At 53.6% G+C, this 48,552-nt stretch carries 57 protein-coding genes; 39 read left to right on the top strand and 18 right to left on the bottom strand.

All coding sequences use genetic code 11. The features are described from left to right. Nucleotides 1-204: 204 nt before the first annotated feature. On the bottom strand, nucleotides 205-1,143 hold the full coding sequence (locus tag GOW98_RS21720; RefSeq protein WP_170335994.1) for a LysR family transcriptional regulator: 939 nt from the start codon (nucleotides 1,141-1,143) through the stop codon (nucleotides 205-207). A gap of 88 nt (nucleotides 1,144-1,231) precedes the next feature. Between GOW98_RS21720 and GOW98_RS21715 the strand changes: the two genes are divergently transcribed. From GOW98_RS21715 to GOW98_RS21690, 6 genes are all read left to right on the top strand, one after another. Further along, nucleotides 1,232-2,191 carry a tripartite tricarboxylate transporter substrate binding protein gene (locus GOW98_RS21715; RefSeq protein WP_170335992.1) on the top strand — a complete coding sequence of 320 codons (960 nt, stop codon included), beginning with the start codon at nucleotides 1,232-1,234 and terminating at the stop codon, nucleotides 2,189-2,191. A gap of 69 nt (nucleotides 2,192-2,260) precedes the next feature. Continuing rightward, entirely contained in the window at nucleotides 2,261-2,728 is a 468-nt protein-coding gene (locus GOW98_RS21710) for a tripartite tricarboxylate transporter TctB family protein (protein WP_170335990.1), read from the top strand. Nucleotides 2,729-2,733: 5 nt separating this feature from the next. Beyond that, nucleotides 2,734-4,248, top strand: a complete 1,515-nt coding sequence (locus GOW98_RS21705; protein ID WP_170335988.1) for a tripartite tricarboxylate transporter permease — start codon at nucleotides 2,734-2,736, stop codon at nucleotides 4,246-4,248. Beyond that, nucleotides 4,241-5,317, top strand: a complete 1,077-nt coding sequence (locus GOW98_RS21700; RefSeq protein ID WP_170335986.1) for a lyase family protein — start codon at nucleotides 4,241-4,243, stop codon at nucleotides 5,315-5,317. The genes GOW98_RS21705 and GOW98_RS21700 overlap by 8 nt, the downstream gene beginning before the upstream one ends. Before the next feature lie 202 nt (nucleotides 5,318-5,519). After that, nucleotides 5,520-6,674, top strand: a complete 1,155-nt coding sequence (locus GOW98_RS21695) for a flavin monoamine oxidase family protein (protein ID WP_170335984.1) — start codon at nucleotides 5,520-5,522, stop codon at nucleotides 6,672-6,674. A 349-nt stretch (nucleotides 6,675-7,023) separates the two neighbouring features. Then, on the top strand, nucleotides 7,024-7,905 hold the full coding sequence (locus tag GOW98_RS21690; protein WP_170335982.1) for an SDR family oxidoreductase: 882 nt from the start codon (nucleotides 7,024-7,026) through the stop codon (nucleotides 7,903-7,905). Here the strand turns inward: GOW98_RS21690 and GOW98_RS21685 are convergent. Continuing rightward, nucleotides 7,902-8,804 (bottom strand): LysR family transcriptional regulator, encoded by a 903-nt coding sequence (locus GOW98_RS21685; protein ID WP_217359689.1) that lies wholly within the window; start codon nucleotides 8,802-8,804, stop codon nucleotides 7,902-7,904. The genes GOW98_RS21690 and GOW98_RS21685 overlap by 4 nt on opposite strands. Between GOW98_RS21685 and GOW98_RS21680 the strand changes: the two genes are divergently transcribed. Next, complete coding sequence (locus GOW98_RS21680; protein WP_254438115.1) at nucleotides 8,774-9,334, top strand: PACE efflux transporter; 561 nt, start codon at nucleotides 8,774-8,776, stop codon at nucleotides 9,332-9,334. The two genes, GOW98_RS21685 and GOW98_RS21680, sit on opposite strands and share 31 nt — an antisense overlap. Nucleotides 9,335-9,513: 179 nt before the next feature. On the opposite strand, the gene GOW98_RS21675 is transcribed toward GOW98_RS21680, so the two are convergent. Next, nucleotides 9,514-10,317, bottom strand: a complete 804-nt coding sequence (locus tag GOW98_RS21675) for an NAD-dependent epimerase/dehydratase family protein (protein WP_217359687.1) — start codon at nucleotides 10,315-10,317, stop codon at nucleotides 9,514-9,516. A 117-nt stretch (nucleotides 10,318-10,434) separates the two neighbouring features. Then, a complete protein-coding gene (locus GOW98_RS21670) occupies nucleotides 10,435-10,923 on the bottom strand; it encodes a MarR family winged helix-turn-helix transcriptional regulator (protein WP_170335975.1) in 489 nt (162 codons plus the stop codon). A 103-nt stretch (nucleotides 10,924-11,026) separates the two neighbouring features. Between GOW98_RS21670 and GOW98_RS21665 the strand changes: the two genes are divergently transcribed. Next, entirely contained in the window at nucleotides 11,027-11,395 is a 369-nt protein-coding gene (locus GOW98_RS21665; RefSeq protein WP_170335974.1) for an antibiotic biosynthesis monooxygenase family protein, read from the top strand. A gap of 37 nt (nucleotides 11,396-11,432) precedes the next feature. Beyond that, nucleotides 11,433-11,876: a hypothetical protein gene (locus GOW98_RS21660; protein ID WP_170335971.1), complete on the top strand. Its 444-nt coding sequence runs from the start codon at nucleotides 11,433-11,435 to the stop codon at nucleotides 11,874-11,876. 223 nt (nucleotides 11,877-12,099) lie between these two features. On the opposite strand, the gene GOW98_RS21655 is transcribed toward GOW98_RS21660, so the two are convergent. The 3 genes from GOW98_RS21655 to GOW98_RS21645 form a co-directional block, all read right to left on the bottom strand. Then, the gene (locus GOW98_RS21655; RefSeq protein ID WP_170335969.1) at nucleotides 12,100-12,978 is read right to left on the bottom strand and encodes a peroxiredoxin family protein; all 879 of its coding nucleotides are present in this window, start codon (nucleotides 12,976-12,978) and stop codon (nucleotides 12,100-12,102) included. Between the two features lie 117 nt (nucleotides 12,979-13,095). Further along, nucleotides 13,096-13,758 (bottom strand): peroxiredoxin-like family protein, encoded by a 663-nt coding sequence (locus GOW98_RS21650; RefSeq protein ID WP_170335967.1) that lies wholly within the window; start codon nucleotides 13,756-13,758, stop codon nucleotides 13,096-13,098. A gap of 277 nt (nucleotides 13,759-14,035) precedes the next feature. Continuing rightward, the gene (locus tag GOW98_RS21645) at nucleotides 14,036-14,605 is read right to left on the bottom strand and encodes a carboxymuconolactone decarboxylase family protein (protein WP_170335965.1); all 570 of its coding nucleotides are present in this window, start codon (nucleotides 14,603-14,605) and stop codon (nucleotides 14,036-14,038) included. Between the two features lie 150 nt (nucleotides 14,606-14,755). Between GOW98_RS21645 and GOW98_RS21640 the strand changes: the two genes are divergently transcribed. Then, nucleotides 14,756-15,676: a LysR family transcriptional regulator gene (locus tag GOW98_RS21640; protein ID WP_170335963.1), complete on the top strand. Its 921-nt coding sequence runs from the start codon at nucleotides 14,756-14,758 to the stop codon at nucleotides 15,674-15,676. Here the strand turns inward: GOW98_RS21640 and GOW98_RS21635 are convergent. Together GOW98_RS21635 and GOW98_RS21630 are read right to left on the bottom strand one after the other, a co-directional pair. After that, nucleotides 15,606-16,001, bottom strand: a complete 396-nt coding sequence (locus tag GOW98_RS21635; RefSeq protein WP_170335959.1) for a hypothetical protein — start codon at nucleotides 15,999-16,001, stop codon at nucleotides 15,606-15,608. The two genes, GOW98_RS21640 and GOW98_RS21635, sit on opposite strands and share 71 nt — an antisense overlap. A 245-nt stretch (nucleotides 16,002-16,246) precedes the next feature. Continuing rightward, the gene (locus GOW98_RS21630) at nucleotides 16,247-17,200 is read right to left on the bottom strand and encodes an SDR family oxidoreductase (protein ID WP_170335957.1); all 954 of its coding nucleotides are present in this window, start codon (nucleotides 17,198-17,200) and stop codon (nucleotides 16,247-16,249) included. Nucleotides 17,201-17,368: 168 nt separating this feature from the next. Here GOW98_RS21630 and GOW98_RS21625 point away from each other — a divergent pair, with 168 nt between their 5' ends. Then, nucleotides 17,369-18,262, top strand: a complete 894-nt coding sequence (locus GOW98_RS21625; protein WP_170335955.1) for an AraC family transcriptional regulator — start codon at nucleotides 17,369-17,371, stop codon at nucleotides 18,260-18,262. A 116-nt stretch (nucleotides 18,263-18,378) separates the two neighbouring features. Here GOW98_RS21625 and GOW98_RS21620 read toward each other — a convergent pair whose 3' ends face one another. Beyond that, on the bottom strand, nucleotides 18,379-19,326 hold the full coding sequence (locus tag GOW98_RS21620) for a LysR family transcriptional regulator (RefSeq protein ID WP_170335953.1): 948 nt from the start codon (nucleotides 19,324-19,326) through the stop codon (nucleotides 18,379-18,381). A 111-nt stretch (nucleotides 19,327-19,437) separates the two neighbouring features. Here GOW98_RS21620 and GOW98_RS21615 point away from each other — a divergent pair, with 111 nt between their 5' ends. The 3 genes from GOW98_RS21615 to GOW98_RS26135 are packed head-to-tail and all read left to right on the top strand — an operon-like array spanning nucleotide 19,438 to nucleotide 20,753. Next, the gene (locus GOW98_RS21615) at nucleotides 19,438-20,361 is read left to right on the top strand and encodes an SDR family NAD(P)-dependent oxidoreductase (protein ID WP_170335951.1); all 924 of its coding nucleotides are present in this window, start codon (nucleotides 19,438-19,440) and stop codon (nucleotides 20,359-20,361) included. Between the two features lie 17 nt (nucleotides 20,362-20,378). Further along, a complete protein-coding gene (locus GOW98_RS25590; RefSeq protein ID WP_217359686.1) occupies nucleotides 20,379-20,588 on the top strand; it encodes a hypothetical protein in 210 nt (69 codons plus the stop codon). 30 nt (nucleotides 20,589-20,618) lie between these two features. Continuing rightward, entirely contained in the window at nucleotides 20,619-20,753 is a 135-nt protein-coding gene (locus tag GOW98_RS26135) for a hypothetical protein (RefSeq protein WP_302479309.1), read from the top strand. A gap of 194 nt (nucleotides 20,754-20,947) precedes the next feature. Here GOW98_RS26135 and GOW98_RS21605 read toward each other — a convergent pair whose 3' ends face one another. Then, the gene (locus GOW98_RS21605) at nucleotides 20,948-21,385 is read right to left on the bottom strand and encodes a methylglyoxal synthase (RefSeq protein ID WP_254438114.1); all 438 of its coding nucleotides are present in this window, start codon (nucleotides 21,383-21,385) and stop codon (nucleotides 20,948-20,950) included. Next, nucleotides 21,337-22,260, bottom strand: a complete 924-nt coding sequence (locus GOW98_RS21600) for a GntR family transcriptional regulator (RefSeq protein WP_170335949.1) — start codon at nucleotides 22,258-22,260, stop codon at nucleotides 21,337-21,339. The genes GOW98_RS21605 and GOW98_RS21600 overlap by 49 nt, the downstream gene beginning before the upstream one ends. A gap of 297 nt (nucleotides 22,261-22,557) precedes the next feature. Between GOW98_RS21600 and GOW98_RS21595 the strand changes: the two genes are divergently transcribed. The 9 genes from GOW98_RS21595 (at nucleotide 22,558) to GOW98_RS21555 (ending at nucleotide 31,036) form a co-directional block, all read left to right on the top strand. After that, on the top strand, nucleotides 22,558-23,631 hold the full coding sequence (locus GOW98_RS21595; protein ID WP_254438113.1) for a Bug family tripartite tricarboxylate transporter substrate binding protein: 1,074 nt from the start codon (nucleotides 22,558-22,560) through the stop codon (nucleotides 23,629-23,631). A 72-nt stretch (nucleotides 23,632-23,703) separates the two neighbouring features. Beyond that, nucleotides 23,704-24,135, top strand: coding sequence for a tripartite tricarboxylate transporter TctB family protein (locus tag GOW98_RS21590; protein WP_170335947.1), 432 nt, complete (start codon nucleotides 23,704-23,706; stop codon nucleotides 24,133-24,135). A 9-nt stretch (nucleotides 24,136-24,144) separates the two neighbouring features. After that, nucleotides 24,145-25,689 (top strand): tripartite tricarboxylate transporter permease, encoded by a 1,545-nt coding sequence (locus GOW98_RS21585; protein ID WP_170335945.1) that lies wholly within the window; start codon nucleotides 24,145-24,147, stop codon nucleotides 25,687-25,689. Between the two features lie 50 nt (nucleotides 25,690-25,739). Further along, nucleotides 25,740-26,825 (top strand): isocitrate/isopropylmalate dehydrogenase family protein, encoded by a 1,086-nt coding sequence (locus GOW98_RS21580; protein WP_170335943.1) that lies wholly within the window; start codon nucleotides 25,740-25,742, stop codon nucleotides 26,823-26,825. 105 nt (nucleotides 26,826-26,930) lie between these two features. Further along, nucleotides 26,931-27,575: an aspartate/glutamate racemase family protein gene (locus GOW98_RS21575; protein ID WP_170335941.1), complete on the top strand. Its 645-nt coding sequence runs from the start codon at nucleotides 26,931-26,933 to the stop codon at nucleotides 27,573-27,575. A 10-nt stretch (nucleotides 27,576-27,585) separates the two neighbouring features. Next, nucleotides 27,586-28,863, top strand: coding sequence for a 3-oxo-tetronate kinase (gene otnK, locus GOW98_RS21570; RefSeq protein ID WP_170335938.1), 1,278 nt, complete (start codon nucleotides 27,586-27,588; stop codon nucleotides 28,861-28,863). After that, nucleotides 28,860-29,501 (top strand): 3-oxo-tetronate 4-phosphate decarboxylase, encoded by a 642-nt coding sequence (otnC, locus tag GOW98_RS21565; RefSeq protein ID WP_170335894.1) that lies wholly within the window; start codon nucleotides 28,860-28,862, stop codon nucleotides 29,499-29,501. Before otnK (GOW98_RS21570) ends, otnC (GOW98_RS21565) begins: the two co-directional genes overlap by 4 nt. 6 nt (nucleotides 29,502-29,507) lie before the next feature. Continuing rightward, nucleotides 29,508-29,981, top strand: a complete 474-nt coding sequence (gene rraA / locus GOW98_RS21560) for a ribonuclease E activity regulator RraA (RefSeq protein ID WP_170335936.1) — start codon at nucleotides 29,508-29,510, stop codon at nucleotides 29,979-29,981. Continuing rightward, entirely contained in the window at nucleotides 29,927-31,036 is a 1,110-nt protein-coding gene (locus GOW98_RS21555) for an AbrB family transcriptional regulator (protein ID WP_254438112.1), read from the top strand. The genes rraA and GOW98_RS21555 overlap by 55 nt, the downstream gene beginning before the upstream one ends. Here GOW98_RS21555 and GOW98_RS21550 read toward each other — a convergent pair. Further along, nucleotides 31,026-31,925, bottom strand: a complete 900-nt coding sequence (locus GOW98_RS21550) for a LysR family transcriptional regulator (protein ID WP_170335932.1) — start codon at nucleotides 31,923-31,925, stop codon at nucleotides 31,026-31,028. The genes GOW98_RS21555 and GOW98_RS21550 overlap by 11 nt on opposite strands. 104 nt (nucleotides 31,926-32,029) lie before the next feature. On the opposite strand from GOW98_RS21550, the gene GOW98_RS21545 reads away from it, so the two are divergent. The 9 genes from GOW98_RS21545 to GOW98_RS21505 all read left to right on the top strand — a co-directional run bounded on the left by GOW98_RS21545 (nucleotide 32,030) and on the right by GOW98_RS21505 (nucleotide 37,508). Next, nucleotides 32,030-32,320 carry a putative quinol monooxygenase gene (locus GOW98_RS21545; RefSeq protein WP_170335930.1) on the top strand — a complete coding sequence of 97 codons (291 nt, stop codon included), beginning with the start codon at nucleotides 32,030-32,032 and terminating at the stop codon, nucleotides 32,318-32,320. 26 nt (nucleotides 32,321-32,346) lie between these two features. Beyond that, entirely contained in the window at nucleotides 32,347-33,360 is a 1,014-nt protein-coding gene (locus GOW98_RS21540; RefSeq protein WP_170335928.1) for a zinc-binding alcohol dehydrogenase family protein, read from the top strand. A gap of 24 nt (nucleotides 33,361-33,384) precedes the next feature. Continuing rightward, nucleotides 33,385-33,741, top strand: a complete 357-nt coding sequence (locus GOW98_RS21535) for a VOC family protein (RefSeq protein WP_367646881.1) — start codon at nucleotides 33,385-33,387, stop codon at nucleotides 33,739-33,741. A gap of 144 nt (nucleotides 33,742-33,885) precedes the next feature. Then, complete coding sequence (locus tag GOW98_RS21530; RefSeq protein ID WP_170335926.1) at nucleotides 33,886-34,269, top strand: nuclear transport factor 2 family protein; 384 nt, start codon at nucleotides 33,886-33,888, stop codon at nucleotides 34,267-34,269. 136 nt (nucleotides 34,270-34,405) lie between these two features. After that, nucleotides 34,406-34,909 carry an aggregation factor core gene (locus GOW98_RS21525; protein WP_170335924.1) on the top strand — a complete coding sequence of 168 codons (504 nt, stop codon included), beginning with the start codon at nucleotides 34,406-34,408 and terminating at the stop codon, nucleotides 34,907-34,909. A gap of 13 nt (nucleotides 34,910-34,922) precedes the next feature. Beyond that, a complete protein-coding gene (locus GOW98_RS21520) occupies nucleotides 34,923-35,375 on the top strand; it encodes a TspO/MBR family protein (RefSeq protein ID WP_170335922.1) in 453 nt (150 codons plus the stop codon). Nucleotides 35,376-35,386: 11 nt separating this feature from the next. Beyond that, a complete protein-coding gene (locus GOW98_RS21515; RefSeq protein ID WP_170335920.1) occupies nucleotides 35,387-35,941 on the top strand; it encodes a CIA30 family protein in 555 nt (184 codons plus the stop codon). A gap of 261 nt (nucleotides 35,942-36,202) precedes the next feature. Further along, a complete protein-coding gene (locus tag GOW98_RS21510) occupies nucleotides 36,203-36,373 on the top strand; it encodes a hypothetical protein (RefSeq protein ID WP_170335918.1) in 171 nt (56 codons plus the stop codon). 388 nt (nucleotides 36,374-36,761) lie between these two features. Continuing rightward, a complete protein-coding gene (locus tag GOW98_RS21505) occupies nucleotides 36,762-37,508 on the top strand; it encodes a hypothetical protein (protein ID WP_254438111.1) in 747 nt (248 codons plus the stop codon). A 37-nt stretch (nucleotides 37,509-37,545) separates the two neighbouring features. On the opposite strand, the gene GOW98_RS21500 is transcribed toward GOW98_RS21505, so the two are convergent. From GOW98_RS21500 to GOW98_RS21480, 5 genes are all read right to left on the bottom strand, one after another. Beyond that, nucleotides 37,546-37,995, bottom strand: coding sequence for a MarR family winged helix-turn-helix transcriptional regulator (locus GOW98_RS21500; RefSeq protein WP_217359685.1), 450 nt, complete (start codon nucleotides 37,993-37,995; stop codon nucleotides 37,546-37,548). Next, on the bottom strand, nucleotides 37,979-38,935 hold the full coding sequence (locus tag GOW98_RS21495) for an Acg family FMN-binding oxidoreductase (protein WP_254438110.1): 957 nt from the start codon (nucleotides 38,933-38,935) through the stop codon (nucleotides 37,979-37,981). Before GOW98_RS21495 ends, GOW98_RS21500 begins: the two co-directional genes overlap by 17 nt. Before the next feature lie 365 nt (nucleotides 38,936-39,300). Next, on the bottom strand, nucleotides 39,301-39,978 hold the full coding sequence (locus tag GOW98_RS26370) for a GntR family transcriptional regulator (protein ID WP_170335914.1): 678 nt from the start codon (nucleotides 39,976-39,978) through the stop codon (nucleotides 39,301-39,303). Further along, nucleotides 39,975-41,006, bottom strand: a complete 1,032-nt coding sequence (locus GOW98_RS21485) for a Gfo/Idh/MocA family protein (protein WP_170335912.1) — start codon at nucleotides 41,004-41,006, stop codon at nucleotides 39,975-39,977. The genes GOW98_RS26370 and GOW98_RS21485 overlap by 4 nt, the downstream gene beginning before the upstream one ends. Beyond that, entirely contained in the window at nucleotides 41,003-42,091 is a 1,089-nt protein-coding gene (locus GOW98_RS21480; protein ID WP_170335909.1) for an isocitrate/isopropylmalate dehydrogenase family protein, read from the bottom strand. Before GOW98_RS21480 ends, GOW98_RS21485 begins: the two co-directional genes overlap by 4 nt. Before the next feature lie 135 nt (nucleotides 42,092-42,226). Here GOW98_RS21480 and GOW98_RS21475 point away from each other — a divergent pair, with 135 nt between their 5' ends. From GOW98_RS21475 to otnC (GOW98_RS21445), 7 genes are read left to right on the top strand one after another with little or no spacing between them, the layout of a single operon-like run. Beyond that, nucleotides 42,227-43,234, top strand: a complete 1,008-nt coding sequence (locus GOW98_RS21475) for a Bug family tripartite tricarboxylate transporter substrate binding protein (RefSeq protein ID WP_170335907.1) — start codon at nucleotides 42,227-42,229, stop codon at nucleotides 43,232-43,234. Between the two features lie 57 nt (nucleotides 43,235-43,291). Next, complete coding sequence (locus GOW98_RS21470; protein ID WP_170335905.1) at nucleotides 43,292-44,041, top strand: hypothetical protein; 750 nt, start codon at nucleotides 43,292-43,294, stop codon at nucleotides 44,039-44,041. Nucleotides 44,042-44,045: 4 nt separating this feature from the next. Continuing rightward, nucleotides 44,046-45,557, top strand: coding sequence for a tripartite tricarboxylate transporter permease (locus GOW98_RS21465; protein ID WP_170335902.1), 1,512 nt, complete (start codon nucleotides 44,046-44,048; stop codon nucleotides 45,555-45,557). Beyond that, a complete protein-coding gene (locus tag GOW98_RS21460; protein ID WP_170335900.1) occupies nucleotides 45,557-45,844 on the top strand; it encodes a putative quinol monooxygenase in 288 nt (95 codons plus the stop codon). Before GOW98_RS21465 ends, GOW98_RS21460 begins: the two co-directional genes overlap by 1 nt. Further along, the gene (locus GOW98_RS21455; protein ID WP_170335898.1) at nucleotides 45,841-46,638 is read left to right on the top strand and encodes an N-acyl homoserine lactonase family protein; all 798 of its coding nucleotides are present in this window, start codon (nucleotides 45,841-45,843) and stop codon (nucleotides 46,636-46,638) included. The genes GOW98_RS21460 and GOW98_RS21455 overlap by 4 nt, the downstream gene beginning before the upstream one ends. Then, entirely contained in the window at nucleotides 46,635-47,912 is a 1,278-nt protein-coding gene (otnK, locus tag GOW98_RS21450; protein WP_170335896.1) for a 3-oxo-tetronate kinase, read from the top strand. The genes GOW98_RS21455 and otnK (GOW98_RS21450) overlap by 4 nt, the downstream gene beginning before the upstream one ends. Continuing rightward, entirely contained in the window at nucleotides 47,909-48,550 is a 642-nt protein-coding gene (otnC, locus tag GOW98_RS21445) for a 3-oxo-tetronate 4-phosphate decarboxylase (protein WP_170335894.1), read from the top strand. The genes otnK (GOW98_RS21450) and otnC (GOW98_RS21445) overlap by 4 nt, the downstream gene beginning before the upstream one ends. Nucleotides 48,551-48,552 lie beyond the last annotated feature (2 nt).

Here is a 48,552-nt window from a genome sequence, read left to right as displayed (position 1 = left end):
CATAAGAAAAAGCTACCGTAGTGCGCGCTGAAATCGCAATGTCCGGTTTGGGCTGCCACCAGTCACCGATGCAAAAGGCGGCGAACGTCGAGTACGAGCCCAAAAACTCCGATTCCGCGGAATTCACCGATGACAGTTTTCTGGATGCTAGGCTCTCTGAAGGTCGAATTTCCAAAAGAATGCGCCGCGGGGCAAATTGAGTCGCTAACTAACCACCTCTATCGAGTTACTCGACGCCGCGAGTGTTGCGACATGCGATCTTAAGACTTCAACGAACTGGTCACGCGCTTCGTTTGGTTCCGAATGCAGCGGAAAAAGAAGCCCAAACGACATCCAGCGTTCAGGCGAAATTGGAACTGCCCGAACGCGGTTATGATCTACATCGGCGGCCACGAGTTCATCTGCGATTGTGATACCACCGCCATCTGCTACAAGAGCACATGCCAGCGAAGAAGATGCGACTTCGCAAGTCTGTTTTGGTAATATCCCTGCGGATCGAAACATATCATCCAATTGATCGCGCAACAGCAATCCGTGCATGAGGCGGACAACGGGAACGTCAGACAGATCGTCAATGGAAATTTCCTTCAGATCGGCAAGCGGATGATTAATTGGTACGACGGCTTGTGCTCTCACGCGCAACAGTAGCTCAGTTTGGATGTCGGGGTGGTCGACGGGAAGCGCGCCAATGCCCACGTCATATTCCCGACCGGCCAGCCATTTCCCAGCTTCTCTGCGGGCACGTACATCGAGGCTGACATTGGTATCAGGGTTTGCCTTAACAAATTGGCCGACAGCAGGGGAAGCCAGAGCGCGAGCGATGCGTGGCATTGCGACGATCCGAAGGTTCTGGGTGCGGCCTGCACGAATCTCAGCGGCGATGCCAGGGATCTCATCCAGGTTATCGAGGATGCGGCCCGCTTCGCGATAGAACGCCAGCCCTTCGGGCGTTGGGGTGAGGTTCCGGCCGCTGCGATCAAAGAGATCAAGTCGCAATTCTCCCTCAAGGCCGGAAATCAAGCGACTCACCGCTGGTTGCGAAAGGTGCAGTATGTTTGCTGCTGCTGCTAGTGATCCTTCAGACAGCGTAGCTCTAAAGGCGCGAAGCGCTTTAATGTTCATGTTAGGCATCGTCACTTGCATTTTATGCAAGCAAGATAAACATCTTTGCATTTTTCGCAAGCTTCGTCATCTGCTAGGTGAGATCAGGAGAGAAATTAGGGAGGATCCTATGAAACGCAGAACACTCATTTCTGCCGCACTGGCAGGCATCGCCCTTGCTGCAACAACCACAGCCAGCTTTGCGGCCGACTGGCCCAAACGCCCGATCAACCTGGTTGTGCCCTATAAGGCAGGCGGCGGTACGGACGCTTATGCCCGCGCCATCTCGGCCGCCGCCGAAGGAATTTTGGATGTCCCTGTCGTCGTAGTGAACAAACCCGGCTCGGGTGGCTTGAATGGAGCTAATTCTGTCATCGGCGCACGGCCTGACGGCTACACCATGATGATGACCTCAGGTGGCTCATTCTTACTGTCCACCATGACCCGCGATACTGACATTGATGCACTGGACAGCTTTGATTTCGTCGCGCAGGTTGGCCAATTGCAAACCTCGCTGATGGTCCCGAAAAACAGCCCGTTCCAGTCTGTTAAGGACGTGATCGAAGCGGCAAAGGCTGATCCTGGCTCGCTTCGTTGGGCGCATTCTGGCCGCGGGGGATTTCACCATGTGGGCGGTCTGGGCTTTCTGGCCAATAACGGCATTGAAGCGCAAGACGTTCCATTCAAAGGTGGTGGCCCGACCCGTGCCGCTCTGATCGGCGAACAGGCCGACTTTGGTTTCCTGGGTGTGCAGCAGCTTGCCGGCTTCGAAGACCAACTGCGTGCGCTGGCGGTTAATAGCCAGGAACGCGATGGCATCATGAAGGATGTGCCTGCCTTTGGGGAGTTAGGCATTCCGTTTGCTGCTGTCTCCTCGCCGGTGATCGTGTTTGCTCCGAAGGGCACGCCTGCTGAAGTGGTCGCGGCGATGGAAGCCGCGCTGGAAAAGATCGCAGGGAAGCCTGAATTTGCTGAATTGCTGGCGTCGCGCGGTACTGGCCCGGTCTATCAGAACGGCGCGGACGCCAAGGCAACACTGAGCTCTATGAAAGAGGACGCCACTCCTTTGGTCGAAAGTCTGACCAACTAAGTCCTCATGGCCGGGGGATCGATGATCTCCCGGCTTCTTTCTGTCCACGCATTATTCAGGGAGGATCATATGCGCGCTTATGCCGAAGGTCTTGTGCTGGCCATCGTTTCACTTGTGGCCATCTGGGGCGCATGGCAGGTGCCCGCTGCATCGCCCGGCGACACCTGGGCCGGGATCGTGCCCTTTGCTGCCTCCGTCGCTCTTTTGGGCTTGTCTGGCCTCCTGCTGATCGGTGCGTCCCGTCAGACAAGCGATGTCGCTACCGTCAGCGCAGGTAATGGTGCGACCGTTCAGATCATCGCGCTGTTCATCATCGCGTTGATTTACCAACAGTCATTCCGCTGGTTCGGGTATCTATTGCCTACGGCCATAGTGGCTCCCATCGTGCTATATATGTTCGGTGTGCGGAGCTGGATCGGTCTTGCGATTTCTGTGGTCATCTGCCCGCTGGTTTTTCATCTCATCTTCTTTGTGCTGCTTGGTGTTTTCCCGCCCTATGGCGATGTGTTTGACCTGCTCAGCTGGATACAGGGGTAAGTCTCATGGAAATTTTTCCCGCCCTTCTTTCAGTCATCACGGATCCGATGCTGCTCATTGCCATCGTTCTTGCCGCCGCTGTTGGCATGATCGTGGGTGCAACGCCGGGTCTAACAGCCTCGGCTGCAATCGCGATGCTGCTTCCCATCACCTTTTATATGTCGCCTCTCTTTGCGCTCGCCTTTCTTTACGTGATCGGAAAATCTGGACGCTATGGCGGGTCCATCGCCGCGATCTTGTTTAATACGCCTGGCACAGCCGCGAGCGCCGCGACGCAGATTGACGGCTATCCACTGGCCCGCGCTGGTAAGGCGGGTAAAGCAATGAAGGTTGCTACGATCTCATCCGTGATCGGCGACCTCATGGGCGACATTCTGTTGGTTGTTGGCGTTGGTTTCATAGCGGCAATTGCGCTGAAACTTGGACCACCAGAAACCTTTGCCATCTACTTTGCAGCCTTTGTCGTGATCGGCTCGGTGATCGGAAAGTCTATCGTAAAAGGTCTGGCGTCCGCGCTCCTGGGTATTCTGGTGGCAATGGTGGGGCTCGATCCGATTTCCAGCGAAGAGCGCTACACATTCGGCTCGTTCGACTTGTCCAATGGCATCGGCTTGGTGCCGCTGATGATTGGTGTCTTCGTTCTGGGCGAAGTCTTTGCGCAACTTGAAGAGCGGAGCAAAGCGACTGGCGAGACCAAGGAAAACGAAAGCTCTGCTGGCGGCAATGATCTGACATGGGACGAATATAAGCCCTGTCTGCCCCATGCTGTACGGGGCGGGTTCATCGGTGCTGGCATTGGTGTACTGCCGGGACTTGGCTCAGCGATTGCGGCTTTCATCTCCTATGGAGAAGGCAAGCGCCGCGCGAAAAACCCTGAACAATGGGGCAAGGGCGCATTGGAAGGAGTGGCCGCGCCAGAAGCGGCCAACAACGCGGTATCCGGCCCGTCTATGGCGCCGCTGCTGACATTGGGCATTCCAGGTTCGACCATTGGGGCAATCCTGCTGGGCGTGTTTCTGATCCATGGCATCCAGGTCGGGCCGACGCTGTTCCTGACCGACAAGGAACTTGTCTATAAGCTCTTTGCCTGCGGCATGTTTGGTATCCTCGCTTATGGTCTGATCGGTTACTTCGGAGCCACGCAAGTCGCCCGACTGATCCTGAAAATCCCGACCAATGTGCTCTATCCGCTGATATTCATGACGGCCTTTGTTGCGGCCTATTCAGCACGCGGCTCGATGTACGATGTGACAGTGATGACCTGTGCTGGTTTCGTCGGCTGGATAATGCGCAAATATGACTTCAACATTGCGGCCTTCGTGATTTCCTTCGTTCTGGCCAAAGGCGCAGAAGAGACGTTCCGGCAATCCCTGCTAATGTCGGATGGTGGCGCGCTGATCTTTGTTGAACGCCCTATCGCGCTTGCCTTCCTGCTCCTTGGTGCAGGGGCAATAGCCTTCCGCATTCGCGGCATCATAAAAGAGCGCAAATTGGCGCAGGGAGAGTTAGGCGATGCTTGAATGGCAGCTCATGCAAGGCAGCTTTTCCAGCACAGATATGCGCCGCATCTGGTCTGAATCCTCGACAATCTCCGCATGGATCAAAGTCGAACAAACGCTGGCGCATGTGCAAAATGAAGCGGGCCTCGTACCGGATGAAGCTGTCGTTGCGCTCGACGGGTTTTGTATCGGTAAGCTCGATCAAGACCGCCTGCGGCAAGATATGGGGCTAGTCGGGAGACCTATTGTTGGACTGGTCGGGCAGCTGCGCGAACATGTCGGCAAGGACCTCGCCAAGTTCGTTCATTTCAAGAGTACGACACAAGACATCATGGATACAGCGCTTGCAATGCAAATGAAGCTTGGTCTGGCGACCGTGTTGAGCGACCTCGATCAGCTCGTTTCCTGTCTGACAGGCCTGATCGAGGCGCACCCCAATACGCGAATGATGGGGCGCACCAACGGGCAACACGCGATCCCGATGCTGCTCCGGACCAAGTTTGAAGTATGGCGCACGGAGCTTCTGCGTCGTCGCGAGGTAATCACCGAAGCGGAAAGGCGCGGGGCGTTGGTTCAGATCGGCGGGCCGATAGGGGATTTGTCAAATTATGATGATGGAAAGGGGGAAGAGATAAAGGTGCGAATGGCAGAGGCGCTTGGTCTGGGCGTTGCAGAACCTCATTGGCAAAACGCGCGTGACGGCGTGGCCGATATTGTCACCGCCCTCGGCGCGCTGTGTGCGACGATCTGCAAAATAGCCCACAACATAAACCTGCTTTCATCCAGTGATATCTGTGAGGTGCGCGAATGCCATGAAAACGGCAAGGGTGCTTCATCCTCAATGCATCATAAACGCAACCAGCGGGCCAGTGAATTTGCCGAGGCCGTCGCAAGGTTGGGGCGCCAAAGGTCGGAGCAAATCGGGGAACTAACCCTGCACCAACATGAGCGATCTGGCGGTGTTTGGGTTGGCGAGTGGCTTGTCATTCCAGAAGTGTTCTTGCTGTCTTCAGGAGCTCTATCCTGGGCAAAACGGATGCTGTCTGATTTGAGAGTAGACAAAAACCGGATGGAACAGAACTTAGTTTGAGAAGTGTTAAGAAACGATAGCCGTCATTCGCTGTGTTGCGGAATACGGCAACACAGTCCGATCTCGGGAACTACTAAGTCCATGTGTGATTGTCCGCATTCCACTGCCTCCAAGCGCAATGCACAATTTATAGACTGTGGACGGTTGAACCGCGGTGAGGCGATTATTGACCAGCGCTTTGCTGAGATGTGATGGTCCTAAAATGATTGACCGAAGAAAATTCGCGACCGCGTCTCTGGCGTTTGCGGTGACAAGTCCAAGCATCATGCGAGCCCGTCAACCCAAGCGCGTGATTGTTGTTGGTGCCGGTGCGGCCGGTTTGACAGCAGCGTATCATTTGGTGAACGCGGGCATCGGTGTGCAAGTTCTTGAAGCGTCAAATCGATGGGGAGGAAGGATTCGACGCCTCTCGAATTTCGCTGAAGTCCCATTAGACCTAGGTGCAGAATGGATCCACGATGACCCCACGATCTTAGGTGACATAATTGGCCAAGGATCGGACTCACTTGGTGTTCGTACCCTAGAGTATCGGCCCGAAACCTACCAATTTTGGCACAATGGGCGGTTGCGTGATTTTGACCTGCTTCGGCATGCCTACGCCGAGGTCAAGTTTTTCGATACAACTTGGTACGGTTTCTTTGAACGCTTCGTCGTAGAGGGAATCAAAGACAATATTCGATTGAACACTCGGGTTACCTATATCGATTTAGATGGCAATGGCATCGTGGTGCGGACACATCGCGGACAGACGTACCAAGCAGATAAAGTTTTGGTCACAGTACCAATCTCCGTGTTGCAACATGGGCAAATCGTGACCTCTTCAACCGACGTCAACGCAAGGTTTGAGGACTTACGTGACATTCAATTCGGCGTAGGTTTCAAGGTCTTCATCAAGTTTCGCGAGCGGTTTTACCCCGACATACTATTTGATGGACCCCGAAGGAGCGTGCTTTCCAATGGCTGGTCCGAAAAGATCTACTATGACGCAGTTTTTGAAAAACCGACGGATGAGAACCTGCTCGGTCTGTTTACGGCTTGGGACACAGCAATCCCGCGCTCTGAAATGGACCACTCGGAACTGGTACAGGACGTAATACGAGAATTGACGGAGATGTTTGGCAAGGTCGTAGGCGACAGCTTTGTAGCTGCACGAGCCATGAACTGGTCTAAGGAGCCGTTCATCGAAGGAAGCTATTCCATGTCCAACCGAGGCAATTGGAACATAGTAGACATTCTCCAGCCTGTATCGAACAAACTCTTTTTTGCTGGTGAGGCACTTGGCGGTGATGCTCAGTCAACGGTGCAAGGAGCAGCGTTCTCCGCGATCAACGCTGTGTCGCTACTTCTTCAGACATAGTTGATTTCGTCGGCCTTACTTGATTTTCCGATTTATTGTGCGGCTTGGATATTGAAACGTCCGCTTTTGGGCTCTCCAGTCGAAGATGCAGAAGGTAGCCAACGTCGAGTCTTACTAACCTTCGGCGGTTTCGATCTTCCATGCTTCGAGCAAAAGTGCACTTTGCAAAGCCTGCGTTGCTTCGCGAAAGCAGACTTAGCTCCCGAAAGTCTTCAAAGTGCACCTTTTCTTTGAATTCGTGAGACCCGTTCCTTCATCTGCTCCCGTAGTATCTGTATATAAGATGGGTCGTAACTAAACACATTGCGCCCTAACCTGTAGAAGCGTCGCTGAAACAGGAGATACCACCATGACAAAAAAGATCACTATCATCGGCGCCACGGGCCATCTGGGACATCGCGTAACCGCAAAGCTTGTTGAAAAAGGCGCGGAAGTGACTGCCATCGTGCGAAATCCAGAGGCGGCAAAATCAACTCTGCCCCCAGAGGTTCGGCTTGTTCGGGGCGACGTATCGGATCTGGCCAGCGTGAGATCCGCTTTGCAGGGTACTGAGACGCTATACATCACGCTGAATACCGAGTCGCTAGACACCACCTTGCCGTTTCACACCGAACGCGAAGGGGTGATCAATGTCGTGGCGGCAGCGAAAGAGACTGGTGTTCAGCACATCATGCAAATTGCAGGGGTCGACACCGCTTATCCAGAGTTTTCGACCGAAGGCATGGCTTATGGCACAAATGCGATCCGCCAAGGCGGGATCGATGCCATCAAGGCATCGGGCATTCCTCATACATTCTTTTACTGCTCGTTCTTTCTCGATTCACTGCCAAAATTCCTGATGGACAATCAACTAGCTGTCATCGGAAACCACGTTCATCCAATCTGGTTCACCAATTCCAGCGATCTGGCCGATCTTGTCTTCAATGCAATTGATAACGACGCGGCCCAAAACAAAGAGTTTGCTGTTCAGGGTTTACAAGCCAAGACGTACACAGAGGGGGCGACAGAGTTTCTGAAAACCTACGCCCCCGAGGCAGAAGTCATCCGGTTGCCTATGGAGGCGGTTGGCCAGATGGGATTGCCGGAAGAGCAAGCGGCTTTTATCGAACATTTGTTAACATTCGTGCAGCAGCTCAAGGAAGAACTGGTGGACAGTGAAACCCGTGCGGTTCTTGGGTCACCGAAGCACACGATTTCCTCTTTTGCCGAGGAACTTCGCGGCGAGATCTAAGTCACAGTTGAGTTCTGGATCACAGCTTTTTCAGATAGTTGCTCCAACAGCCTGACTGTTGCCTGACCCAGGGGATTTTCGAAGGACCAAACCATATCCACCGAGCGTTCGGCGTAGGGTTTGGTCTCGAATTGCAGCGGCAGGATTTTAAGCGCACCGGTCTGAATAAAGACATCCACCGCGTGCAAAGGCAGTGCCGACCACCCCAGGTCGGCCTGCACAAGATCAATGGCCTCCGATGCAGTACTGACCTGCCAAATTGATGGCGAGGCCTTAAGGATAGCGCTGTTGGGGTTGTCGGCTTCTTTCAGCAATATTTGACGATGCAGGCGCAACTCCTCCCAAGACACCGACGGCATTTGTGCCAACGAGCTTTCGGGATGGCTGATGCAGACCAACCTGAGTGTGCCTAAAGATCGAAAGTCGAGTGTTTGGGGGATGCCCTCGGGTTCCAGGATAATGCCTAAATCCACCGTGCCTTCGACAATCAGTCGCTGAATCTCCCCGGCCGTAAATGACTGGATTTCCACATCAACAGACGGAAACTCGGCGCTGAAGGCGCGGATGATCTCTCCGAGGTTGGCGATCTTGATATGTGGTGCCATTGCTAGCGTAACGCGGTTCTCTAAGGTCATCGACAGCGCGTCGGCGATGGCCAGAAACCGGTTGCGCCGTTCCAACAGGATTTCGGCCTGCGAGATTAACACTTCTCCTGCTTTGGTGAGGGTCGGGTATCTTCGGCTACGGTCAAAAAGCTCGATGTCCAGATCGACCTCAAGATTAGCGACGAGGGTGCTCATTACCGATTGGGCCTTTTTGCATTTGCGGGCTGCGGCGGAAAATGACCCTTCGCTGTGGGTAGTAACAAATGCCTCTAACTGCTCGAATGATGCGCGCATCGGAAGTTCTCTTCCATCCATCTGTTTGGCATATGGTATCCACCTTTATGGATCATAACAATAGGTTAAAACTCTTGCGAAGACATAACAGAGGAAAAAAACTTATGAGTTTTGCTGGTCGGATGGTGCACGCGGTGCTGTTTGAAGTTTTTGCGCTGTTGAGCAATGCCCTGCTGCTTCCGCTGATCTCGCATGTCGACGTGCAGAAATCGCTGATCCTTGGGGTCTTCTTTTCCTTGGCTGCGATGCTGTGGAACTTGGTCTTTAACATGACGTTTGATTGGTTTTTGGTGACCATCCGAAAAAACGCGCATAAATCAGTGTTTGTGCGAATGGTTCATGCACTGCTGTTTGAGGGCACTTTTGTTGCGCTGACACTGCCTGTTCTAGCCTGGGCCCTGAGCTTGACACTGTGGGATGCGATGAAACTGGAGGCGGCGCTGATTGCTTTTATTTTCATCTATACATTCTTCTTCAATATCGTGTTTGATTGGTTGCGCGTGAAACTCGCCGATCAAAATGCCTTGTGACTGCACATCTCCAAAATTGCAAAGTTTGGTTGCGAAGGTCCGGTTTGGGCTGACTACGGTCCTTTGGAGTAAAAATGCGGATGGCCGCAAAGTCCCGCTTTCCGCTTTGATCGGCCTTGCAGCTAAGGTCTGGAGCGAGCCCAAACTACTCGATGCTGCGATATGAACGGATGCCGGCTTTAGGCGGATGGTATTGGAAAGGTCGAAAAGGCGTCGTCCTGCGGTGCGTACCCAAGCACTTTGCAAGTTTCGGTTAGATCAAGCCGCTTAAATCGATTGTTAGAGATGCCGTGCGCGATAAAGCTCCCTTTGATTTCAGCTTGAATCGCCCGGTCAATCAGATGCGTCGCGTCTCGATGACTGAGCCATGCGCTGAGATCACGTAGGGTTTCAAGTGGCGGGCCGTCGGCAGGTTCAAACGCCCCTATTCTCAATGAGACGCAGGACATGCCGTGCCGCGTCGCATAAAGCGAACACAAGGCTTCCCCATAGCACTTGGAGACGCCGTACAGATTGGCCGGGGCAACTGCCATTCCCGGAACGATTTGCCGGTCAACGGGGTATCCTTCGATGGTTTGTGCACTGCTCGCGAAGACGAAGCGGCGGACGTTTGCCTGACAAGCAGCTTCGATCAAGTGGGTTGTCGCCAAAATGTTGGCAGGCAGCACATCGTCAAATAGTGCGTTCGGGTCGGGTACGCCTGCGAGATGCACAACGGTATCCACGCCTTGGCACAAATCCGCTGCGGCATTTGCCTCTGAGAGATCAGATCGCACGAAATGATGCTGACCCGAAACAGAGTACGTGGGTTCATTCAAATCGGACAACACAAACTGATACCGCTCGTGATATGCGGCAAAAAATGCCCGCCCAATCCGGCCCGACGAACCAGTTACAAGCACCTTCTGCATGGTCTGTCCTCCCAACCTCTGCGACACGGTGGTTAGCTCTAAAGCGACCGTAAGCCGAAGGAAAGCAGACATTCAGTTCGGTCTGCTTTTTGGTAACTTTGTCTGCAAGGCAGATGTTGGCTCCTTATTGTGAACTTCGAATTTCTGCTTCAGAACTCAGTACGTTCGATGCTGCACTCTGTACGAGTGTCAGCTTTGGGTCGAACTCTGATCTTGTCGCGTTGAGGTTTCTTCAAGGCGTGTTTTGAGATGGTCAACAACATTTTGCGCTGATGCAATATCATCTGGCGACAGACCTTCCGAGAGTTCATTCACCCATGGGATTTGCCTCGCAATCGCAGCTTCGTATAACTCCTGCCCCTTTTGGGTCAGTACGATTAAGTGCGCCCGCTTGTGGTGTGGGTTCGGCTGAAACTCCACTATGCCTTCCTTGCTCAATTCATTGACGATCCGTTGTACGCCCTGTCGGTGGACACCCATCGTCCTTGCATGCCAGGCAACGGATTCCGGTCGATCAGAATAGGCGATGGCACCAAGAATCTGCCATCGAGCACTTGTTAGACCGAGTTCAGATACGAGGTGATCACCGGCAAGCTGCAATCTACCGTTCAGCCGAAACACATCCAGTATCAAGGCTGTCACGGCTTCTCCTTCTTCAGTCCTTCGCGCATCCGGCATGTCGATTCCTCATTTCAATTGACAACGTATTGTCATTTTGGTTGATGCTTCCTAAATATGACAACATGACACCAAAATAAAGCTACTTTCAAGGAGCACCTAAATGGTAAGTTTCAAACCGCTCGACCCTGAGTTTCCCATTGAACGGCAATTGGGCATCGACGCTGGACCCGTCGTTCTCGTCAATCTCTTCACAGTCGATCCTCTTGACCAAGACGCCCTCGTTGAAGCCTGGAAGAGCGATGCCCAATGGATGAAAATGCAGCCGGGTTACATCAGCACCCAACTGCACAAAGCCGTTGGTGACGGCAGCATGTATATGAACTACGCGGTCTGGGAGTCTGTTGCGGATTTCCGCGCTGCGTTTTCAAACCCCGAGTTTCAGCAGCAGCTCAGCCACTATCCCTCAAGCGCTGTGACCGCCCCCCATCTGTTTGAGAAGGTTGCGGTGCCGAATTGCTGCACGGCCTGACGAAACCCGTTTCAGAAGCCAATTTGAGGGAACCGCAATGAAAACAAAGATTCACGCCATCGCGGGCGGCATCGGCTTTGTGATGATCCTGGTCTTCTGGACATCAACGATCACCAGCGAACTCTTTGCGAGCCATGAAGCAGTCGCAACCGTCAAGGCATTGATCCTGAAAGGCATGTTCATCCTCATACCGGCAATGGCGATTGCTGGCGGATCGGGCATGGCAATGGGCCGGAAACGCAAGGATGCGCTTACGAGAGCAAAGAAGACCCGTATGCCGATCATTGCGCTAAACGGTTTACTGATCCTCGTACCAGCGGCTTGGTTTCTGGCTGGCAAGGCTGCCGCTGGCGAATTCGACAGCACATTTTACACGGTACAGGTGATTGAATTGATCGCTGGGGCAACCAATCTCACGATGATGGGACTGAACATTCGTGATGGCTTGCGAATGACCGGCAAAATTCGAAGGCCTCGCTGAAAGCTCGATTCTAGTCCAACCACTGGCGAAATTGCCGACATTCGAGCAAACGCAGCGAACTAGTGCTATGTCCGCTTGTCGGGATTTGCAAAGTTCAGTTTGGAATGTCCGATTAGGGCTGTGAACGGTCTTAGAAGCGAAGAAGGCGAACGGTTGCCAAGAGCTGAGAAGGCAAAGTGCCGCGTAGTGATGCGCGGCACTTAGTGTTGGGTCTTCGCAGTTCTTATGCTGCTGAGAATGCCCGGACACTGCCTCGCGGTCCGAAGACGTGTAGGAACGTATCGGGATGAGGACGAATTCGGTAGTTGTCTGTCTCATCGCCGAAAATTACTCTGCCGTCTTCATCAAGTGCAATCACAGTCGCTTTGACGGTATCGATGGGGTAGCCCGGCATGCCGGACGGAGCGCCACCCATATCCTCGATACCGAGGGCTTTGGCTGCGGCCAGATCGTTGTCCTGAAAAATCTCGAAATGCGCGGGCAGTTTCAGATCATTGGCCAGTTTCTCCGAATTCTTGATGCCTTGGTTGGAGATGAATTTCACCTTTACGCCCGCCTTCGCCAGTTGATCCGCTTTTGCTTTCACTTCTTTGAGTTGGTTCATGCAGAACGGACACCAGTTGGCGCGGAAAAATACCAGCAGTGTCATTTCGCCTGCGAAGGACGCGGAAGTCGTGCTGGTCCCGTCTAGACGTTGCAGGGGCAATTCAGGCAGCACTTTGCCCTTTACGATGGCTGCGCTTGGCTTGCGGCCATAGTTCGAGAAGATGTGAATATACCATTGCATAGTGATCGCGCCAAACAAGGCTAGGCCTATTGCAACGTATTCGCTGGCAGCTGTGAAACCACCGCGCACACTGATTTGGTAGACCACCCACGCCACCGCAACCAGGTTGATGAGTTGGATTATAGGCAGGTTCTTGGAGGTGCGGGAAATGCCCAAAGCACCGGCCAGCACCATCAGAAAGAATGGCATGGTGAATGTGGCAAAGAATGTCCCGATCCAAATCGGGTCGAAGTCCGACAGGTAGAACATGACGACCGAACCGATGCCTGAAAGCATGTTCAGCATGATATAGGGAAGAATAAGTTTGCCTTTCATTTCGAAAATCCTTTCGAGATCTTGCCGAGATGCCCGAGGTGGCTCATCGGTCACGTAAGTGCAGGGGGTTGAGAGGTTGGATGGTCCGCGCCCCGTCTCGCGAAGCGCGCAACCGGGTTACGCATTGGCTGTTGCCGACAAACTATCGAGAACAGGGAACAGATCCGCTGGTTCAGGACGGCGCGTATAGTCGGGGTTCACTTCGGCGTAGGCGATTGTGCCGTCGGTATCGACGACGTAGCGCGCGGGCATCGGCAGGTTCCACTGGCCGTCGCCATGAATGCGCGGCAAGTGGACGCCAAACCCGTCGTGAACCGGAATGACGTAATCTTGCAGCGTCCAGCGGATACCAAGCTTTTCAGCCAGCTCGCCGTTCTTGTCCGTCAGGATCGGAAAGCTCAGTTCATTGTCTTTCTGGGAATTCCGGCTGTCCGCCGCGCCCTGCATCGAGATTGCAACAAGCGTCGCACCACGTGAGCGAACGTCCTCGGCAACAGCTTCAAGCGCTTTCAGCTCGATGTTGCAGTAGGGACACCAAACACCGCGATAAAACGTCATAACCACCGGGCCATTGGCTAACAAGTCTTTCAGCGCAACCGGATTGCGATCCGAATCCGTCAGTACGAAGTCAGGCACAACGTCACCTGCTTTCAACGCACGCTCTGCCTGACCGCTGTCAATCAGCTCTTGTGTCGAACGGGCAAAGGCTTCGAAAGCGCCTTCGGGGGCCATGGTCTTGAATTGGGCCTTGAAGTCGTCGAGTTGGTCTTGGAGGGTCATGTCTTTTCCACTTCTCAAATTGCGTTCTCTGGTCGGCTCAGGGATCTTTCGTGCCGCCTGTTCTGATATTTGGCCTGTTGAGAAAACGGTGGTAGCTGACCAATTCGAGTAAGGGTTATTCAAAAAACGAATGATCCACTTGCGGATCCCAATTGGAACAAACTCAGCCTGCAAAACAAAACAGCGCCGCGCTTTATGCGCGACGCTCGTTTGCCGGACGTCCGTATTTCTGGCGATCCAATGCGAATTTAGCCCCCCGTGGCGAAAAGGACTCCGACTATTCTGCCGACGCAGGGGTTTCAGGGTTCCAAGCCATAGGCTCAAATGCCTTGTCGAGCGGCGGGTTCACGATGTGGGTTGTGTAGTTCGACAAAACCTTGAGTGCCGTTCCGGCGATGACCTCAAGAACGGTTTGCTTTGAATATCCGGCCTCGATCAAAGCATCGACCTGTTCAACACTGACCCATCCCCGCGTTTCGTTGATGGTTTCAGCAAAAATGCGAAGCGCTTCGAGTTTGGTGTCCGCGATTGGCGTACCCGCGCGCAATGCGGTGATTACACTATCATCCACTCCTGCCATCTTTGAAACGGCTGTGTGCGCTGCCATGCAGTAGGTGCAGCCGTTCAGACGGTTGTTCGTCATCAGTATGATTTCGCGTTCGGTGGGTGTCAGATCCGTTTTCTCGAAAATGCCCATCATAGTCATGTAGCTTTCGACCAGAACAGGGGATTCCGCCATTGTTGCCATCAGGTTCGGCACAAAGCCCATTTTGCCTTTGATCTCTGAGAGGATTGGCTTGGACCCTTCAGGAGCAGTGTCTACCGTGTGCTGTGCGTAGGTTGCCATTTGATGTTCCTTTTTAGAATGCGTTTGCATTGGAGTTTTCAGGTTTTGACCGGCCCGAACTGTTGGTCGCCTGCCGTTGCGTTCAAATGTTGCTCATAAGGAAACTGGAAGGTAGGTTGGTAAAAAGCCTAACTATTATTCATAATGTGAATGTCCGAAAACTTCTCCACGTTACGCTTGTTCTCGCGGGTCGCACGTACCGGCAGCTTTACCGCTGCGGGAAAAGAAACCGGCAAGTCTCAGCCTTCCGTGTCCCGGATCATTTCCAACCTTGAGAAAGAACTGGGTGTTCAGCTGTTTGTGCGTTCGACGCATGCCGTTCGGCTGACAGAAGCCGGGGAAGAATACTTGACGCGTATCGAGCCGATCCTTTCTGACATCGAGGAGGCAAATCACTTTGTTAGGGGCACTGGCGAGCTGCGTGGTCGTTTGCGGGTTGGAGCAGCGGCGAGCTTTGCACAACGAGAGATCATACCTGCCCTGCCACCGTTTCTGGAACAACACCCAAAACTCAAAGTGGATCTTGTTCTGACGGATTCAATGCAGGATTTGATTGACGAGGCTATCGACGTTGCCATCCGATTTGGGCCGTTGGAAGACTCAACGATGGTCGCGCGCAAACTGGGCACGACACCCAGGGTCGTTGTTGCCGCCCCTTCTTATCTGAAAAAAACGGGCACCCCGAAGCAGCCCTCTGATTTGGTGGATCATCAGGTTATCCTCGGCCCGTCAAGCATTGGAAAAGCGGGTTGGAGCTTTGAGAAAGACGGAAAGGTCCAGTCCATTCGTGTCGAAAGCCAACTGATGATCTCCGTCAATGAAAGCACAACCACGGCGGCGGTCGCCGGTTTGGGCATTGTCAGCACGTCGTATTGGAGTTGCAGGAACGAGCTGGAGGCAGGTACTCTCGTGCAACTACTGCCTGATTGGACAATCGGAAACGTTGAAGTGAACGCGTTACTGGCGGGCGGTCGTCATACAAAGCCTTCAGCCCGCGCTTTCACAAAGCACTTGCAAGAAGTTTTTCCAAAATCTTTTGCTTCACGATTTCCCAGGACGCACGGGAGTTGAGTGCACTCAAAACAAGGCGGAGGATGTCTGCCTCGTCATGGCTGAATCCAGCCAGCGCAAAGATTTCATCTTCTTCCCAGGTTGATCCACTCATCGGGCTACCAACCTTTCGCCACACAGGCGGGGCATCGGCGGCCCGATGCGCCCCAGGCAATTTGGCCGATATAGCCACAGCTATGACATTGAAGCGCGTCTCCACATGCATGCCGATGACTTCACGTTCTAGTCGAACCAACTTAGCTATTGTTCCGCCTTCATCGCGTGATACCAATCCCGCGAAACCGACTATATCGGTGGCCAGAATAGTCGCTAATTTGCGTTCCATCTCCGTTGCTCCGAACTAACAATCTCCAATTGGTGCCTACTTACTTTAGCAAAAAATCAGTCGCATCGAGCCAAGGTAGCGGAGGTATCAATCACCAGTTTTGAAAGACTGTTCAGGGCTGCCACCGACCAATCGAGTTGGTTGTAGAGAATGGCAACTCGGAGCCCATTTTCCTAGATAGTGCGCGGCGGACGAGTGTCTGCCCTTGAGGCGGAGCATCGGTAGCTGTATCGCACCCAGTTGGATCAAAGTTTCCAGCAGAAACCCGTTGATTTCTCGGTCACGTCCCAAAGCCTTGCCATGACGGTTTTGTCATACGCGTGTGGGTTCAATGTACCCTTGCCGACCGGGCCAACGACTTCTAAGCGGCCTGTTGGTCCGTAGAGTGCGCGTTGTTCGGTCAAAGTCTCTTCGGTGGCGCACATGACTTCGGGATAGGCCCCTTGCTCGGCCGTTTGAACCATCGGTGTCTTGGTCATCAGCCACCAGATGAACCGCATCGTCCGGCTGCCGTTCGTACTGATCAGTGACGTTGCCGACGAGCCGGGATGGCAGACATAAACCTCGACCACGGTGCGCCCGGCGGTGGCAAGCCTGTCCTGTAATTCATAAGCGAACATCATTTGCGCCAACTTGCTTTGCGAGTATGCGGTGTTCGGGCCATAACCCTCCTCCCAGTTCATATCGCCGAACTTGATCGTCTTCAGACCCATGTTGTAGCCGAGACTGGCGACAACAACGATCCGACCTTTCGAGGCTTCGATCCGCTCAAAAAGAAGACCACAGAGCAGGAAATGACCGTAATGGTTGGTGCCGAGCTGGCTCTCGAACCCATCCTCTGTCAGCTTGCGGGTTGGCACCTGCGCGATGGCAGCATTGCAGATGAGCGCATCGATCCGGGGAACGGAATTCAAAACCTCGTCCGTAGCTTCACGCACGCTTGCGAGCGAGGCCAGGTCCATGCGAATGAACCTCACTTCCGCCTCGCTGCCGAACTCACTCTTCAAGTCCGCAACAGCTGCCTGAGACTTCTCAGCCGAGCGGTTCAACATCACGACCTTAGCGTTCTTCTTAAGGAGCGTCCGCGCGGCCTGGAACCCGGCGCCTGCATTGGCACCGGTGATGAGGTAGGTCTTGCCGGAGAGGTCGCCGAGTCGCTCGGGCATCCAGCCTTTGGGTCCGAATGTGGTATCTGGCATATTTTGTCTCCTATCTGCGTTGGCGCGGGGACCGGGTGAATTGTATTTCAACTTGGAAATGCAAATAGCTCTCATCAGAACGCGAAAACAGGCGAGATCATCGCAAATACTTGCCCGATTGTATCAAGGTAGTTGCCAGCATCGATCTGGAGCCTTTACATCGCTCTTATGAGCAAGGATCAGATCAAGCAAATCATCGCAGACCGAACTGAAACGGACGGCCTGACCGAGACGGGCATCAAGGGTGTGCGGCTGTTTCGCGCCACGCAATCAATCCCCTGTGTTCCAGCCGTTTACGAGCCCTGTATCGTGGCAATCGTGAGTGGTGTGAAGGAAGCGGTTCTGGATGGCCGAAGATACGAATACGACAACAGTCAATATCTCTGCTGTCCAATGTCGATGCCGGTCAAGGCGGGGACGCCTTTGGCCTCGCATGACAACCCTCTCTACGGGGTTATGATCTCGCTGGAACAACGTGTTATGGCCGAGCTGGCGATGGAGATGGAAAATGCCGGGGGCGTTCTGCCTTCGGTCAAAGGAGGACTGCGGGAGCCGGGAATTAGGCTCGCGCGATGGGACGATTGGTTCACCGAAGCGCTGCTGCGGCTACTGCGGCTCGGAGACAGCGAGACGGATACAGCGGTTCTCGGCGAGGCGCGATTGCGTGAGCTGCTCTATTCGATCCTGAAGGGAGAAGCCGGCACCTTCGCACGGCAGGCATTCGGTGCTGGCAACGCCATCGCACGTTCCATTGCGCACGTGTCGTCACAATTGGATGCGCCGATCTCGATTGACGATATGGCAAGCCGAGCGGGTATGAGCCGGGCGGTCTTCCATCGTAAATTCAAGCAGGCCACGACGATGGCACCAATCCAGTTCGTTAAGTCGATGCGCCTCAACAACGCCGCCATGAAAATCGCGGGCGGGATGCCTGTGAGCGAAGCCGCAATGGACGTTGGTTATGTCAGCCCGTCCCAATTCAGCCGCGAGTTCAGGCGCATGTATGGGCAATCGCCGAGGCAATGGGGAGAGGCACAGAAACTACTGGTCAAAGTTGCGTGAGGCTGACTTTCGAGAGGAGAGCGGACCTCGGAGCTACCTTAGCGAACGGGAGCTTTGTCCGCATAGTGGTCGTTCACACCAAGTGCAGCGAATGACCGAGTTGGAACGCAACCTGCTCATTTGTTGAGACGCTGCGAATGACCGTTATTTGAGCGCGCTGTTCCCGAGACCCAGAACTCGTTACGCCTTGCCTTTATCTGTTCAGCTAGAAAATCAACAAATAGCCGGACCCGTGCGGTGTCCCGAAGATCGCGATGCAACAACAGCCAGATGCTCCGATATGGAATCGGCTTTTGGAAGGGCGCGCGGATCAGATCAGGATGGCGGTCGCCAAGATTGCACGCAAGATAGGCCATGCCGAGACCGGACGCCGCCAATGTGATCAAGGGCACAAGTTCTGAAACACGGTGCCTGAGCTGAGCTTTTGGGTAGTAGCTGTCTTTTATCCATTTGGCCGTAATTGCCTCCTCCGGCTCATGCCAACCGATAAAATGAAGTCCTTCTCCACCGTTGTCGCTGACCTTCTCGGCGTATCCTCTGGTGCAATAGGCGGCTTGGGACATTTGAACCAGTTTTCTGCCGACCACGTCATCAGTCACCTCATTGGCAATGCGTAGCGAGACATCGGCTTCGCGTCGTGTCAGATCGCGGATGTCGTTGGTAAAGTTCATGTTGAGGGTAATGTCTGGGTAGAGATCAGCGAAGGCGGCGAAATCATCCATCAGCGAGGTCATCGCCAGACCATGGGGCAGCGTCACATAAACTGTTCCTGTCGGCTGCGCATCCCGACCAACGATCGCCCGAGAAGCAGCTGTCATTTCAGCCTCGACCCGTTCGGCATGCGGCATCAGGTCTTCGCCAAGCTGTGTCAGAGCTAAACCTTGCCTGGAGCGGTCAAAAAGACGACTTCCAACGCGTTCCTCCATAACCGAAAGCCGCCTGGTCAGGGTCGTATGGTTGACCTGAATGCTATCAGCGCCGCCCCGCAATGTTCCGGTGCGGGCAACGGCCAGAAAGTACTTCAGATCGTCCCAGTTCAGGGAATGGCTTTCCTTGATCGACATACATCTTGTGTTTCATTTTTGAGACATCGTGTCCAGAAATACCCATCTACAGACCATTCATTGACCAGCTTACCTTGGGTTTATCTATCGCAAAACCAAGGACCTTACCGGATGAACCAGATACAATCTGTATTAATCACAGGTGCAAATGCCGGACTGGGCCGCGAGGCGGCCCGACAGCTTGCGCTTCAGAAAGGCATATCCAAAGTCTATCTGGCCTGCCGTAACCCAACCAAAGCTAAGGCCGCGAAATCATCGCTGGAACACGAAACCGGACGCAAGATTTTTGAAGTTGTCTTGATGGACGTAACCGATCCGGCTTCGGTTCGCGCCGCTGTGGCCGAACTTTCCACCCCGATTGACGCTATAATCCTGAATGCGGGTGGAACAGGAGGGCAGAACCCAAACAGCCTCACCAGCGATGGCGTGACCAACATTTTCGCAACAAACGTTCTGGGCCACGTGGTGTTGGTAGACGCGTTGCTTGAGCGTCAGTTGGTGACATCCACAATTCTATACGCTGGGTCCGAGGCTGCTCGTGGTATTCCCAAAATGGGTATGCACCGCCCCGACCTGTCCAATGGAACCGTCGACGAATTCAAATCAATCGCCGACGGCAGCAAGTTCGGACCAGAGGGCGACCCGATGCAGACCTACGGCTATGCCAAGCTGACAGCGACTCTCTGGATGGGGGCGATGGCGCGTCAGCATCCCCATATTCGCTTCGTCACCATGAGCCCCGGAGGTACAGCCGGAACTGCGGGCTTTGACGACCTGCCACTTATGAAACGCATTGTATTCAAAGATGTGGGCGGTGTGCTGATGCCTCTGTTCGGCATGATGCACAGCGTTGAAGCCGGAGCGAAACGGTATCTGGACGGATTGCTAAACCCGGAATTCAAAACCGGCCACTTCTACGCCAGTCAAACGGGCTATCCCACTGGGTCTGTGGTGGATCAGGCTGGCATTGATGGAACCCTGTCGGACATCACCACTCAGGACAACGCGAACCAGGCATTACGCCAGTTCGCCTGAATCAAAGGAGAAACAAAATGGAAACCACACTGAACATCTTGGTCATCCTCGCAACCCTCATGCTATTTGGTCTCGGTATCATGTCGATGTGTGCACCTCGGCGCATGGTAGCCAACTTTGCCATCGAGCCGGTCGGCACCGCCGGACTTAGCACGATCCGTTCGGTGATTGGCGGGTTGTTTCTGGCCTCAGTGGCTTTGCTAGTGATCGGTCTGACCACCGGGTAGACACTGGGCTATCTGGCTGTTGCGATCCTGATGGCGGTTGTTGCTTTCGGGCGTATTGCCGGAATTCTGGCGGACGGATTTGACAAGGCTGTTCTGCCCCCGTTGGTCGTCGAACTTGTGATTATCGCGGTGTTGCTGTCAGCCTACTACCAGCTCTCCTTCTAATCGACTTCGAAGCAGATGGATGGCGGTTAGATTGAAGTCGCCATCCATTCGGCCCATCATCAAGCTCACGAGCGGACATTCGAGCGTATCCGGCTTGTCCGTATAGCAATCGCTCGCGATATTCAGGCGAACGTCAGCGTCAAGCCCAAAGCAATCATAGTTCCTAGTGGAGCAGTCGTTTCGCTTCGTTTGGACTAAACCTCGCTGATGACCTTCGACGCAGTCGCTTCGTTGATAGCTAGAACAGTGTTGTACAGCGTAGCCAGCCGAAGAAGCGATTTTACGTCGACGTCGTGTGGCAACGCCGACAGTGGATCAATGAAAAAGATCAATGTGTCGAGCTTCCCTTCGGCAATCATAGCGCCGATTTGAGCGTCGCCTCCCAGCGGACCACTTTTGAGGCGCTTGATAGGCAAGCCGACTTCTTCCGCAATTCGCCCGCCGGTCGTGCCAGTCCCAAAAAGCTCCATTTTGCTCAGTGCGGTTTTGTGGGATTTGGCCCACTCGACCATTGTGTCTTTCATCTGATCATGCGCCACAAGCGCGACTCGTTTGCGGCCGTTTGGACCGTCGCTCCCATTGCTCATGATGTTGCTTTCCTCGGTGTTGAAGTGTCCGTAGCCCAACTCCATGCCAGCGGAGACTTACGCTTAAGTGCGCCACTCAAATGTTGCCGCATTCTGTAGGAGGCATCCACGATGTTACCGGATTCCAGGAGTGTAAGTATCTCAAGATGCTCAGTACATTGTTCTATCAATCGTTGATGGTTCACTTCGGCTCGGTACTCCATCAGGCGTCGCATTCTATTCACGCGTTGGAGTGCCATGAGAAAGAACGGGTTTCCGGACAACTTGATGAGTTCTTCATGGAATAATGCCCCGCTTTCTAGCAGCGCTTCTCCATTCACGGCGTCCATATCCATATCAAGCATTCCCTGCTGAATGCGCCGCTGTTCATCCAGGACTTTGTGATCGAGTTCAAACGAGGGCTCCAGCATGGCGGCTGGCTCTATCGCCATTCTGAACCTGTAAATCTCATCAAATGCCTCGGGTGTTTTTGCCACCGGAAGAAACCGCCAGCCGTAGCCTTCTTTGCGTTCAGCCCAACCTTCTCGAGAAGCGCGGATCAACAGCTCTCCGACCTTAGCTTTAGTCCAGCCGTACTTCTGCTTTAAGAACTGCTCAGTAACTTCTTCTGGAATTTCATTTGTTAGCCAATCGTTTGCAAGTAGTTGGTATTCGTCTAGCTCGCTCGGGTCGACAGTATCCAGGCTTTCTTTGATGGCCGGAGGCAACTTGTCGGCCACAAAGTACCCCCGGTTTTCCAGGCGGATGAGAACATCTTTTTCCTCCAGGGATATCAGCGCCTCGCGCACTGGGGTTCTGGATACGCCATACCTGTCGGCGACTTGCTGAGCGCTTATATGCTGGCCACCTTCAAGTGTACCCGCAACGATATCATGCAAAAGACGGTTCGATATCTTCTTCGATAATTCGCTGGCTCGCATTGGTACGCCTGACTCCTCTTGCCACTCTCACCTACGTAGATTGCATCTGACAGCTAACATACAGCCAAATTTTAGGTTTTCTATACGTAAAAAGCCAAAGATAGGCGGGTTTTGCACTGGTGAGACGATGAATTCTGCGAAAATTGGATTGGTTTTATGACCTTTTCAGCGAAGTTCTTTTCTTTTAGGTGAGTTTCGAACCTTTAATAATGCAATATAAAACATATACTTAATATTTATCGGGGAATAGTATGTTCAGCTATTTTGGTTTTTCCGATCATAAAAAGCAAAATAAGATTGGCTTTTTATGCGCCAATATGCAATCAAAATAACCAGTGCGGGATTCGCGCTGAAAAACACTTGGAAAACTGGGGAGGATTACCCGTGTTCATGAAATTCACTCGCATCGGCGTTATTGCTGCTGCGGCAGCCGTTGCCGGCGTGACTGGCGCGTCCGCCGAATTCAAAGCCGAAAGCCCGCAATGCATTGCGCCTTCAAATCCCGGTGGTGGATGGGACTTCATCTGTCGCACAACAGCGAAGTATCTTTTCGATCTCGGGGTCATCGAAGACTCGATGCAGGTTACCAATATGAGTGGTGGGGGCGGCGGAGTTGCGTTCGCGCATGTCACTAAAGAGCGCAACGAAGACAACAACCTTATCGTTGCGGCCTCTATGAGTACCAGCGCTCGAATTGCGCAGGGCATTTACGAAGGCGCCCAACAGGATGACGTGCACTTTCTTGCTACTTTCGGAGCTGAATATGGAGCCATCGCCGTGCCCGCAGACTCCAAGTACACCTCTCTGTCTCAGATGATGGAGGACATTGTCGCTGATCCAAAGTCAGTTGGGATCGCGGGTGGTTCGTCTGTGGGCAGTTTTGACCACATCAAGCCCATGTTGGTCGCCCGCGAAGCCGGCCTCGAAGATGTAACCCAGATGAAATATGTATCCTTCGATGGTGGCGGTGAAGCCATGACCGGCCTGCTTTCTGGTTCGGTCGAGGCGCTGTCTGGAGATTTCTCCGAGATGCTGGGCTTCCTGGAGTCGGGTGATATCCGGGTAATCTCGATCCTGGCCCCTGAGCGTCTGAAGAATTACCCGGATATTCCTACTGCAAAGGAGGAAGGCTTGGACGTCGTTGGCGCGAACTGGCGCGGCCTTTACATGCCGGCTGGTGCAACTGAGGAATCCAAAGAGTTCTGGAAGAACGCGATCATTACGCTGACCGAGGATCCTGGCTTCCAGGCAGAGCTCGAAGCAGCTGCCATTGAGCCGTTCAACAACTTTGGTGACGACATGTACACCTTTGTTGAGGGCAGTATTGCGGACGTGACCAAGCTCTCGAAAGAGATCGGTATCATCCAATAAATGTCATGCGTGCCCAACCGGTCGCATCTGGTTGGGCACCTAAAAGAAATTCCGGAAATCTGGGAGGAAACTATGAGTGACCGCATCTTCGGCGGTTTCGGGCTGGCCCTTGCGATATTCTATATTTGGGCCGCATCGATCATCAAAGACAGTTTCATGGTCGATGTCGTGGGTCCGCGCGCCTTTCCTTACATCGTGGGCACCGTGTTAGGCCTTACGTCGCTCTACTTCATAATCCGCCCGGATGAAGAGCCTAAGTGGCCAGGGTTGCGCGACTTTGCCGAGATATTGTTCGCCACTGCTGTGATGTTTCTATACGCATGGTCTCTTTCCGAGATTGGGTTTGTCATCGCAACAACCTTTGCGACCGCTTACCTAACCTGGCGACTGGGAACCGCTCCGCTGTGGTCGCTCGTCGTAGGCCTTTTGACAGCCGTCGGTATCTACGTCGTTTTTCACCTAATCCTAGGCCTTGCTTTGGCCGAAGGACCATTGGGGTTCTGAGGGGTAGCCATGGAAACGCTTTCACTTCTTGTTGATGGATTCTCGGTTGCGTTGTCACCGCAAAATCTGTTCCTGGCTGTCGTTGGATGCTTCCTCGGCACTTTGATGGGAGCATTGCCTGGCTTGGGTCCGGCAAATGGGGTTGCTATCCTCATTCCGATTGCCTTCTCGCTCGGGCTTGGGCCCATCCCATCTCTCATCCTTCTTACAAGTGTCTACTACGGCGCCATGTACGGCGGCCGAATTAGTTCGATCTTGCTAAACATCCCGGGCGATGAACCCGCGATGATGACGTGCCTCGATGGATATCCGATGGCAAAAAACGGTCAAGCCGGCGAAGCCTTGTCTTTAGGTGGCATCGCATCTTTCTTTGGGGCGTTTGTCGCAACAATTGGCCTGGTGATTTTGGCGCCACAGTTGGTCAAAATCGCGCTGCTTTTCGGACCAGCTGAGTACTTTGTCCTCTTTACAGTCGCGTTTGCGACACTGGGTGGTGTTTCCTCTACGAACCAAGCCAAATCTGCTTTCGCAGCTGCACTAGGGCTGGGTATCGCGATGATTGGCAGTGATAGCCAAACAGGGTCGCAGCGCTTCACCTTTGGTGAAATCCACCTTTTCGATGGCATCGACTTCTTGATCGCTATCGTTGGATTGTTCGCACTGAGTGAAGTGTTGATTTTTCTCGAACATCACCGTGGCGGTGCCGTTGGATCAGCTGGCGCGACGAAAGTTGGGCGCATCTTGCCAGACTTCGGCATGATCAAGCGCTGCTTGCCTTCAATCGCTCGCGGCACTGGTCTTGGTTTCTTCTCAGGCGTCTTGCCAGGTGCCGGAGCATCGCTGGGGTCATTCCTTGCGTACTCACTGGAGAAACAAAGCGTCGACCGGGATGGGAAATCCTTTGGAAAAGGCGATCCACGCGGTGTTGCAGCTCCGGAGGCAGGCAATAATGCGGCCGCTGGAGGCGCGTTGGTGCCGATGCTTTCGTTGGGCGTACCGGGCTCGGGGACGACCGCCGTTCTGTTGGCTGTTTTGCTGCAACTTAACATTACCCCGGGACCACTGCTCTTCACAAAGAATCCGGACGTGGTTTGGGGGCTGATCGCGGCCTTGTTCATCGGCAACATCATTCTGCTTTTGATGAACGTTCCGTTGGTCGGGCTGTTCACGCGCGTGTTGCTGGTGCCGACGCGCATTCTGATGCCTGTCGTCGCCATGATCTCGTTCGTTGGGATTTACTCGATAACGGGCTCCACCTTCGATGTAATGCTCATGGTTGGTTTCGGCTTTGCAGGCTGGCTTCTACGCAAGCTCGACGTGCCGCTGGTGCCAGTCATCTTGGGCATCCTTCTTGGCAACCAGATGGAAGTGAACCTTCGCCGCGCAATGACGATTTCGGACGGGGATTGGTTGGCGCTAGTGGGAAGTCCCCTCGCAATAATCCTCTGGCTTATCGCAATCGCCGGTTTCGTATTGCCCATGTTTGTTGGCCGTCGGGTTAAGGACCGAATGGATGCGCAGCGCCATGACGAAGAGGCATCGGTGGTGGATTAAACCCACCGGATTTCAAGAATGACTGGCTTCGGCCAACAAGGAGACAAAAGATGCGTATCATGACATTGCCCTGCGATGGCATCGGACCCGAAATCATGGCGGCGACTTTGGAAGTCGTTGAGGCCGCCAACAAGAAGTACGACCTGGGATTAACGTTTGAAGAAGAAGAGTCCGGTTTTACTAGCCTCAGGAACCACGGTATCACTCTGCGTGACGACGTGTTGGAACGTGCACGAACTGAGTTTGATGGAGTCATTTTAGGGACGCAATCCCATATGGACTACCCGCCAGTCGTTGAAGGTGGTCGCAACGTTTCGGCCGGGTTCCGTATCGGCCTAGATCTTTATGCGAATGTGCGGCCGGCCCGGAGCCGTGACTTTTTACCGAACAAAGCGCCGGGGATGGATCTTGTGATCATGCGTGAGGCGACAGAGGGATTCTATCCTGACCGCAACATGTACAAGGGCGTCGGAGAAATGATGCCCGATCCGGACATGGCTTTGTCGGTTCGCAAAATTACGCGACACGGATCCATGCGGATATGCAGAGAGGCTTTCAAACTGGCCATGCAACGGAAGAAGAAAATCGCTGCAATACACAAGGCCAACTCTTTCCTCATGACCGACGGCCTTTTCCTGGAGTGCTTCCGCGAGGTGGCGAATGACTACCCTGAAGTCGAAACCGAAGAGTTGATTGTCGACGCATTTGCAGCGCTGCTGGTTCGAAAGCCGCACGAATATGATGTTATCGTCGCGACTAACTTCTACGGCGATATTCTCTCGGACCTTGCCTCTGAACTGTCAGGGTCTTTGGGGCTCGCTGGGTCGATCAATGCAAACGCTGAAACGGGCTTATGCTGCGCACAAGCACAGCATGGTTCTGCCCCGGACATCCAAGGGCAAAACGTTGCGAACCCGACATCACTTATTCTCTCCGCCGCTATGATGCTCATCTGGCTCGGCGAGCAGAAGGGTAGTCCGAAGCTTATGGAGGCTGGGCAAGCCATAGCGGATGCAGTTGACGCCGTCATCGATGATCCTGCAAAGCGCACCCGCGACCTAGGTGGCACCGTAAACACCGACACTTTCGGGACGCTTGTGGCCGAAATGATCTCAAGGGAAACGATCCCGGCATGATTGGATCTCCCGGTGGGCAAGCGTGCCCACATCAACTGGTGGCGTCGCTCCTTGCGGCGTCACCCGTCTTGAGCTGGAGCAATTATGAGACGACCAAGATTAGCGTTGATCCATGCAACCCGCGTCGCGATTGATCCAATCGAAGTTGCGGCACGCGAGCACTGGCCGGAAGCAGAAACCATTTCGATCCTAGAAGAGGGGTTGTCTTTAGACAGGTCTAAGCAAGTCGAATTGTCCGCCGATCTTTTCCGGCGCATCGTAGACCTTTGCCGGTATGCGGAAGGCGCTGACGCAGATGGTGTACTGTTCACGTGCTCAGCATTCGGAGCCGCAATCGAAAGAGCAGATTTCGAGGCGCTCATCCCAGTCATGAAGCCGAATGAAGCGATGTTCGATGCGGCTTTCTCATACGGTGATCGCATCGCAATGATTTATACTTTTCCTCCAGCTGTGGCAGGTATGGAAGAGGAATTTCTAGATGCTGCTAGGGCGCGCGGCAGCAATGCGGAGATTACGTCATACTATTGCTCTGGCGCGTTGGCTGCAAAGCAAGCGGGTGATGATGAAAAACACAATCGCCTGATTGCGGAAACCGCATCAAGTATCGACGACGCTGACGTTATTCTTCTAGCCCAGTTTTCGATGTCTGACGCCGTTGAGGATGTCCGTAAAACAGTACAGATTCCAGTGTTGACCAGTCCACAGGCGGCGATTCACGAAATCCGACGGCGCGTCGAAGGCAATCAGTGAGGGAGGTTCAATGCTAATCGGTGTCATTGCGGACGATTTTACTGGTGCGAGTGATATTGCGAACACCTTGGCAAAGGGCGTTGAGCCGGAGGGTGGATTACGAACGGCTCAATTTCCGGGTATTCCGACGACGTCGGCGGATAAGGAGATCGAAGCGGGTGTGATCTCACTCAAAAGCCGGACAGCACCGGTCGAGGAAGCCATTGCGGACAGCCTGCGGGCCCTGCGGTGGCTCGCGGACCAAGGATGCCAGCAGTTCATCTTCAAGTATTGCTCGACATTCGATTCCACAAAAGAAGGGAACATCGGCCCCGTTGCGGAAGCGTTGGCCAATGAACTGAGTGCGCAAAAGGTGGTTTTCTGTCCGGCCTTTCCCACCACGGGGCGTACGGTTTGCCAGGGCCATCTCTTTGTGCTCGGTAAGCCGCTACACGAGTCTGGGATGGAAAATCACCCTCTTACTCCGATGACGGACGCCAACATCAGGCGCTGGTTGCAACATCAGACCGAAGAAGCGGTTGGATTGGTGCCAATTGACACAGTGAAGCAAGGGCCAGAGGCGATTGCTGATGCGTTGCAGAACGCAAACGAACGCTTTGTAATCGGTGATGCGATTTCGGACGAGGATTTGCTGGCCTGGGGCGGGGCTCTTAAGGATGCCCAGCTCATTACCGGGGGATCCGGGATAGCATTGGGTCTACCCAAAAACTTCGTCAGAAAAGCTTCGTCCAAAAGAGGTGGCAGTGTGTTCACAGGTATCACTGGGCCCGCCGCTATCCTTGCCGGGTCGTGTTCCGGTGCCACCCGTGGGCAGATACATGTACATGCAGAATCCCATCCGACCTTCGCTATTGATGTTCCGAGCGTCATGTCCGGGGATGTGACCACACAGACGCTTCTGGACTTCTTTGAAGCGTATTCGGGTCAGGCTCCGCTCGCGTACTCGTCGGGAAGTCCGGATGATGTGCGCGCGATCCAAAGTCAATTTGGTCAGGAAGCTGTAGCGGACAGGCTGGACAATCTCTTTGCAGATACCGCGCGCGAGCTTGTTCAGAAGAGCTACAAGCGATTGGTGGTGGCAGGAGGGGAGACCTCGGGAGCCGTTGCCAAGGCTGTCTCCGAGGCACTGGGGTCACCGGCCATGTCAATTGGGCCAGAAATTGACCCGGGCGTGCCAGTCCTGAGCGTTGGAAAAACTGAACCCATTGCGCTGGCTCTAAAGTCTGGAAACTTCGGCGCTCCGGACTTTTTCGCCAAGGCCCTCAGAATGATGGAGGCCGGCAAATGAGTTCTGAAGAGCAGGCATTACGACAGCAAATGTCGGAGCTGTGTGCCTCGCTGTTTGCACGTGGCTTTTCCGTTGGCACTGCGGGCAATGTCTCTGCCCGGCTGCATGACGGAATCCTTATGACACCTACCAACTCGACTTTGGGCAATATCGACCCCGAGCGCATAGCCAAGATTGATTTGGATGGAAACCACGTTTCAGGAGACAAGCCGACCAAGGAAGTTTTTCTGCATCAAGCCTTCTATGAGACGAGACCAGAAGCGGGCGCCGTGGTTCATCTGCATTCGACCTGGGCCACTGCTCTGTCCTGTTTGGAAGACACCGATCCTGATGACTGTATTCCACCGCTTACACCCTACGTGGTCATGCGCGTCGGCACGGTCAAACTGGTTCCATACGTCAAGCCGGGTGACCCGAAATCCGGTGATTTGATCCGCGAATTGGGCGGCAATTATAGTGCTGCTCTGCTGGCCAATCACGGACCTGTCGTATCAGGAAAGGATCTGTTCTCAGCTGTCTGTGCAGCAGAAGAGTTAGAAGAAACAGCCAAGTTACTGTTGGCACTGCGAGGTATGCCAACCCGAATGTTGGATGTAGCTCAAGTCGCAGAACTCAAAAAAACTTTCGGAAGGATGTAAGCCACTATGAAAACCGCTGACCTTATCGATCATTATGCGTCAGAGCTTACACTTGTCCACCTGCCGTTTCGGCAGTTCGGGATAAAACCGTTCTTTGCGGCGCAAATACAGACAGTGAAGTGCTTCGAAGATAACACGGAACTTAGGGCGCAACTGGGAACACCCGGTGAGGGGCGCGTTTTGGTTGTCGACGGCGGAGCATCAACGCGAATTGCAATTCTTGGCGATATGTTGGCTGATATTGCGATCAAAAATGGATGGGCTGGTCTTATCCTGAACGCCGCAATTCGAGACAGTGCCGAAATCAATCAAATGGACACTCTAGTATTCGCCTTAGCGACCAGCCCCGTCAAAAGCGCGAAACGAGGGTGGGGCGTAGTCGGGGAGCCAGTGACCTTCGGTGGGGTTAAATTCCATCCTGGTGATTGGGTTTACGGCGATGCGGACGGTGTGTTGCACAGCAAGAAGCGATTGGTCTGATTTCGAGTTTTGCCAAATTCTCACAACATGGCGCTATCATAGGCACGGCAGCTTTTGCTGGCTGGCTTGTATCGCTCACAGGCATTCCACTGGGGTGGATGATCGGGTCAATGTTGGCGACGATCGCCGGATCGTTGAAGCAGTTTCCTGTCAAACTACCGGGCCCTATGTTGGACTTGGTAAGAGCAACTGTAGGTGTGATGTTGGGCGCATCCTTTACGCACGAGTTGCTTTCCTCTTTTGGTGCTTGGTGGGTGTCATTGGCCTTCTTACTGTTAGCCCTTGGAATAATGTACGTCCTTGGTTTCTACCTTTTACGACGTATTTCGCGCTTTGATGCAGTGACAGCTTCTCTGTGCGCAATGCCGGGTGGCATTGCCGAAATGGTGTTGCTGTCCGAGCAAAAAGGTGCGGATCAGGCTCGTGTCGCTATCGTTCATGCGTTGCGCATTGCATTAGCAATTTTGCTGATTCCACTACTGATCAACCTGATTGCGGACTTCGAGGTCATTCCACCCGAAGCGCAAACACAGCTGGCTTCGATCACGGTCACCGATTGGGTTTGGATCATCGGATGCATTGCTGTGGGAATGCTAGCACGGGGTAGGGTGAAGCTGCCGGCACCTATTGTGGTAGTGCCGATGACATTCAGCGCGGCCGTTCACTTGCTGGGATGGACAGAATTCGAGATCCCGGTTTCTATGACTGCGTTGGTGCAGGTTTTCATTGGCATTAATGTTGGTGCACGCTTTTCCGGAGTGCCCATCAAAGCACTGATCGCAGCTCTAGGTGCAGCGGCCATGGTTGTCGCTCTCCAGATTTCTGTGGCTTTCTCAGGCGCATTGGCTGTTGCGAACGTGTTGGAAACAGACCCGGTTGCACTCGTCTTAGCCTATTCACCTGGAGGCTTGGCGGAGATGTCAATCATAGCAGTGAGCGTTGGTCGCGACGTTGCGTTCGTCGGCGTACATCATATTTTTAGGGTCTTGGCGGCACTTGTTTTGGCGCCTGTCCTCGTAGCGGCTTTCACAAAGTCTTCCCGACTTAGCAAGTAAAATTACTCACACCAAATTTGCGTCGCAAATGCTCAGCCAAGGCCGTTATGCGACGTGGTTGGGCTCGGCTAGGCGGAAACATCATTTGCAAAGGTTTCGGCGGTGGAAGGAAGTCGCGCAAGACAGAAATAAGTCTGCCAGATCGAACATCGTCGCCGACATCCAGCTCGGACTTCAGTACGACCCCATGGCCTGCAATCGCCCAATCGCGGATGAGTGAACCATCATTGACTATTCGGTTTCCTTTTACCGATACCCGCTGGGCATTTGGTCCTGATCCAAACTCCCAAACGTTGTCGATCATGTCGCCAAACCTCATGACCAAGCAGTTGTGGTTTAAAAGATCTTCTGGTTTTTCAGGCGTTCCGAATAAGGCTAGGTAACTTGGGGACGCACATACGAAACGTTGGTAGCTTCCTAGATTTCGTAATCTGAGCGAGCTGTCTGTGATGTTGCCGAAGCGAACGGCGAGGTCAAAACCCTGGCCTACAAGGTCGACATAGCCGTCCGAGAGGGACAGTTCGATTGAGACGGCTGGGTTCTCTTCGGTGAATTCGGCAATAACTTCGGAGACAAGGCTCCGTCCCAAGTCTATGGGTGCGCTTATGCGAATTGGACCTGATAGAGTTTCGGCACCATGCCGAACAAGTGTATCCAGGTCCGCAACCTCACTGAGTACGCTTTTTGCACCGTCGGCTAGTACCCGGCCTTCTTCTGTCAGGCTGATGGAACGGGTGGTTCGGTTGAATAAAACCACACCGTAATGTGCCTCCAGAGCCGCGAGGCGCTCGGATACTGTCGTGCTCGACATCCCTGTCTCCCGCGCCGCGGCCACAAGACTGCCTTTCTCGGCTATAGTCAGAAACAAGCGAAGATTGTCTAAAAGCATTAAACGGAATTTCCGGATTATATGTTCGATCTTGTCCTGTTTATCCCGAAAGGACTGCGGCGTAAATCTGGCACATCTATCAAGAACACAAGGGACCTATTCCAATGGCCAAGCTGACAATCGTCGCCAACATCAAAGCCAACCCCGACAAGATTGACCTCGTAAAGGCCGAGCTCATCAAGCTCATCGACATAACCCGTGCCGAAGAGGGTTGCATTAACTATGACCTGCACCAGGACAACAACAATCCGGCTCATTTCGTGTTCTACGAAAACTGGGAAAGCCGAGAGCTTTGGCAAACCCACATGGGTGCTCAGCACCTTGCGGCTTACCTGGAAGCAACAGAGGGCGCGGTTGCAGAATTCACGTTGAATGAGATGACCGTCATCGGTTGATAAAGAACCGGACAAAGGAGCACGTTATGAAAGCCGTGGGATATCGTAAGACAGGGCCGATTGATCGGGCGGACGCCTTAATCGACTTCGAGGCCGACAAACCGACGCCGAAGGGGCGCGACTTTTTGGTCAAGGTGCAGGCCGTGTCAGTAAATCCAGTCGATACGAAAATTCGGCAAAAACGCGCTCCAGAAGGTCCGGCTCCCGATATTCTAGGATGGGACGCAGTAGGGATCGTCGAAGCCGTTGGCGAGGCGGTTACGGCCTTCAATGTTGGAGACACTGTTTGGTATGCCGGGGCGATCAATCGGCCCGGAACCAATGCCGAGTTTCATCTGGTAGATGAACGTATCGTCGGGTCAGCGCCAAAATCCATACCTGCAAAAGCAGCTGCGGCGATGCCTCTAACGACACTTACTGCCTTTGAGATGCTGTTCGACCGCTTGCGAGTTCAAGATGCCGTTTCCGGCGGGACCAATACGTTGCTGGTAATTGGTGGAGCAGGCGGTGTCGGGTCAATCACCATTCAATTGGCACGGGCTCTCACTGAATTGACAGTGATAGCGACGGCGTCCCGACCCGAGACACAAGACTGGGTTCGAGAGCTGGGCGCACACCATGTCATCAACCATGCGGAACCTTTTGGCTCACAACTCGAGGCTCTCGGTATCGACAGCGTGGATTTCATCTATTCAACGAACCATTCCCAGCTTTATGCGTCTCAAGCCGGAGAGGTGATGACACCTCAAGGTCGCTTTGGGTTGATCGATGATCCTGAGACCTTTGACATCGCGCCATTCAAACCCAAATCGATCTCATTGCATTGGGAGTTCATGTACACTCGGTCGCTTTTTGGGACTGGAGATATGAACCGTCAAAGCGAAATCCTGAATCAGGTTGCCGGGTTGATAGACGATGGAAAGATCAGATCCACAGCAACCGATACACTTGGTACAATCAATGCTGCAAACTTAATGAAAGCGCATGCTATCCTCGAAAGCGGCAAGGCCAAAGGTAAGCTTGTGCTTGAGGGTTTTTAGATGAGAATTGAGCGGCTAGATCATGTGAACATCGTAACAACTAAGTTGTCTGAAATGGCTACTTGGTATGAAGAGGTCTTGGGTTTGAAACCTGGGGCCCGCCCTGATTTTCCGTTTCCCGGGGCTTGGTTGTATGCGGGTGATCACGCCGTGGTTCACCTTGTGGGTCACGAAGGCACGCCAAATGTCGGCTCCGAAGTGAGGCTTAAGCTCGAGCATTTTGCGCTCTCAGCCACGGGGCTGAGCGCATTCGAAGAAAAACTGATCTCGAGCCAAATCCAGTACCGCAAAACTGACGTCCCAGGGGCTCGAATGGTCCAAATCCATGTGGCCGATCCTGATGGAAATCATATTCATATTGACTTCGAGGAAGGCGAGTGAGTTGCTAACCAGCGAAATAGATGGAACGCAAAATCAAGCTCGCAACTTCTTGTCGATTAGGGATTGAGATCCTTGCCGGGTTGCTTCCTAGAACTTCGCGGGTCAACATTTTAGGGAGGTGCAAACGTCGACTTGGAGATCAGCATGCCGGACCTCGAAACAAACAAGAAAATTGTCATCGCTTTCTACGAAATGATGTTCAACGAGTGTCGACCTGCCGAGGCCATAGCGACCTTTGTTGGTGAAACCTATACGCAGCACAACCCGCATGTTGGCGATGGCAAGCAAGCCTTTGTCGAGTACTTCGAGCGCATGGCCGCCGAATACCCGGGAAAGCGTGTGGACATCAAACGTGCCTTTGCTGAAGACGATCACGTTATTCTGCATTGCCACCAAATCTGGCCCGATGGTCTCGAGTACGCAGGGATCGATATTTTTCGCCTGGATGCTGATGGTAAGGTTGTCGAGCACTGGGATGTTCTTCAGGAAATTCCAGCAAACAGCGCGAATGACAATGGCATGTTTTAACTTAACCGTTCTGACTACGGTGCATGGAACTTTGAAGACTCCTTTCGGCTGAGCCACGATAGTCAAAGGGCGTAAGTCTGATCCAAGAATCCCGCCGAAGCGTATCTATCAAGAACCTTTTAGGAAGGAGATAAATATGCTCTCGAAGAGTATTCTTGCCGCGACCCTTGGATTGCTTGCAGCTACTTCGCTTCAAGCTGGTGTACAAATTCGCTTCATAGAAGGCGCACCCAAGGACCGTTTTGTTCTGACAAATGTCGGAGCGTGCGAAGTAGATGCCTCGACCGTCAAAATTGATTTGTCGCAATCTACCGGACGATTGATCTTCGACGTTACCGAAAAAGGTGCGGGCGTAGAGGTCTTTCAACCTCTCGAATTCGTTGAGGGTGCGGATGCTCTGCGGCAATTTCCAGTGGTCGTGGACGGGCAAAATACAATTGAACTTGAGATCGCATCCCTCGCAGCCGGGGATAAACTCGCCTTTACCATCGATGTGGATGACACCATCGGGCAACGCGAAATCACCGTAACAGGGTCGGAGATCGAAGGCGCCACGGTATCATATTCCGATGCGGACAAGGTCAGTACTGCAACATTCTCTTCCGAAGCGCTTGTCAACGTGACGACCAAGGATTGCTGAAAGCAGTCCCGCAATGTCGAATTTGTTGATCCGCATAGCATTTCTTGCGCTCATGTTGGGAGGCGGCATCCTGATCGGGACACTGACCGCACCTGGCGATTGGTATGCTCAGCTTTCTAAACCGGCTTTCAATCCACCAAATTGGGTATTTGGCCCGGTCTGGACGGTGCTTTATGTGTTGATCGCCATGGCGGGTTGGCGCCAGTTCGAAGCAGACCGAAGCTCGACTGCCATGAAGCTGTGGTGGGCGCAGATGGGTCTGAACTTTTTATGGTCCCCAACCTTTTTCGTACTGCAACAACCGTGGTTTGCGTTTGTGGTCATTGTCGGGTTGCTGATTGTCGTCGTCGTGTTCATCGCTCGAGTCAGGGACTCGGATAGGGTCTCCGCACTGGCCTTCCTGCCGTACTTTGCATGGGTCGCATTTGCCGCGGCACTGAACCTTTCCATTGCAATACTGAACTGAGAAGGAACAATATGCGTGCCAAATTTATTGGGCTTGTTTCAGGTCTCGTTATCATCGGATCTACAATGGCACAGGCTGATGAAAATCTAGCTGAGGACTTCTCCAAGTCTCCGGAGATGCGTTGGGACTATGTTGCCGACACGGTTATGGGAGGGGTCTCTTCAGGACAGGTGCAGTTCCGTTCGGAAGGTGATGGTGGATTCGCGCGGTTGACCGGAACCGTCAGCACAGAAAACAACGGCGGCTTCATCCAGTTCCGACGCAAGTTGCCAGACAGGCCAGATGCAAGTGTATCGGGCGTCAGGCTGTTGGTACGGGGGAATGGCGAGCAATACTTCGTCCACCTCAGGACACGTGGCACGGTGCTTCCGTGGCAATACTATCAGGCCGAGTTCGCAACTTCTGACAAATGGACCGAAGTCTCTTTACCTCTGTCAGGCTTCAAGGCTTCAGGTGCCATGTTGCGCGCTATTCCCGTTGCTGACGAAATCACCTCTGTTGGAGTTGTAGCCTACGGGCGCGATCACGAGGCCGGCGTAGATGTCAGCGAGATTGGATTCTACTGAAGGTCTCTCAAGCGAGGGCTGTGTTCTTCAAATAGGTCCGCAACGCCGGTATTTCTTCTTCTGTCAGTTCCTGAATGCGGATGTGCTGTTTCTTCTTTTTAGATGCTGAACCTGTCTTTTCTGAGCGAACATTCAGAGTAGGCTGCTTTCTGAAGAGACAACTCGTCTGGCAGTCCAAAATTAAGAATACTTAATCAAAGCAAAGTACTTTCAGCAAAAAACAACTCCCACATGACGCTCATATATAAAGGAGTGAGTATCATGAAGAGGATTGCAGCTTTGGGCCTTGTTGCCCTGACCCTATCATTTGTTGGCACCGGTGCGTTTGCGGAGTGCTACTTTGGGAACGATGAGGTAACCGGGGCGGAAACGATCATCTGTGACACAGAGAGTGGCTTTTCCAGCTGGGGCACAATGATCGCTGAAGCTTGAGCGTTTCGGAGCACAACACCAGGCTTTCTGTGAGTTAGGGTGAATCAGATCAAACTCTGCAATTGGTAACACCAAAGCCGAGGAACACGCAGCGCCGAGATTGGCGACACGACAAACTCATCGATAGTTCCCGCACGACGCGGAACCTCGGGTCTCGCTGTGATGCAATAAACTGCTCCAGTTCTTCACCTTGGTTAGCATCGCTGGAATTATCAAATTTCACGCAACATTGCGCTAACTCTTGGCGTTCTCCGGCTCTCTGGCCAGGCAATGTGATGACCTCTGTTGTCAGGAGTTCTATTGTTCTTTGTATTGACCCGTAACGACACCGCCCCACCTTTCTAACTCAGTTTTAGGAGCATCCTGAGTGTTTGTGAGGACCACTGCCTTGTTGATTGTTGCTGTGTCGGCCCCGGCCATGGCATTGCAGCTTCGCGAAACAGGGCGTTATGAGCTCAATCAACCCGCAAGTCTGGACTACGATCCAACGTTTTGTGGGTTGTGGATTGCGAATGAGGGGCCCGAAGCCATTCTCGTTACGTTGCAAGGTGATGAGTTGCGCCGCATATCCAGCGATCTCTTCCGTATCAAGGCAATTGCTATCGAAGGGGATCATTTGTTGGTAGGCGACGGTCTTGGCAGCCTCCAACGTGTCACGAAGGAAGGAGTCACTTTGGGAGCACCCTTTGAACTTGAAGGTGGATTTGCGGATACCGAAGGGATCGCGATAAATGCAAAGGGGCAGATCGTGACCGTAGAAGATGATCCGGAACGATTATCTTGGTTCACTTCAGAGGGTGCTTTGACGGCGAGGTTGGATACCATGAAGCTGTCTCCCCCCTTAAGCGAGGCACAGGGCATCGCAATTGACCCACGCACCGGTCACATGTTGATCGTTGATGACTGGGAAGGGTCAAACAGCCTGTATGAGTTCACGGCAGATGGCCAACTGCTCGCCCAGCAAAGTTTGTTGGAGTTCGGCACTGACCCGGAGGGCATCGCCATAAGGCCAGGATCTAACCAACTGTTCGTGGCATTCGATGGCGGCGCGAAGATTGTGACATTTGACTACACGCCCACCTTGCCAGAAGGAACACCGCCGCTGCCGCCGGGCGCGGATTGCATGATGTTCTGAGAGCTTTTCTGTTTGCTTGGGTCGACGCAGGTTTCCGCTAGTCGCGCTCGCTGTCCAAAGTTTCGCGTATGAGCGTCAGATTAGGCAGCGATTCATGGAACGGTTCAGGCCCGAGTTCGGACAAAACCGGACCAAGAGCTGTCGACATCCGATCCATACAAGTTTTCAGAAACTCTACGCCATGCGGCGTCGACCGGGCAATTTTCGAACGCTTGTCCTTTGGGTTGGTCTCAAGAGTGATCAAGTTATGATTTTCAAGGCTGGCGAGCATATGCGTCATCGATGTCTTGGGCACCTGAAACGCGTTTGAGAGTTGCAGTGGGGTTTCTCCCTCGGGACGCCGCACCAGATGGCCCAAAATTCCAAATTGAGTCGCTGTCATTCGACCAGGTAAGAACGCTTCAAGCTTGGTCGAGATCAACTGGTTGATGATCCCGACTTCGGTGAAGAACCGGTAGACTTCGTTGGTCTCATCTCCAGGCTTCATTCAGAATTCGTGTCTCCAGCGGCCAGCGGGGTGTGGCAATTGGCTCGGGTCCATACCCCAAACGCAGCAACATTTGCACCGTGTGGCCCGGTGACGCAAGAAGCTCATGCGCGAGAGCGTATTCATCGGCCATTTCAGGATACTCCTGAAGTGCCTGGCTGACCGGATGAACGCCTAGGCCCATTTCGGTTGTCTTCAGGTAAAAACGCATCAATTGACGCCCGGCATCGAGTTGATCGCTTCGCGTATTTGTGGCTGTTGTGAGGACTGCGTATTGCGGCGTCGCGTCTAGCATGGCGAAGTAGCCTCGCATGTGTGACTGAGTGCCTGGGTGGTCAACATTCATCAGGGTCTCGTTGTCCAATAGGCCGGAAAGGCGCAGCGTTTCCAGCATGGGATCGCGTAATTCAATCCCGTCGGGGTTGGCGTTTATTTCTGCTTTCCCGATCCGCATCAGGTCGACGGATTCTTTCAGGGTCTGCGGTGTACGCATTTCGATTTCGAAAGCGCGTTTCGTAAGTTCTCGAATACGGGCCACCAAATCTTCGTCGGTTATCAAAGTGGCATAGTTGCCAAGCGTAGGCACTTGATCGGCAGAGAGGCGCTGTTCAGTGTACGGTTCCTTGTTTGAATGTCGGTTGAGGATTTGATCTGAGAGTGGATCGGGCGCTCCGCCAGGAACAAACACTGCTTCTGCGATGGGTCCGTCATCTCCATTTGGTAGTAACTTGACCTCGGTTTCAAATCCCTGTGCACCTGCCGCCAGAACCATCGTCTCAACAAATGCACCGAGGCCAATATAGAGCTGGCGGTGGTAAGGATCGGTCTCAGGAAGCTCGCGATCTGTATCACGGTGGATGCGCACCCTGTCTTGCCCAACCAACTCGACCAGCCAAGGTTGCAAGTTGTGCGGATTGGGGGCGAGAATTGCATAGGACAAAGCAGTTTTGCGTGGGTCGTCATACGTTTTTGGCGTCCACGGAGCCAGCGCGTCATGCGGCGTGCGTGTAGCTAGGAACGCAACCGCGCCCGTTGCCGCCAGTATTGTGCCTCCGCCTAGAATCTTGAGAAAACGTCTTCGGTTTGGCATCTTGACTCTCCAGTAGTACGATATCGAACTAAATTAATACGAAATCGCACTATCGCAACCCCAATCGATGCAGTGATTGTTTGAGCGACTAGAAAAAAGAAAATCAGAGCAGCCGGAGGCAACTTCGGGTTGCCGTGGTAGACAAGCACTCGGAGCGCCTTCAATGCCGAAAACAGGCAGTTACTTTAGTTGACTAACGACCGGATACGAGAAGATCAGAGGCTGTTGAGCCGATGCTTTTCGAGTATCCCGCAAAGCATAGCCTGTGCTTGCAGCCTGTGTTCTCGATGACGTTCACGGGCAACATCCGGTCGACCTTCACTAATCGCTTGGAAAACAACCCGATGATCTTCATTGGATTTGACGGGCAGGGGCCTGATGAACAACGTCGTTGCGCGAGCGCGGCGCACCTGGTCGCTCATCATGGCGACAATCGCTTCGACTCGTTTGTTGCCGCCCAACCGAACGAGTTCCTGATGAAACAACTCGTCGGCTTCGGCCCAGGCTTCTAGGTCTTCGGCTTCGATGGCTTGGTCCATCTTTGCAATTGATCCAGCAAGGACCGCCAGTTCATCTTCTGAATAACCCGCTTCGGCAGCGCGCTGTGCTGCGAGGCTCTCGAGTTCCGTCAATATGTCGTAAATTTCACGCATATCATCTGATGAAACAGGCAGTATCCGAACGCCCTTCCGGGGCCGCATTTCTAGCAACCCCTTGCTTTCCAACATCAGCGCGGCTTCCCGTATCGGGGTGCGGGACATACCAAGGGTTTCGGCGAGTTCCGATTCCAGATGGTCAGTTCCGGCTGCAAGTTCGCCGGACAGGATCATCTTCCGCAAATCCCTAACAGCGCGTTGCGTATTGGAAAGAGTTTTTGCGTCCTGATCCTTCACGGCGTCTCCAGGTTGATCTTTCGTCCCTCCGCAGCCGAGAGATAGATGCTCTCTTCGATTCGGATCACGTCCAAATAGTCTCGAGCCGTGTTTTCCAGCGGCGTGCCCTTTACAAGGCCTGAAACGACGTGACTTTGCAAGGCGTGTACGCAGTCTCCTCCAAACCCATCATGATCGCTCGGAGGTAAAACCTGCTGTCGCTCCTGTTTTCCAAAAGCGCGGAAGTCAACTGAACCGTCGCCGTTAAGAACCAGTGATCCTTCGGTTCCTTCGATGAGAGCCTCGCCCATTGTCTGACGCAGGTTTTCTGCACTGTGGTCAAGGCACCTGTTGCCATCGAACAGAGCTTTCAAACCGTTGGGGTGGTCAAACAGGATGAAACCCGCATCCTCGCCCGCGATAACGGGGTTAACTTGGCGCAAGTCCGCATAAACTGCGCTGGGCGCATCGAACAAAAATCGGAATGTGTCTACCCAGTGGACCGCTGTTTCATGCACCAGAAAACGTGGCATGTCCTGAAAGTACGGCTGCCGGTCAAGGTAGGCGTGCGGTCCCTGTCCGTCGCCGGGCCGAAGCCGGAAAGTCGCTTGTAGAGGTGTTCCAATTCGACCCTCGGTCATCGCTGCCTTGATCGCACGATACCAGGGCTGGAAGCGAAAATTCTCATGCACGACAATGGCTGCGCCTACTGCTTCAGCCTCGGAGACGATCTTCTTAGCTTCATCCAATGACATGCAGAAAGGTTTTTGGCAGATCAACCATTTTATTCCAGAGCGCAGTGCCGTTCGGATAGCGTCGGCCTGCGCCACAGGTGGAAGGATGATGTCCACGAGATCTGGTTTTTCCACCTCCAGCATTTTTGACAGATCATTGTAAGCGGCCAGTCCTGTTTCCTTCGCCTTGTTGATATCACGGTTGCAGGATGCAATCGGAACCGCTCCGGGCATTCGGGACCAGCTTTCGTAGTGGAACCTGCTGAAGTACCCCGCACCCACACACGCGACCCTGATTGCTTGTTGAGTATTCATGCCCGCAATACTTCCAATACCGATGAGGCTGCGTCCTGCGTTCCGGCAGTGCCACCTAAGTCACGCGTCAGGTTCTGTCCGTTCGCAGTCACTTTTTCCACGGCTTCGCGCAATCGTTCACCGTCGCAGGAAAGGCCTGGGTGATCATGGGTCAACCCCAACCATTCCAGCATCATTGCTGCGGACAGGATCATCGCAAAAGGGTTGGCAATACCCTGTCCTGCAATGTCCGGAGCGGAACCATGGCAGGGTTGGAATACAGCGTGATTCAACCCGATATCCGCTGACGGAGCCAGTCCCAGACCACCCATGAGACCCGCACCAAGATCGGAGAGAATATCTCCGAACATGTTCTCGGTCACCAAGACATCGAACTCCCAAGGTTTTTGGACCATCCACAGTGCGGTGGCATCAACATAGGCATGGTCTGCCTGCAAATCGGGATGGTGGGCGGCTTCTGCATCAAACATCGATCTGAAGAATGCAAAGGCGCGGAATACATTGGCTTTGTCGACACATGTAACTCGACCCCGGCCGCGCCCGGTTCTTTTGCGGTTCTGGGCGAGTTCAAACGCGAAACGGAACAGTTTTTCGGACACCTCACGAGTGATCAGCAGAGTTTCACGTGCTTCGTGTTCGGTAACTTCTCCAGCGCCTTGAGTGAAGAACAGTCCTTCTGTGCTTTCGCGTATCAAGACAAAGTCGATCTCTTTTCCGGGAGGCAGCGCCAAGGGGGTCATTTGTCCGCTGCTTACCTTTACTGGCCGTACTCCAGCGAAAAGTCCCAGTTGCTTTCGCAGATCAATCTGCGGTGAAATCTCGGTTCCGTCAGGATATCGAACATCCGGCAAGCCCATTGCAGACAGCAAAATCGCGTCAGCGTTGCGTGCAGTTTTGAGTGATCCAGCCGGAAACGATTCTCCAGTGTTGGCGTAGTGGCCTGCGCCTGCCGGAGCGTCGGTAAACACCAGTTCGTAGGAAGGACTGCCGCGCGAGAGCTGACGCAGGATTTCAAGCGTAGGGGCCATAATTTCAGGGCCGATCCCGTCCCCGTGGAATACTGCCACATCATAACTTTTCTTCATCTTAGCCCGCTTCCTTCCCGTTTCGCATTCATAGCGCGTTAGCAGCTTTCACCACAGTCCGTTGACAACGCATTCTTTAATGTATACGCAAATAAATGCAATAATAAACGCAAAGTTGTTTGGGAGGACTTGGAAATGAAACTAAAGCTAGGGCGGTTGGCGGCCGCAGCCGTGATGGCGACCGGGATTGCAGGGGCAGCTGTTGCGCAGGATTATCCCTATCGCGATATCACTACAGCTGTGGTCTGGGGGGCCGGAGGTGGCACGGATACGATCAACCGAATGATCATGGCCGAGATGGAAAAACACCTTCCGGTCTCGATCAATGTGATCAATCAAACAGGTGGTGTCGCAGGCTCCAACGGGATGGTCTATGTCATGAACCAACCAGACGATGGTTATACATTGGTTGGTCTGTCAGAGTCGAACGTCACCGCTGCTGTGCAAGGTGGTTGGGATAAGAAATTTGATTTTTGGTATCCGTTCATTGTTGGCGGATCACCTGATCTGATCTCGGTTCCTGCGGAGAGTCCTTACGATACTCTGGAAGAACTGGTCGACGCTGCGAAAGCTGCTCCTGGCACTATTCCAGCGGCGGCTTCCGGCGCAGGTTCGATCCACCACTTGAACCTTCTGGCCATCGAAAAAGGGTCCGGTGCAGAATTCAAGTTTGTTCCATACAAAGGCTCAGCGCCAGGGCAGGAGGCAGCGATAGCGGGTGAAGTTGCGTTGGTTGTGACTTCTCTAGCTGAACAGGCCCCGTTGATCGAAGGCGGTCAACTTAAACCGCTTGCGATGTTGACGCCCGAAGATGCGCGGATTGCAGGGGCAACAGTGCCTTCTGCCTTTGGCATTTATGACGGTCTCGATCAGTATTTGCCGCTCAAGCAGGCCATCGGGTTTGCAGTTCACAGTTCAGCCGGGGACGACGTAAAGGCCGCGCTTGGTGATGCCTTCGAGCAAGCGATTGCCTCCGACACCGTCGCTGAATGGGCCTCTGCAAACAATTATGATGTCGGTGGTCAACACGGCGAAGAAGCTCAAGAGCTGTTTGCGAACCTCGAAGCTACCTTTGCCTATACCTTGCAAGATCTGGGCGCAGCGACCGTCGATCCGGCGTCGCTGGGTATCGAGAAGCCATAATCCGATCACCTTTGGAAGGGCGCGCCTGATCGCGCCCTTTCCGACAAGAGGCAGGCAATGGACAAACCTGACGATACACTGATCATGCGGGCGCGCGATTTCTGGGCATCGATTGGTCTGATAGCAATTTCCACCTTTTTCCTTTGGAAGACGTCGGACATCCCGCTTTGGGGTGAAAACCGCGCAGGTGTAAGTGGATCTGATTGGTACAACTCGGCTGCAATTGTACCGCTGTTCATCTTCGGTGGATTGCTTGGCTTGTCCTTCGTCTTGCTGGCTATTTCGATCCGTTCAGGTGGAGCCCAAAAAGCGCTCAGTGCTTTGGGGATCGGATGGGATAAGTCGGAAGCCTATCGAGCATCAACAATCGGCCTGATCCTTCTTGCATATGTCGTCGGACTGGTCCCCAGAGTGGACTTCATTCTGTGTTCTGGGTTGCTGATTACAGCTTTGACTTACGGCTACCACGGAGGTCATGCGCGGCGCGCTTTGTTGGCATGTGTCGCAGTTGTCGTCGCCGGTTTGTTTGCGTTCGCCGTGTTTCCTGCTCAGGCGGATTGGAATGCACACGGTGATGATTGGTTCACACTGGCCTTGTGGGTCGCGTTAACACTAGTGGTGTTGACCAAAGCGGCTTCCGAACGCGTTTTGCGGTTCGTTCCATTGGTGGCAATACTTGCCCCGCTGATCCTCGTTTGTGCGATGGCCTTTGTTTTCCGGCAGAACGTGCCCGCGCGCGGCGGGCTGATCTTCAAGCAAATCGAATACCACTACTACGTGACGCTTCGTCCGCTATGGAAAGACTGACCGGATGGACTTTATTCTTTCGCAACTGGCTGGATTTGGGACTGCATTCGTGGGCCTGGCAGTGGACCCGCTGACCTATCTGTATTTGATTGCATCCGTGTTCCTGGGCATCACGTTCGGCGCTTTGCCCGGCCTTACGGCAACCCTGGCCGTGACGATCCTGACGGGTTTCTTCGGCAACAAAATCCCGCTCGATTATTCGCTCATCGCTTTGCTCGGGGCTTATGTCGGCGCGATTTACGGCGGCTCTTACCCGTCTATTTTGCTAAACATTCCGGGCACGGCAGCCAGTGCGGCGACGGCCATGGATGGCTACCCTCTGGCCAAAGCGGGTCGAGGGGGCGAAGCACTAGGGCTGACCACGACGGCCAGTTTCATTGGCACAGTTATCGGAACTATCACGCTTTTGATTTTTGTCTGGGCGCTGCTTTTGGTTTCAAAGAACATCGCAAGCCCGGAGAAAGCACTGCTGGCCCTGTTCGGCATTCTGCTTTCTGGCACTTTGATGAGCGAAGACCTGGTGATTAAGGGATGGATCGCCGGTTTGATCGGGCTTGCGATGTCCATGGTCGGGCTCGACCCTCTGTTGTCTGAACCGCGCTACACCTTCGGCTGGTCTTACCTGATGAGCGGATTTCAGGTCGTACCAGTTTTGATGGGGGCCTTTGCCATTCCCCAAATCATTGACGGTTTGAGGCACGTTGAGGCCGGGAAAGTTCTGGCCCTGAAAGGCCGCATTCTTCCGAACCTTCGCTCTATTCGGCGCTACCTGCCCACCATTGGCCGGTCAGGCGTGATCGGGACAGGGGTAGGAGCACTTCCCGGAGTTGGCGAAGATGTCGCCGGTTGGGTCAGCTACGGTGTTGGCAAGACCGTATCTACTGAGGGCAACAAGTTCGGCAAAGGGTCATTGGAAGGTCTGCTGTGTTCTGAGACCGCAAATAACGCCTGTATTGGCGGCGCGCTGATCCCGCTTTTGGTGTTGGGTATACCCGGTTCACCACCTGCGGCCGCTTTGATGGGCGCTTTCAAGATTAACAATGTGATCCCGGGGCCGACGATTGATCCCGAGATCATTCTGCGCGTGGTTGCGATCCTGGTTCTGGCATCCCTGACAATGTTTCTTATGGGGCTTTTCACCGCTCGGGTATTTATCAAAATCCTTGCCATCCCGCAGACCATCTTTTTGCCCGTCGTTATGGTTCTGACAACAATTGGGTCTTTCAGCGTTGGTGGGGGCATCAATGATCTCTACCTGATGCTCGGCGTCGGTGCCGTTGCCTATTTCATGAACCTGATGAAATACCCAATCGCGCCGTTGGTGATCGGGGTTATTCTGGGCAGCCTGTTTGACGAAACCTTCCGCCGGTCGCTGTTCTTGTCGGACGGAGATCTTTCGGTCTTCTTTTCACGACCCGGAGCGACCATTCTGCTGGTGCTCAACATTGGTCTGATCCTCAGCCAACTGCCCGTCGCAAAGCGCGCATTCTCACGTTTGAAAGGACTTTCTGTCTGATGTTTGTAGTCACTGTCACTTTCACTCTCAAACCCGGTAAGAGAGGCGCTTTCTTGCCGCTGATGGTCGAAAACGCTTCAACTTCTTTGCGTGAAGAAATCGGATGCCGCCAGTTTGACGTTTGTCTCGGCGACGAACCCGAGACAGTTTTTCTCTATGAGGTTTATGATGACAGCGCGGCGTTCTCTGCCCACTTAGAAAGCGCGCATTTTCAGTCCTTTGATACGGCAGTGGCTGATATGATCGCCACCAAGGTGGTTCACAAATACTCCGAGGTCATCCGATGAACGATTGGGAAATCCATGCAGTGAAATACGCGGATCGAAATGCACGGACGCGAGCTGATAGTTTCATCGTCGATGATAATCATGACGCGCCCCATGCGATGGACTATTTCGTTTGGGTGCTCAAACGCGGCAACAAAGTCATTCTGGTCGATACTGGTTACGACTCCGATGAGGCAGCGGCCCGTGGTCGTCCCATCGCGATGGACCCTCGCGAAGCTCTGCGGCCCTTAGGCATTTCGCCGGAAGCGGTGACTGAGGTCATCGTGACCCACCTTCATTATGACCACGCGGGGGGGCTGCATATGTTCCCTAACGCGAAGTTGCACATGCAGTTGGCGGAAATGGCCTTCGCTACAGGTCCCTGCATGTGCCATGACTACCTGCGTGCTCCTTTCACGGCTGGCCATGTCTGCGAGGTCGTAAAGCGTCTCTATTCGGGCAAGGTCGTGTTCTACGACGGAGAAGCCGAGATTGCAGATGGGGTCACGGTGCACTGCATCGGAGGGCATTCGCGCGGGTTGCAATGCGTGCGCGTAAGAACGGCAGCCGGGTGGATGGTACTCGCCTCTGATGCCTCGCATTATTACGAGAATTTCATGGCGCGCAAAGCCTTTCCTATCGTCGTCGACCTGCAAGACATGATGGATGGTTTCGATACACTCGAGAAGTTAGCGTCGCATCCTAGGCTTATCGTGCCCGGCCATGATCCACTTGTCCGTGAGGTATTTCCCGTGGGTGCGGCACCGCATATCCATAGGCTGGATCCAGGGCCGACGCGGGACATTGAACTATGAAAATCGGTGTCATTGCGGACGATTTTACTGGTGCGAGTGATATTGCGAACACCTTGGCAAAGGGCGTTGAGCCGGAGGGTGGATTACGAACGGCTCAATTTCCGGGTATTCCGACGACGTCGGCGGATAAGGAGATCGAAGCGGGTGTGATCTCACTCAAAAGCCGGACAGCACCGGTCGAGGAAGCCATTGCGGACAGCCTGCGGGCCCTGCGGTGGCTCGCGGACCAAGGATGCCAGCAGTTCATCTTCAAGTATTGCTCGACATTCGATTCCACAAAAGAAGGGAACATCGGCCCCGTTGCGGAAGCGTTGGCCAATGAACTGAGTGCGCAAAAGGTGGTTTTCTGTCCGGCCTTTCCCACCACGGGGCGTACGGTTTGCCAGGGCCATCTCTTTGTGCTCGGTAAGCCGCTACACGAGTCTGGGATGGAAAATCACCCTCTTACTCCGATGACGGACGCCAACATCAGGCGCTGGTTGCAACATCAGACCGAAGAAGCGGTTGGATTGGTGCCAATTGACACAGTGAAGCAAGGGCCAGAGGCGATTGCTGATGCGTTGCAGAACGCAAACGAACGCTTTGTAATCGGTGATGCGATTTCGGACGAGGATTTGCTGGCCTGGGGCGGGGCTCTTAAGGATGCCCAGCTCATTACCGGGGGATCCGGGATAGCATTGGGTCTACCCAAAAACTTCGTCAGAAAAGCTTCGTCCAAAAGAGGTGGCAGTGTGTTCACAGGTATCACTGGGCCCGCCGCTATCCTTGCCGGGTCGTGTTCCGGTGCCACCCGTGGGCAGATACATGTACATGCAGAATCCCATCCGACCTTCGCTATTGATGTTCCGAGCGTCATGTCCGGGGATGTGACCACACAGACGCTTCTGGACTTCTTTGAAGCGTATTCGGGTCAGGCTCCGCTCGCGTACTCGTCGGGAAGTCCGGATGATGTGCGCGCGATCCAAAGTCAATTTGGTCAGGAAGCTGTAGCGGACAGGCTGGACAATCTCTTTGCAGATACCGCGCGCGAGCTTGTTCAGAAGAGCTACAAGCGATTGGTGGTGGCAGGAGGGGAGACCTCGGGAGCCGTTGCCAAGGCTGTCTCCGAGGCACTGGGGTCACCGGCCATGTCAATTGGGCCAGAAATTGACCCGGGCGTGCCAGTCCTGAGCGTTGGAAAAACTGAACCCATTGCGCTGGCTCTAAAGTCTGGAAACTTCGGCGCTCCGGACTTTTTCGCCAAGGCCCTCAGAATGATGGAGGCCGGCAAATGAGTTCTGAAGAGCAGGCATTACGACAGCAAATGTCGGAGCTGTGTGCCTCGCTGTTTGCACGTGGCTTTTCCGTTGGCACTGCGGGCAATGTCTCTGCCCGGCTGCATGACGGAATCCTTATGACACCTACCAACTCGACTTTGGGCAATATCGACCCCGAGCGCATAGCCAAGATTGATTTGGATGGAAACCACGTTTCAGGAGACAAGCCGACCAAGGAAGTTTTTCTGCATCAAGCCTTCTATGAGACGAGACCAGAAGCGGGCGCCGTGGTTCATCTGCATTCGACCTGGGCCACTGCTCTGTCCTGTTTGGAAGACACCGATCCTGATGACTGTATTCCACCGCTTACACCCTACGTGGTCATGCGCGTCGGCACGGTCAAACTGGTTCCATACGTCAAGCCGGGTGACCCGAAATCCGGTGATTTGATCCGCGAATTGGGCGGCAATTATAGTGCTGCTCTGCTGGCCAATCACGGACCTGTCGTATCAGGAAAGGATCTGTTCTCAGCTGTCTGTGCAGCAGAAGAGTTAGAAGAAACAGCCAAGTTACTGTTGGCACTGCGAGGTATGCCAACCCGAATGTTGGATGTAGCTCAAGTCGCAGAACTCAAAAAAACTTTCGGAAGGATGTAAGC

Origin of the sequence: Ruegeria arenilitoris (genome assembly GCF_013032445.1) — a bacterium.
In the GTDB taxonomy this organism is placed as follows: Bacteria; Pseudomonadota; Alphaproteobacteria; order Rhodobacterales; family Rhodobacteraceae; genus Ruegeria; species Ruegeria arenilitoris_F.
This window is presented reverse-complemented; position numbering and strand designations above follow the sequence as displayed.

Bases quoted from the DNA above. Each gene is read 5' to 3' on its own strand.
- GOW98_RS21720 (WP_170335994.1), bottom strand. From the start codon at position 1,143: ATGCAAGTGACGATGCCTAACATGAACATTAAAGCGCTTCGCGCCTTT.
- GOW98_RS21715 (WP_170335992.1), top strand. From the start codon at position 1,232: ATGAAACGCAGAACACTCATTTCTGCCGCACTGGCAGGCATCGCCCTT.
- GOW98_RS21710 (WP_170335990.1), top strand. From the start codon at position 2,261: ATGCGCGCTTATGCCGAAGGTCTTGTGCTGGCCATCGTTTCACTTGTG.
- GOW98_RS21705 (WP_170335988.1), top strand. From the start codon at position 2,734: ATGGAAATTTTTCCCGCCCTTCTTTCAGTCATCACGGATCCGATGCTG.
- GOW98_RS21700 (WP_170335986.1), top strand. From the start codon at position 4,241: ATGCTTGAATGGCAGCTCATGCAAGGCAGCTTTTCCAGCACAGATATG.
- GOW98_RS21695 (WP_170335984.1), top strand. From the start codon at position 5,520: ATGATTGACCGAAGAAAATTCGCGACCGCGTCTCTGGCGTTTGCGGTG.
- GOW98_RS21690 (WP_170335982.1), top strand. From the start codon at position 7,024: ATGACAAAAAAGATCACTATCATCGGCGCCACGGGCCATCTGGGACAT.
- GOW98_RS21680 (WP_254438115.1), top strand. From the start codon at position 8,774: ATGCCTCTAACTGCTCGAATGATGCGCGCATCGGAAGTTCTCTTCCAT.
- GOW98_RS21685 (WP_217359689.1), bottom strand. From the start codon at position 8,804: ATGCGCGCATCATTCGAGCAGTTAGAGGCATTTGTTACTACCCACAGC.
- GOW98_RS21675 (WP_217359687.1), bottom strand. From the start codon at position 10,317: ATGTCTGCTTTCCTTCGGCTTACGGTCGCTTTAGAGCTAACCACCGTG.
- GOW98_RS21670 (WP_170335975.1), bottom strand. From the start codon at position 10,923: ATGCCGGATGCGCGAAGGACTGAAGAAGGAGAAGCCGTGACAGCCTTG.
- GOW98_RS21665 (WP_170335974.1), top strand. From the start codon at position 11,027: ATGGTAAGTTTCAAACCGCTCGACCCTGAGTTTCCCATTGAACGGCAA.
- GOW98_RS21660 (WP_170335971.1), top strand. From the start codon at position 11,433: ATGAAAACAAAGATTCACGCCATCGCGGGCGGCATCGGCTTTGTGATG.
- GOW98_RS21655 (WP_170335969.1), bottom strand. From the start codon at position 12,978: ATGAAAGGCAAACTTATTCTTCCCTATATCATGCTGAACATGCTTTCA.
- GOW98_RS21650 (WP_170335967.1), bottom strand. From the start codon at position 13,758: ATGACCCTCCAAGACCAACTCGACGACTTCAAGGCCCAATTCAAGACC.
- GOW98_RS21645 (WP_170335965.1), bottom strand. From the start codon at position 14,605: ATGGCAACCTACGCACAGCACACGGTAGACACTGCTCCTGAAGGGTCC.
- GOW98_RS21640 (WP_170335963.1), top strand. From the start codon at position 14,756: ATGTCCGAAAACTTCTCCACGTTACGCTTGTTCTCGCGGGTCGCACGT.
- GOW98_RS21635 (WP_170335959.1), bottom strand. From the start codon at position 16,001: ATGGAACGCAAATTAGCGACTATTCTGGCCACCGATATAGTCGGTTTC.
- GOW98_RS21630 (WP_170335957.1), bottom strand. From the start codon at position 17,200: ATGCCAGATACCACATTCGGACCCAAAGGCTGGATGCCCGAGCGACTC.
- GOW98_RS21625 (WP_170335955.1), top strand. From the start codon at position 17,369: ATGAGCAAGGATCAGATCAAGCAAATCATCGCAGACCGAACTGAAACG.
- GOW98_RS21620 (WP_170335953.1), bottom strand. From the start codon at position 19,326: ATGTCGATCAAGGAAAGCCATTCCCTGAACTGGGACGATCTGAAGTAC.
- GOW98_RS21615 (WP_170335951.1), top strand. From the start codon at position 19,438: ATGAACCAGATACAATCTGTATTAATCACAGGTGCAAATGCCGGACTG.
- GOW98_RS25590 (WP_217359686.1), top strand. From the start codon at position 20,379: ATGGAAACCACACTGAACATCTTGGTCATCCTCGCAACCCTCATGCTA.
- GOW98_RS26135 (WP_302479309.1), top strand. From the start codon at position 20,619: ATGGCGGTTGTTGCTTTCGGGCGTATTGCCGGAATTCTGGCGGACGGA.
- GOW98_RS21605 (WP_254438114.1), bottom strand. From the start codon at position 21,385: ATGGAGTTGGGCTACGGACACTTCAACACCGAGGAAAGCAACATCATG.
- GOW98_RS21600 (WP_170335949.1), bottom strand. From the start codon at position 22,260: ATGCGAGCCAGCGAATTATCGAAGAAGATATCGAACCGTCTTTTGCAT.
- GOW98_RS21590 (WP_170335947.1), top strand. From the start codon at position 23,704: ATGAGTGACCGCATCTTCGGCGGTTTCGGGCTGGCCCTTGCGATATTC.
- GOW98_RS21585 (WP_170335945.1), top strand. From the start codon at position 24,145: ATGGAAACGCTTTCACTTCTTGTTGATGGATTCTCGGTTGCGTTGTCA.
- GOW98_RS21580 (WP_170335943.1), top strand. From the start codon at position 25,740: ATGCGTATCATGACATTGCCCTGCGATGGCATCGGACCCGAAATCATG.
- otnK (WP_170335938.1), top strand. From the start codon at position 27,586: ATGCTAATCGGTGTCATTGCGGACGATTTTACTGGTGCGAGTGATATT.
- otnC (WP_170335894.1), top strand. From the start codon at position 28,860: ATGAGTTCTGAAGAGCAGGCATTACGACAGCAAATGTCGGAGCTGTGT.
- rraA (WP_170335936.1), top strand. From the start codon at position 29,508: ATGAAAACCGCTGACCTTATCGATCATTATGCGTCAGAGCTTACACTT.
- GOW98_RS21550 (WP_170335932.1), bottom strand. From the start codon at position 31,925: ATGCTTTTAGACAATCTTCGCTTGTTTCTGACTATAGCCGAGAAAGGC.
- GOW98_RS21545 (WP_170335930.1), top strand. From the start codon at position 32,030: ATGGCCAAGCTGACAATCGTCGCCAACATCAAAGCCAACCCCGACAAG.
- GOW98_RS21540 (WP_170335928.1), top strand. From the start codon at position 32,347: ATGAAAGCCGTGGGATATCGTAAGACAGGGCCGATTGATCGGGCGGAC.
- GOW98_RS21530 (WP_170335926.1), top strand. From the start codon at position 33,886: ATGCCGGACCTCGAAACAAACAAGAAAATTGTCATCGCTTTCTACGAA.
- GOW98_RS21525 (WP_170335924.1), top strand. From the start codon at position 34,406: ATGCTCTCGAAGAGTATTCTTGCCGCGACCCTTGGATTGCTTGCAGCT.
- GOW98_RS21520 (WP_170335922.1), top strand. From the start codon at position 34,923: ATGTCGAATTTGTTGATCCGCATAGCATTTCTTGCGCTCATGTTGGGA.
- GOW98_RS21515 (WP_170335920.1), top strand. From the start codon at position 35,387: ATGCGTGCCAAATTTATTGGGCTTGTTTCAGGTCTCGTTATCATCGGA.
- GOW98_RS21510 (WP_170335918.1), top strand. From the start codon at position 36,203: ATGAAGAGGATTGCAGCTTTGGGCCTTGTTGCCCTGACCCTATCATTT.
- GOW98_RS21500 (WP_217359685.1), bottom strand. From the start codon at position 37,995: ATGAAGCCTGGAGATGAGACCAACGAAGTCTACCGGTTCTTCACCGAA.
- GOW98_RS21485 (WP_170335912.1), bottom strand. From the start codon at position 41,006: ATGAATACTCAACAAGCAATCAGGGTCGCGTGTGTGGGTGCGGGGTAC.
- GOW98_RS21480 (WP_170335909.1), bottom strand. From the start codon at position 42,091: ATGAAGAAAAGTTATGATGTGGCAGTATTCCACGGGGACGGGATCGGC.
- GOW98_RS21475 (WP_170335907.1), top strand. From the start codon at position 42,227: ATGAAACTAAAGCTAGGGCGGTTGGCGGCCGCAGCCGTGATGGCGACC.
- GOW98_RS21470 (WP_170335905.1), top strand. From the start codon at position 43,292: ATGGACAAACCTGACGATACACTGATCATGCGGGCGCGCGATTTCTGG.
- GOW98_RS21465 (WP_170335902.1), top strand. From the start codon at position 44,046: ATGGACTTTATTCTTTCGCAACTGGCTGGATTTGGGACTGCATTCGTG.
- GOW98_RS21460 (WP_170335900.1), top strand. From the start codon at position 45,557: ATGTTTGTAGTCACTGTCACTTTCACTCTCAAACCCGGTAAGAGAGGC.
- GOW98_RS21455 (WP_170335898.1), top strand. From the start codon at position 45,841: ATGAACGATTGGGAAATCCATGCAGTGAAATACGCGGATCGAAATGCA.
- otnK (WP_170335896.1), top strand. From the start codon at position 46,635: ATGAAAATCGGTGTCATTGCGGACGATTTTACTGGTGCGAGTGATATT.
- otnC (WP_170335894.1), top strand. From the start codon at position 47,909: ATGAGTTCTGAAGAGCAGGCATTACGACAGCAAATGTCGGAGCTGTGT.